The following is a 47,960-nucleotide window of genomic DNA, read 5'->3' as shown; positions in this document are numbered from 1 at the left end:
ACTGGGGACTGGGGACAGGTGACAGGTGACAGGTGACAGGTGACAGTGGGAATAAATTATTACCAATTACCAATTACCAATTACCAATTAATTTAAATGTTAAAATTAAATACCATCTTGGTAAACCAGCAAATTTTTCCCCTACTATGGTTCAATATACTCTCGCTCAAAGTCCAGAAATTATCCTCACTGTTCCTGGAAGAGATTCGGCTAAAGCCCGTGATAAAGCAATGGATCAGTTGATGGAACTGATGGAAGCTGATAAACTACCCACAGAATTGGAAGAAGGTTTTGGTCCTCAACAGTTAATAGAAGTCAAAGAACCAACTGTTGATAATACTAACGGTGAGGATGCCATTACCCAAGCTGTACAAGTTCTCAGTAATTTGGCTACACTCAAGTTAAAAGTCCAGGAAACCCGCGCTGAAGCTTTAGAAATTCGTAAAGCTGTTGATGTTCTATTTTCTGATAATACTGTAACTGAGGATGAAATTACCCGTCTCAAGGAAGGTTTCAAGGTGCTGAAAAATTTCGCCCAAGCTAATATTCGTTATCAAGAAGCAAAAGCGAAAGCTGAACAAGCGAGAGAAATTTTAGATCAAGCTTTAAAATCACCCGAAAAATAACAATATTGAGTAATTGGTAAATCTAAAATCCCAAATCTAAAATCCCAAATCTAAAATCCCAAATCTAAAATATAAAATCCAAAATATCAAAAAGGGTAGACTTTTTAATCTACCCTTGATAATTATTTGATAATACTGGGGCGCTAGGATTCGAACCTAGGGATGGCGGGACCAAAACCCGCTGCCTTACCGCTTGGCTACGCCCCACTGCTTTCACTCTAAATAATATAGCAGTCACCCCATAGGTTTTGTCAAGGGTTTTTTCCAAAAAATTTCCAAAAAATTTCCGATTCCTTAGCAGGTGGCTATAGAAGATCCCGGACTTCTTGGAGAAGTCCGGGTTCTGAGGGATTTGAGGCAAAAAAAGAGGGAAGGTTGTTATCCCTTCCCTTGGTTGGTTGTTTTTCTGGTTTTTTTGGTTGTTTTCTGGCTTTTGCCGTTCTTTGAGTTTGTTTCTCAGCATCTGCTGTTGTTTCTTGATTTGTCTTTTTCTGGCTGAACCGCCCCGGCCTTTGTCGTTTCTCCCCTGTTTACGGGGGGATTCCCATCTTTTTAAGCGCATAGTGTTTTTTGTGGTGAGTAATGACTATGAAATGCTATAAGCAGCACTTGTCTTATTATAATACAGAATTTTCAGTTTTTACAGAAAGTTAGACCAGGTTGTATATAAAGGCTGATTTGCAGACAAGCTACTCATCCTCTTCAGATAGAATTGCATCAAGATCAATTTCTACATCAGCAACTAGAGATTGAACACGGTTTACTAAATCTGGTTTAATAATATACCTAATCTTGTAAAATCCAATTTGCTAGATTTTGTCTAATTCTTGTTAATCTTGCTTCAGAAATTTCACCAATTTTTCCTAAAAGTATCTGTTCGGAAACTACAGCTATTCGTGAAACTCGAAACACACTTTCTGATTTTAAGCCTGTTTGCGAAAAATTAACATCTTGGGGTGAGATAATTTCATCTAATCCTACTATTTCTTGTCCTGTTTTTGTGGAAATCATACAGGCCAACCAGTCATCATAAGTATTATTAGATAGGGGTTTGATGAGTAGTGCAGGGCGTAATTTCCCCAGTGTCAGGTTAGTTTGCGGAAATCTGAAGAGAACTATTTGACCTGCTATTGCCATTTTTCTATTAAATCGGATTCGGTGTATTCAGGAAGATGATCATTTTCTAAGTCTCTCATAGCTTGTTCTAAGGAAAACTCGTTCCAGTCTTCATTTTCTTTGTTATTCAAGATTGGGATTAATATTTTTTTAATTGTCCATTTTTCTTCTTCTATCAGTTCTAAAATAGTTTCTTTGATCAGGGCTTTTAGTTGTTGGGTTTCCATTGTTCACCTTTGGTTAATCATTCTTTGATTTTACCTTGTTTTTAAGTCGTGGATCTGTGACTAGGAGATTGAGAACGAACCACAGAGGCACAGAGGACACAGAGAGAAATTTCTGTTATTTTTGAATAGGTTAACAGTAACATCCTGTACATCCTTTAATCCTGGTTATCCTGATTCAGACTTAATATTTTTCTGTAATCTTTAAATTTTACAGTTTACTGTTATGAACGCAAGATCAGAACTATTACAACCGCTTTCCAGTAATCATCTTGAGAATACAAACTAATAACTACTTTCCACCACCATATCGAACCTACGGGAAAAAAAGGAAGATGCGCTTTTGGTGCTTTTATGTCAAAGGTAATCTCGTTATAAGACAGTAAATTTTCTCCTGTTCTCCATCCTACCTTATCTATGAATCTATTCAAGACTTGGCGGTTGTAAGTTGTTGTTCCCCCCACACTTTCATAAATCTGCTTCTGCACAGAAAAACCAAAGCGTCCATTACTATTCTTTACCCACAAATTGTCTATAATGCTGATGTCTCCACTTGGAATATTAAGAACATTGTCTATTTCCAAATAACCCGGTATTCCTCGGTTAGCAAGCGTCAATATTATCCGTCTTGTTTCCTCATCTGCTTCTTTCCACTTTCTTGCTGCTAATAATTTCTCTAGTTTTTGATACCGACTTGTTACAGTAACAGATGGTTGGGGAATTTTCACAGGTGGTTGAGATTGTGGAGGTGGTGAAGGTAAAATTTGAGAAGGCGATCGCCTCACATTTTGATCTACAAAATTTAACTCCTGCATCACTTCTTTTACAGATTGATAACGATGTTTAGCAATAGGACTTGCTAATTTTTCCAAAATCTTCCCTAATTCATCACTTACCACATTTCCATTTAAAAAATCTCTCCATACCCATTCCCCTTCCATCGGACTATATAAATCAAAGGGACTAACTCCTGTTAACAAATGCAAACAAGTTACCCCTAAACTATATAAATCACTACTAAATAAAGGTTTACCCATTGACTGTTCAGGGGCGCAATATTCAGCAGATCCGATAATTGTTCCTGTAGCTGTGCGTTGCTGTAGTTTAACTATTTTCGCCGCCCCAAAATCTACTAAAAATAACTTATTTTCACTACTCAAAATAAGATTTTCTGGTTTAATATCTCGATGAATTACTTGTTTACTATGAACAAACTCCAATATTGGCAACAGTTCTATTAATAAACCTTTAATTTGCTGTTCCGAAAAAACACCATTTTTATCTAACTCAGTTTGTAGAGTTGCACCTTTAACAAATTCCTGTACTAAATATTGACGATTATCGGATGTAAAATAAGCCATTAACTCAGGTATTTGCGGATGCTTACCTAACTCCTCTAAACGTTGTGCTTCCTGTGCAAATAACTGGGATGCTTTTTCAATACTATCTGTTCCCTGTGCTTGGGGTAAAAATTGTTTAATTACACAATAAGGTTTTGATGGTTTATCCTCATCAATAGCTAAAAATGTTCTCCCAAAACCACCTTGACCTAAAATTGATTGAGGTGCATATCTTTCCCGCAAAAGTAACTTATTACCGCACTTTTGACAATATTGAAAATTATCAGGATTAGGAAAAAGACAGTCAGGATTAAGACATTGACGCATAGACTCAAAACCAACACACTGTTATAATTTTACCCTAATTAATCAAGACTTACGCAAAATCTCTCTAAACCTCCTCCCTTCGTGTCCTTTGCTTCTACCCTTCGGGAACTGCTTCGCAGAACGTGGTTCATTACTTAGAAATTTAACACACCACAACCAAATTAAAACTTCTGACCAATACCAATATGCACCCGACTTTCACCTTGATCATTAATTCCCAAATCAGCACGAATTAAACCTAAAGGCGAATCAACGCGCACACCCGCACCATAACCAAAACCACTACCAGGTTTATTTCTCACATTAGCTGGTTCTCCAATCACTGTATCACCAGAACCTAAATCAGTGGCAAAATCAGCAAATATCACACCCCCAGCAATAGGGAAGATCGGAAAACGATATTCAGCAGAAGCTAACACATAACTACGACCACTTCCTACTTTACCACCATCATAACCACGCACTGAGTTAGAACCACCTAAGTTAAAAGTTTCATAAGGTGGTAAGTCACCCACTACAGTACCAGCTTGCAGGTTTAAAGCAAATACTTGGGGTTGTGTGCTGTTAAATAAATTTACGGGCATAAATTGACTATAGTTGCCCCGTAGCCGATTCATGGTAATCTGTCCATTACCTACAGGTATAGATTGTTCGGTGCTGAATGTGAGAATTGAACCTTCAGTTGGTTGTACTGGGTTATCCCGCTTGTCTTTAGTGGCTGTAAATGATACGGTAGCTAGGTCATCCACACCAGTATCACTCAAGGATAATTGGTTATTGTTAGCATCTCTGGGGGTAATATTTCCAGAGCGATCGCGGATAGTAACACGAGTATAATTAAGACCCAAGGCAGCATCCCAACCATCTATTTCTTGTTGCAAACTCACACTAGCGCCTATTTTCCCTTCCCGCACTTTATCACCATTCGGCAGTTTGATTTTATCGTCAAAGGTATCGGAAATTTGTCTTCTACGGAAGGTTTTGATGTTATAACCCAAACGTTCAGGGTTAGTTTCTCGATAAGGACTGTTAAAATTAGTATTAAACAGTACATCCTGTCTGTTTAGTTCCACATTTGCAGACAAGGTATCATTCACACCACCAACATTTTGATCTCTATAACTAACAATCACTGATATCCCATCATCAGCATTATATCCACCTCCCAGGTTAACAGAACGCGCTCCTACTTCTTGCAGTTCATAGATTAAATCTAGTTTTTTTGCGTCTCCTTCAAATGCAACATTGACGCTTTTAAATAAACCTAATTTATATAAAGTTTGGATATCTTGCCGTGCTAAATCTTCTGCAAATACTTTTCCGGGTTTTAGTTTGAGTTGCTGTCTGATAAAATCTGCTTTACTACGTCCTTTGATGGGATTACCATTTTGATCAAATTTTTCGCCTTCTTCGCTCAAAAACCGAAATTTGATATCACCTACTAAACCTTCTGCTACATTGACTGTGAGGATACCTTGACGGTTCGGTTGAATTGATAATACTCTGGCTAGGGTATAACCGTTATCTTTATACCATTGGTTAATTTGCTGTACTATGTTCTGAAGTGCTGCTGGACTGATATCTTTACCAATCTGATTTTGGAAATTTTCTAAGGCTACTTGATAAGTAAGAACTTTTGCACCAGTTAATTGTAATGCTTGTACAACTATTGGTTGCACTTGATAAACTACATTTACACCAGCGGATGTATTGCTACTGTTAACTGTGGCATTAGCAAATAACCCAGTGCCTAAAATTGCGGCTACATCCTGTTGAAGTTGGGTTTGACTAGTTCCTCCTCCAGTTTGGGTTTTAATAACTTTACGAATGATTTGCTCTAATTCTGTATTAGCGCCTATGATCTGGACATTGGTGGCGGTAACTACTAAATTAGCATCTGTAATTAAGTTGTTACTGTTGTTATTATTATTAATATAATTATTGATATTTGTCCGTACAACTACTGGTTGCGATATCGGTTGAGAGCTAAATTCTATGGCATAAGTAGTTTCTGGTGCTGTTAAGGTTTCTACCTGTGCTGTTTGAGTTTCTACATCAGGCACTATTACCACATCTGTTGTTGCGGTTTTATGCTCTTGATTTATGTTTTGAGTCGGTGCAGCCTTGGCTTGCTGAGTGGCATTACTAACAGCTAAAGTAGCTAAGGTAAAAATTGCCGCAGAAGAAACTCGCATAATTAATGATAATCTTTGCTGTAGATACTTATGGATTAAGAGACCAATAATTGTAATTTTTTGTTTCTGGTTAGATTTTTGCTACTACTATGCTACTACAAAAGCTGACGGTGTTAGGCGATCGCTGAGGATAAAGATCCCCGGCTTCTTTGAGAAGTCGAGGATCTGGGTACAGGTGTTTTGGTTGTTTTGGTAATTGGTATTATTCATTATCAGGCTTGATGATGACAAATTGCAAGACCGAATCTAAAATCTAAAATCCAAAATCTAAAATCCAAAACCTAAAAAGATCCCCGGCTTCTTTGAGAAGTCGAGGATCTGGGTACAGGTGTTTTGGTTGTTTTGGTAATTGGTATTATTCATTATCAGGCTTGATGATGACAAATTGCAAGCCCCTATCTAAAATCTAAAATTCTATGCGTGATCTATCTCAATTACTTTTATTGAAGCAGTCTCCAGATAAAAGTTCTCGTTTACAGTTACTGGTTTTAAGTAATGGTCATGGTGAAGATATCATTGCTGCACGGATCATTAAGGAACTGCAACAGTTATCTTCTCCTCCTGATATCTTTGCTTTACCTATAGTGGGTGAAGGTCGTGCTTACCAAAATTTAAATGTGCCTTGTATTGGTGAAGTTAAGACTATGCCTTCTGGTGGTTTTATTTATATGGATAGTCGTCAACTGATGCGGGATGTCCAGGGTGGTTTGGTACAACTGACTTGGAAGCAGATTCAAGCGGTGCGTGGTTGGGTAAGTTCGCAAACAAAGTTAGATAATCAAAAGGCGATTTTATCTGTGGGGGATATTGTACCACTTTTGTTTGCAGCTATCAGCGGTGCTAATTATGCTTTTGTGGGAACGGCAAAATCTGAATATTATGTGCGGGATGAGTTGGGTTTATTACCCAGAAAGTCAAAATCGGCACGTTGGGAAAATTTTTCAGGTTCTATTTATCATCCTTGGGAAAGGTGGTTGATGAGTCGTCGTCGTTGTCGGGCGGTGTTTCCTAGAGATGCGCTGACAACGGAAATTTTAAGAAAGTGGCCTATTACAGCTTTTGATGTGGGAAATCCTATGATGGATGGTTTAGATCCTTCTTTTAGCACTTCTAGATTTGATTATGATAGTTTTGAACAACAAGAGATTGTTCGTCCTTTGGTTGTGACTTTGCTTCCCGGTTCTCGTGCAGGTGAGGCTTATGATAATTGGGAAGTGATGATGATCGCTGTATCAGCTTTGATTGAGAGTTTCCGGGAGCGAGAGATGGTGTTTTTAGGTGCGATCGCTCCCGGTTTAGATGGCAATATTTTTACTCAAACTTTAAAAATTCCAGGTTGGCAAAAATGGGATCAATCTCCAGTTAAACTCGCTGATGCTAATGCTTTGATTTTTAAACAAAAAAATGCTTATCTTATGCTCACTCAACAAGCTTATAATGATTGTCTACATTTGGGGGATTTAGCGATCGCTATGGCAGGTACAGCAACAGAACAATTTATTGGTTTAGGCAAACCAGCGATCGCTATTCCCGGTAAAGGTCCTCAATATAATCCTGCTTTTGCAGAAGCCCAAAGTCGTCTTCTAGGATCATCTCTAATTTTAGTAAACCAACCAGCAAAAGTTGCCCAAGTAATACAGTCTCTGTTACAAAATCCCGATCTTTTACACGAAATTTCTGAAAATGGAGTTAAAAGGATGGGTTTACCTGGTGCTGCCAAACGTATTGCCGAATGTTTGCAAGAACGTTTAACTTAACCTCTATCACTTCTTCCCCAGTCACCAGTCACCTGTCACCTGTCACCTGTCACCTATTAACCTACTAACCCAGAACGTAAAGCCCGAACTGCGGCTTGGGTTCTGTCATCAGCGCAAAGTTTATTCAAAATATTGCGAACATGAGTTTTTACTGTTCCCACAGTAATATACAGTTTTTCTGCAATTTGACCGTTACTACAACCAGCAACAATTAATTCTAAAATTTCCAGTTCCCGCTGAGTTAAAGGATAGGTTTCCAGAACTTGTTCATATTCTGTAGCTAAAGCCTCAATTTTTACAGTCTTTGGTTTATCAGATGTGAGACTTTCTCCTGGTAAACTTGAGCGCATTTTTTTGAGTACCACATTGGCGATCGCTGGATCAATCCAAGAGTTACCAGCATAAGTAGCTTGTATGGCTTCAGTTAATTTGTTAATACTTGTCTCTTTCATGTAATAAGAATCTGCACCCGCCGCAAAAGCAGCTAAGACGGCATCTTCTGTATGATCCATTGTCAAAATTAAAATTTTTGTATTATTTTGCCCAGTTTCTGCTTGATGGCGTTTAAACTTGCGGGTGAGTTCAATTCCATCCATATCTGGTAAACCAATATCCACTACTGCTACATCCGGCTTGGCAGTTTCCAAAAGTTTTAATCCTTGGCTGGCATTTGCCGCTTCACCTATCACCCTTAACCCTCCGTGTGACTGCAATGCAGCCCTTAACCCCATCCGGGTTAAATCATGATCTTCAATTAAAAGAATGCTAATCTCATTCATTGTTACACCCAACTATATATCTGACTGCTGCTTTGAACTTAAACTGCTGCTTTGAACTTAATTTGAACTTAACTTGAACTTAACTTGAAATTAATTTGAACTTAATTTGACTGGTAAGGATTGAGGAGACAGAATACAGGATTCAGAATGAATGAGAGTTTTCGAGTCATGCTTGATAATTGATGAACAAACTGATAAACAAACTTGCTCATGTAGATTCCTGCTGCACACAAATATTCTAACCCCTGACTCCTGACTCCTGTACGGGCGAAGTAGGGGCGAAGCATTCGGAAAATAACCTGTGATCAAAATTGATAATTTATAGCCCGAATGCTTCGCCCTTACAGGAAAATAGCCTTTGCATAAAATTGATAATTGGTCGCCCGAATGCTTCGCACCTACGACTCCTGACTCCTGAATTCTTACAATGAATGTAAGTTTTGGATCTAATTTGGATCTAATTTGGATCTAATTTTCCCAAACTAAAGATAGATGATATTTTGACCTGGTTGCATCCATCGACAGAAATAATAAATTTCACTTATTTTATCTGGGATAGAAGTAAAAATCTAGCTACGGGTATATGGCTATTTTTTTGGAAAATATGAAATATTGAAACCAATGGAAAATCAGACAATCAACCTATTTGTTATGACTGTGCCTTCCTTATTCTCATTTTTTCTTGAATTTTAAGTTCTACCAATCTCCTTGAATACTTTTACCTCACCTTGACGAGTTGGTTAAATGTTATAAATTTGTCTTTTTCTTCTCATCAACTCTGTCAACAATGCTTGTGCTAAACTTGAGATCTTACTTTTTTGACACCAGATCAGTTGTTTACGTAGTAACTAATGAGACAGTAATCGGGGTGATTTTTACTGACTCTGATCAGAAAATGTATTACATCTGACTCTAGTTATTCTGTCAAATTCAAGTTTAAAGCCTTGTATATAGCCTGCTGAATCAAGGAGGTTCACATTTTTATCCTAGCACAAGATTCTTGCGACATAAACTTACAGCAGATTCCTTTGTTTTGAGGTACAGTATTAGACCGGGAAGTGCTGTATCAAGAGATGATCAACAGAATGACCAACTGGTAACTTCATCATCTATCATAGTACCGACCACAGGCTCCGCCAACATCACATACAACATCAGATAATTTAAAATTTTCTACCTATGAACGAGGGCAAGGGCTTAAAACTAATGATTCGCGTTTATGTGGCAATAGCAAGATATGCACTTACAGCTTTTTAATATTGAATGATTAATCACTCACGAATCAAGACTAACTACTGTTCAAGTGAGTAAAACTGCTCAAGCTGATGGTACACAATGTTTGTATGCAACTCTCACTAATGGGTGAGGACGGTAAATCATTTACTCATTTACAATTGTGTTGAGATGGATAAAGTATTTGATTTTACTTTCTCTCGACTCTGCCAGATTTCATAGAGAATCACTTTCATCTGGATAATTGCCAATTGTTTTTAAATTATTTTTTATTAAACGAGAGCAATTTTCCGTTTGTTAGAGTTATAACCAGGAGATTCAACACAATCAAAAAAAAATGGCAGAAAAAATCAAATACTTGATTCTGCAACCAGCTAAAAACATAACAAATTAAAACTACTAAAAGTGGAGGAAGATAAATTGAATGTAAAAAATATTAATTAGATATTGTGTAAAATACCTGAGTTACTCAATAGCGTTTTTTGAGATACACAAAAATTGTCAATTCTGTAGTTATATACAGCTTCTTGTAGGTAAATAAAGTAAACAATGAGATTGACAAAGCCTGGAACTAACAGCATTTTAGTTCTGACTGCTGCTGTATTGGAAGTCAGTATTCAGCAGTCAGTAATCAGTAATCACCTATTATCTGGGATTTATGAGCATTTGTAGCAAGGGATTAGGAAATTGATTTTAGTATCAGTCTCCCCTAAACATCCTGGAAAATCAGTTGAAAAAGCAGTTTTAGCTGAATGCTTACTATCTGAAAATAGAAATGCTGTACTTCAATCTCTTTTGGACAGCGAAAATAAAAACTAATGGAAGAGACGCTGAAAATTTTGGTTGTAGATGATGATGAAGTAGATCGCATGGCAGTCCGTCTAGCCCTGACAAAAGCTGATGTTTATATGGAACTGTGTGAAGTCAGCGACGGTAATAATGCCCTTTCTGCTCTCCAAAATACTAATTTTGACTGCGTTTTTCTCGATTATTGCTTACCAAACCAAGATAGCTTCACTTTAATTCACAAGCTGCGCTCTTGTGAAATCAAAGTTCCTTTAGTTATTCTCACCGCTCAAGGAGAGGAAAAAATTGCTGTTGATTTATTGCAAGCTGGTGCTACAGATTATCTGATTAGATCTCAACTAAATTCAGAACATTTGGTATTGGTTTTGCGAAACACGATGCGGTTATATCGGGCAGAAATGAAAGCAGATTTGGCATATCAACAACTTAAAGAAAGTAATGAACAACTGATTAGGAAGAACCAAGAATTGGAGAGACAAAGGCAACAAATTCAATTACAAAATTTGAGATTGTTGGAAGCATCACGACTTAAATCACAATTTTTAGCTACCATATCTCATGAGTTACGAACACCAATGAATGCCATCATTGGTTTTTCGCAAATACTGTTACGTCCTAAATTTGGTCAACTTACCAATCAGCAAGCGGATCTGGTAGAGCGTATCCTCAATAATGGTAAGCATTTACTGATGTTATTGAATGAAGTTTTAGACTTTTCTAAATTGGAGGCTGGTAAATTAGAACTAAAACCGGAAATATGTGATTTATCAAAGATAGTTAATAATACTGTAGGTGAAATTCGTTCTTTAGCGGAAGCAAAAAAGTTATCTTTGTTAGTGGAAATAGAATTAGAAAATACTTTGGTATTTAATGATCCCGTGCGCGTACATCAGATTTTAATTAACCTGCTCTCCAATGCGGTTAAATTTACAGAGTATGGAAGCATTAAAGTAGAAGTGAAAGAAATTACCAGAAATCAATTATCAATTAGTATTAAAGACACAGGAATTGGTATTTCCCCTCAAGATTATCAACATATTTTTGAGGCATTTCGACAAGTAGATCAAGGTATTAGTCGTAAATATCCAGGAACTGGACTGGGTTTAGCAATTATTGATTCATTGGTACAAATGATGGGAGGTAAAATATTTCTAGAAAGTCAATTAGGAGTGGGTTCGGTATTTAAAATTGAATTGCCACGTCAAATCTCATTATCACCTCATGCGGGAGATAATACTAGAGATAATTATAGTTGGAATGTCGGTAGTGATGATGGAATTTATTATTCTCAGCAAAATCTACCTCACCTACCATTTCAATTCAATAAAGTTTCGCTAGGATATCCTGATCTGAAACTTTAAATTACTGTCAACTTCCATGTAAATTCCCAAGTGTAGATTCCAGAGTAGATTAATTTAGATTAATGACCAAAAAGTTGTAAACATAAACTATGTCTTTTGTCAAAAGTGATAAGGTTGATCGTATCCTCGCCGTTGATGATACAAGAGATAATTTAATTTTAGTACAAACACTCTTAGAGAGTGAGGGTTATGAAATTGATTTAGTATCAGATGGAGCAACTGCTTTACAAAAAGTGGCACAATCTCCACCGGATCTGATTTTACTAGATGTGATGATGCCAGGGATGGATGGTTATGAAGTAACACGGAGAATTCGTGATAATCCTGATCTGAGTTATATTCCAATTTTGTTAATCACAGCTTTTCATGAATCTAGTGTAGTGGAAGGGTTAGATGCGGGTGCTGATGATTTTATTCGCAAACCATTTGATACTGATGAATTATTAGCCAGAGTGCGATCGCTATTGCGACTGAAGCATAGTATTGATGAACAGCAAAAAATGTCCCGTCAGCGAGAAGATTTTGTTTCGCGTCTGACTCATGATTTACGCACACCTTTAGTAGCAGCTGATCGAATGTTAGCTTTGTTTCAACAGGAGACTTTTTGTAAAATTTCTCCAGAAATGAAACAAGCGATCGTTGTGATGATTCGCAGTAACCAAAATTTAATGCAAATGGTCAATACCTTACTAGAAGTTTATCGCTTCGAGGCAGGTAAAAAGACCTTAAATTTGGAAAAATGCGACTTAACAGAAATATCTGAAGAAGTCATCAGTGAACTAACTCCCCTTGCTGTTGAGAAAAACTTAACTCTCAAATTAGATACCCATGAGTTAAACCAGGTAGAAAATCATGGAGGAATTGTCTTAGGTGATAGATTAGAACTACGCCGAGTGTTGAATAACTTAATTGGTAACGCAATCAAGTTTACAGATACAGGCGGTGTAGAAATTCGCATTTTGAAAACTTGCCCCACCAAAACACATCAAGGTGAAGTAGTAATTGAAATTGAAGATACTGGTTATGGCATTGCACCAGAAGATCAAGCAACAATTTTTGAGCGATTTCGTCAAGGGAGAAATAAAAGATCAGGTAGTGGTTTAGGACTGCATTTATCACAAAGAATCATAGAAGCGCATGGTGGAAAAATCGAACTTTTATCAGAATTAAGTAAAGGTAGTATATTCAAAATCAAACTGCCAAAGGAAACTTAATTTTTTAGGAGTCAGGAGTCAGGAGTCAGGAGTCAGGAGTCAGGAGTCAGGAGTCAGAAATAAAACCCTGTGACAGCAAAGATTAGTCATAAAAATTTTGAAGTCATAAAAATTTTGATTCTATTTACCTGCATTGTTCAAACGGAGAAAAAGGCTCAAATTTGTGATCAAGAAAACGACGAATAATTGCCTCTAAATCCTCCAGCATATAGGGTTTACTGAGATAGTCGTCAAAACCTGCTCCCAGGATACGTTCTTGCTGTTCCCTGCCAGCTAAAGCCGTAACAGCAACAACAGGAATGTGGCGAGTTAATGGATCTTGCTTTAAATATCGCACAACATCTAGACCATTCAACCCAGGTAACAGAATATCCAACAAAATCAAGTCTGGCTGATATTCTTTTGCTACTAAGAGTGTAGTGTAACTGTCATTTTGACAAATAAATCTACACCCTAGTAACTCCAAAGTATAACTAAGTAGTAATAGACTATCATCATGATCTTCTACTACCAAAATCAAAGGCGGCTGAGAGTTTTGCTTCTTTTCATCACTCATGAATGAATGTGTCAGATACATCTAGTCTCCAGAAGATTAAATTGGGCTTTATCGTCTTGATAGTCAAACTAGGCGATAATCCCACAAACCATAAGACGTGCTGATTCAAGATTAGCTAGTGTTTTGCTGCCACTCAGTTGATCATCCTTACCCACATTCAACAGGAAAGAACAACTCAATCTGAATAGCTTTAGTAGACACCCCTTGATTATATGCAAAATTACAGAATATTTTCCTCATAAGTTCACAATAACTTTGTAGAGAAAAAAGGCATAGTTATTTACTTTAGTATCACTATTGACATATCTATAAGCAAAAAATTAAATTACACTAGTTGCATTAAACAGTATGAAAATAAACTGTTAAATTTATGACTTCAGTGATTTATTTTGCTGTCAATATATGGGAAATTGCCATATACCCCCATCAATCGAGAAATTTCCTAAATACAGCAGACGATAAACATTGCTAGAAATATTACTTGAATTGCGATGGTATTTTGTAGGTTTGTAAAGAAGTGATATGATACTTGCTCAAACTGAACAATTTTAAGCATAATACTTGACGTAGCTATATTTCTGTAGTATAAAGTTACATTGTAAGATATACCAGACTAATTATGTAACAAGAATCAAATATCAACCAGGTTTGACTCCTGTACAGACGTTCCACCGGAACGCCTCTAATCCTCACTACTGACTACTTACTCCTATGGATTTTGACTATTTCCGAAATAATGATAGTAGTTCCGCGAACAACAATCGTCACAACCTACTAGCTAGTGGTTGGCGACCATTTCAGCGTGATTTTGATTGGGACTATTTCCAACAACTAATATTAAATGATACTCAAGAGTTAACACAAAGAAGTATTAATCTAGTCAGTTTTTATGCAGACGCTTTAGCCAGAAAAGATTATACCTGGTGGGCAAATATATTAAATTTAGCTTCTGACTATACTCGTAGTGAATTTCAGAAATTTTGGAACTTCGTCACACCCGATGCACTCACACCAGATTATCGTTACAAAGACGTTTTAAGTACAGAAACACCCATTGTCCAATTTGTCAGCCGTAACAGCATTCCTATTGATTATGTACTGAATTTATTGCAAGAAATTACTGTTTTGCGCGTTCTACGTTTATTGGAACGTCCTGATATTATCACCCAATATTATGCAGAAAGAGATTTCTATTTTCCCGTCGAAAAATTTGTTAGTTGGGAACGGTTAGATGTCGTCAATACCGTTTATGCTTACTGGTCTCAACACGATATTTGGTTACAAATTGACCCCTATGATCGGGGACGCAGACAATATACTTTAATGTCAAAAAATTTAGCACCATTAATCAATAAAGCCACTTATGATTTAGCAGTGATGTTAAGTGGATATCAAAGCCGTGTCGGTAAAGTTCATAATCAATTTCCCATTCGCACATTTCCCCAAGAAATTCAAGATTTTACTGATTCAGTGCAGCAAGCTATTCTCAATCAAAATCAATTAGCAATTGTGGTACATGGAGAACCAGGTACAGGAAAAACAGCATGGACACAATCAGTAGCCAAGGAAATTTTAGTACCTTTAGGTTATGTCATCTTTATTTTGGATCATGATGCTATTACTAACTTTGTGCCACCCAACTATTTAGAGAAAATTTGTATCATCATCAACGAAGCTGATAACTTAGCTCAAGATAGAGCTTCAGAAGTAGCCCAATATAACAACAAAACTGAACATATTTTAGCCTTGTTAGATGGGACTTTGTACCAAAGTGTAATTGATGAATCTGGTGTACAAATGAAGCAGCATTTAGTGGTTTTGATGACTTGCAATACTACAGAAAGATTAGATCCCGCTATGTTACGTAAAGGAAGAGTAGATTTAATGTATGAGTTTACAAAGCGGTTTGTTTAAAAAATCAGTTATCAATTGATAATTGACAATTGACAATTGACAATTGACAATTTTTTCATTCAAAGTTTAAAACCTCCCCTTTATCTCGTTATTTCGTTCCCAGTTTCTAACTGGGAATGTCATCACAGAGTCTCTGACTCTGCTATCCCATAAAGGCAGAGCTTTTAATACAGCTATTTTCAGGTAAATAAAACACATTTTGATTTAGGTTTCGCGTCAATATGTGGTCTAAAGACATGAAAACTGCTGTAATTCATTCTTATACTCTGTATGGGAACGAGAAAAACGAGGAATTAGCGGAAATCTTTTGCTAAAATTACTGATATCAAGTAATATCAAGTAATATCAAGTAATATTTTCTTGCTGCTTTGGGCAGATATCCCAGCAAAAACCCATGAATCAAGTTCTCAAATCAGAACAAAAGCAAGTCACCAGATTATTTTCTCACCTGGAATTTGATGGTAATAAATTAAATCATCAACCAGGTAGCGTTTTAGGAAGCACTGCTTTGATAGCTGGAACTACTGTTGGTGCTGGTATTCTTGCCCTACCTGCGGTAACTTTACCATCGGGTATTTTACCATCTACAATTGTCATTATTGCAGTTTGGTTATACACCTTATTTTCCGGTTTATTAATTGCCGAAGTAACCTTAAATGTTATGGGTGCAGAAGGCATGACTAGCATAGGTTTTTTGGCAACTGTAGAAAAGACGTTGGGAAAAACAGGATCTAGAATTGCTGGTGGTGCATATTTGTTTAAGCACTACGCCCTTTTAGTGGCGTATATCAGTAAAGGTGGAGATATTTTATTATCGACATTAACTAAAATAGTTGGGTTAGAAAATATTTTACCTAACTGGATAGGAACAACAACTTTTACATTGTTATTTGGTGGCATTCTCTATTTAGGAAAAGAAAGATTTATTCAGAAGTTAAATAGTGCCTTTGTGGCAATTGTCATTACTTCTTTTCTTGGATTATTGCTGCTAGGATCAGGACAAGTAAAAAGCTCACAATTTCTCTTTCAAAATTGGCAAGCTGTCGGTGGTGCAGTTTCTGTGATTTGTGTAGCTCTTTTTTATCATAACGTTGTGCCTGTAGTGGTGACACAACTAGAAGGCGATATCAGCAAAATCAGGAAATCAATTATTATCGGTTCTGGCATTCCTTTGATGATGTTTTTGGCTTGGAATGCTGTTATTTTAGGCAGCGTTAGTCCTGATATCCTCCAGAATAATTCACAAAGTGGCAGTGTTTTTGATCCCTTACAAATTTTGCTTTCAGGAGAAGCAGGAGAAATTTTAGGATTAGTTTTAACTGTTTTTTCAGAGTTCGCAATTATCACCTCATTTATCGGTTTTGTTTACGGTTTAGTCGATTTCTTTCAAGACATTTCTCGGATGACAAAAAATCAAATTTCTCGGTTTCCTATTTTCTCACTTGTGCTATTTCCACCCATGAGTTTAGGAACAATAAACCCCAGCATATTTTTTACTGCTCTAGACTATACGGGAATATTTAGTGTTTCGATTTTAGGAGGAATTATTCCGGCAATTATGAGTTGGCAACAACGAGAAAAACAAAAATTGACAAATGGTATTTATCAATCATTGATACCAGGTGGTAAAATTACATTAATTATGATGATTACAGTTGCATTAGCCCTGATATGCAAACGAATTTTCTCAATGTATGCCAATTAAATACCAATTTAAATACAGCACTTTCCTTTGTAATGAGGTACACGATTGGCGGGCAAGACTTGTACTGAGCGACTTGTACTGAGCCTGTCCTGAGCGAAGTCGAAGTGCGGAGTCGAACTACGGTTAGTGAGCGCAGTCGAACTATGTCGAAGTATGCCCACCCCACAATATTTATTTGATTTATTTGATTTATTTGATTTATTTGATTTATTTGATTTAATTATTCACAAAAAATACAATTACCCACAAACTATAAGTCATGAATTATTAATTATCAATTATCAATTATCAATTAATTAAATCTCTCTTTTGATAGACTTAATGAGTAGATAAAATTACTAATCTATAGATGGAAATTTTCATGGAATAAACTATGAATATTATTGCTTGGATAATTCTGGGTCTGATCGCCGGAGCTATCGCTAAAGCTATTTATCCTGGTCGTCAAGGTGGCGGAATTTTAGCCACAATGGTATTAGGAATTATTGGTGCTTTAATAGGTGGAACTTTAGTTACTTTATTGGAAACAGGAACATTACAATTTACAGCCGCAACCTTGAGCATACCCGGTATAATTGTGGCTATTATTGGGGCAATGATCGCCATTTTTATTTGGGGCTTAGTTAGTGGTCATACCAGTCATTAATGGATGAGTGAGTTTAAGATGATTGAATCCTGAGTTACGAGATATTAGCAAATAAAATTTAGTCAATGATAAAAAGGTAATGAGTTTTACCCCATTACCTATTACTCGTTATGGAAATAAAAGAAATTAAACACCAACTTTTTGTTTTGACCACACACCATTTTCATCTTCATCAAATTGTTGATGAACCGCATCCCAAGCAGACTGTTCAGCGGTAAATTCATCGTTGGTTTCATCAAGTACAGTGTTATAGTGCTGAATGAACAATTGTTGTGATTCTGCTGATAAATGAGCGCGAACTTCAGGAGATAAATCTTCTGGACTGTTACAAGGACCCGGACAAGGATGGGTAAGTGTTTTACCAATGGTGTGCATTTCTTCACCACCAGAACTTTCTAATATTAATTGAAATTCACCGCTGCGATCGCTCGGAATTTCTACCATTAATAAAAACTCTCCCGCTTGTAAACGAGTTTGATAAACCGCTGCTTTATCTTCTGGCATTCCCATAGCCGTAAAAACCGATACCAAGCCAGCGCCAGCACTACCAGCGATCGCACCACTCGCAGCACCCAGCAACACCGCACCAATAGGTCCTGCTGCCACGATTGGTCCGACAAAAGGAATAAACAATACTCCTACACCTGTAAGTAAGCTGAGGAAAGAACCAAACAAAGATCCAAAAATTGCCCCTGTTCTCAAACCTCCTAAAATCACATCGCGCTTGGTAATAAAACCAGAAATTCGCGTTTCTGACTGGAAATTTCTCCCCATCACTGAAATATGATCTTTCGGTACACCTCTATTTAGTAAACGACGAATTACATCATTAATTTGCTTTTGTTCTTTAAATACAGCTGAGATGGTACGCTCTGCTTGATATCCTTCTGGCACTTGTTTACTCCTTTTAATTTATCTTCTCTTTGTGTTGAAAATTGTGTGGCAAATTCTTAACTAAACACCCACCGGAACTTTAGTTTCTGTTGGTTGTTGTTTGGCATTTGGTTCTAATGCTTGTCCTTCAATAAATGAACGTAGCATCCAAGCCATTTCTTCATGTTCTTCCATCAAATCAGTTAAAAAGTCGGCGGAAACTTGATCATGAAATTCTTCACTACAACGATCTACATGATTTCTTAAATTACGAATAATCTGCTCATGATCTTCCACTAATTGATTTACCATTCCTGTTGCTGTAGGAATTTCTCCGCTATGTTCTTTGAGAGTAGCAATATTGAGAAAACCTTCCATTGTACCAATGGGATAACCACCCAAAGTTCTAATTCTTTCTGCTATTTCATCAATATTTTCTGTAATTTCTTCATACTGTTCTTCCCACAATTCATGCAGCGTGCGGAACTGAGGACCAACAACATCCCAGTGATATTTTTTAGTTTTTACTACCAGCACATAAGCATCTGCCAAATCTTGATTTAACAAATCCACCACACCGCGACGTTGTTCTTCTGTCAATCCAATATTGATTGTATTCATGCTCATTATTTGCCTTTCAACTATTAACTACTTACTTAATAAGTTCTCAAAATATCGACATTATCCCCATCAACCCAACAAAACCAATTCAAAACCGAAAAATCATAATTATGAATTATGAATTATGAATTATTGGTTGCTGCCTGTAATTTTTTCCAAAAAACTTTCTACTTCCTGTTCTACTGAAGTAGTCCCACTTTCGGTATTTTCAGGACGCTTCATTTTTTCAATATCAGCTGCTCCTTGAACCTCGTTAAGTCCTCTCCTAGTTTTTTCTTGAGATTCTTTCATTCCTATGGGTGGTTTTTTAGCAGCTTCATCAGTTTTGCGTTGAGTTTCTAATAATTGTGTCGTTCCTTCTGTTGGTTCACTTTGATAACTACTGATAGCTAAAGCAGGAAAAGCATTGAATAAAAATATGAAGGTACAAGCAAAAGCTAATACTATCAATCTCGATGCTAATTTCCATCTAGATTTAGCAAAATCAAGAATCTTCATTTTTATATTCTTCCACTCTATTTTTCTTTTCTATTTTCTTTCTGGTTTCAGATTAATTGACTGTCAGAGCATTTTCATCAATCTTACGAGAGAATTAGGTTGAATTTTGCACTAAAAAGCTCATCAAAATCTATCTGGAGATAGAAAATCTCACTGCCGCTAAACTATCAAACTCTGTCTTGGTATGTTCTGTTACTTATATTTGAGAATTAAGGGTATGAATTTTATACCAATGAAACCTCTACCCCAAATTGAGATTTTCTGTTAAAACTGTAAAAGTTCAAATTCTCATATTGTGAAATATATCACAGAAATCAATGCTAAACCTTGTTAATTCTACTTCCACAAACAACCACAACAAAACAAGAAACATTATTTTTGTTGCCACAATAGCATTATTTATAACTGCTTGTACCAGTAACCCAAATACACCACAACCAAATACTAACAGCGAAGCCTTTGGTGTTTCCATTCCTGAAAATAAGGTAAACACAAAATCACAACCACCAGCAAAAATCGAAAACCTGAATTTTACCGTTCCTGCTAAATTTCAAGGCAAGACAGTTTATCAAGTCAAACTCAAAAACAATGAAAAAGTGATTGCGTTAACTATTGATGATGGTCCCTGGCCAACAACCACAGAAGCAATGTTAGATATTTTCAAAGAACATGATGTCAAAGCCACATTTTTTTGGGTAGGAAGTTCTTTAAAAAATCATCCCGAAATTGCTAAACGAGTGGTAGCGGAAGGTCACGCCATTGGTAATCATACCTGGAATCATTTATATAAAAGAATGAGTCCAGCCACAGCTAAAAGTGAAATTGAGAAAACCAATGATTTAATCTATCAAACCACAGGGGTAAAAACATCTATATTTCGTCCCCCTGGAGGTTATTTAAATAATGGTTTAGCTGCTTATGCTAAAAGTCAAAATAAAGCCGTTGTCATGTGGTCTTTAACTTCTGCTGATACCGATCCTCGTGCCAAATATCAAGTGTTTGTGAAAAATGTGGTTAAAGGTGCAAAACCAGGAGCTATTGTTTTAATGCACGATGGGGGAGGAAATCGAGAAAGAACTGTAAAAGCATTGCCAGAAATTATCACAGGATTGAAACAACAAGGTTATAGATTTGTCACAGTTCCCGAATTATTAGAAATGGAACAATAATATAGCAGGAGTCAGGAGTTATTGATTTTGGATTTTGGATTTTGGTGAAGCAGTGCGGTCTTGGGGGTTTCCCCCATGAGCAACTGCTGAACCCGCAGGGATTGTTTTTGTTATCTCCAATCTAAAATCTAAAATCTAAAATCTAAAATTTTCCTCCCTATTCCCTATTCCCTGCCTAATTTAATCACTTAAAACAGATGCACAAACTTGAGCTTCTTGCCAAAGTTTATGTAAAAAGAACTCAGTGCGATCGCTCATTGTCGTTATAAACACACCCTGGGCTTCTTCCGCACCATCTGATAACCAAGAACCCCGCAAGGTGATTTCCAAATACTCAGCATCACAGGTAGACAGAGCTATAATGTCACCGTCATTTCGTTGTGCCTCAGCCTTGAGCCTTTCTACTCCTGGTAAATCTACAGGTAGCAAAAAGGAAGCCGTGCTAGGTTCAAAATGTAGCGTTTGACCGATTCGCAGCGCCAAAATCACTCTTTGCGCCACCCATTCTTCCAGTGACAGCGTGATACACTCTAAATAAAAGCTTCTTTCGGTATAATTTAATTTCAGCATTTCTTATGCTCTCCTGTTATTCCAGGTTTGCTTGCAAATCTGTCATTAGTCACCAATCACCAATCACCAATCACCAATTACTGATTAAAAACCCCCGCTTTACCTATATCGGCAGCGGGGGCTAAAATTGACCTGATACTTTTCTGGTCTTATTCCGGTACAACATTTTCCCTGTACCTCCCGCTTGTTATCTCTAATAGTGGTTTAATATTCAGCAGATCAAAGTTGATATATCTAAAATCATAATTACTCTCTGTGTTTTGCCTTGGATGCTGAATACCATCGGCCATAAATAAATACTCCACTCCCACAACAACAATTTCCCAACTGGCCTGACAGTTGCTGGGATGGAAGGGACTGGAAATGGGGTAAATGAATTTCACAAAAAAATTCACCTCAAAAAAATTTTATCTATTGAACATTCCTTTAAACATACTACACTTGTATTACTATCCTGTCCATATCTATAAAGGAGAAAAAATCAAATGCATACCATCGCACGCACATCAACCACCGACATGGAAGTTACCAGCATCCGTTTAGAACGCGAACTGAAAGATAAACTGAAAGAGATAGCAGGCAATCAAGGATATCAAGCTTTGATTAGAAATGTTCTCTGGAATTATGTGCAGCAAAAATCAGGTGAGTGGAAACCCCGATTTTCCCGTGCTGACATTCGAGCGAGTATAGCGGCTACAGCCCAGCAAGATGAACGTTGTGTCCTCACAGGTAAGTTAATTGAAGCTCAACAGCCAATGTTATTAGGACTGACAAAGAATGGCGACATGGTTCCTCTAAGTGCTGAGAGTTTGGCTCTATAGCAAATTATAGTCCAGGTTGCTTACCAGTTATGATCATAGTGCTGGAACAAAGTTTGTATTGGTTAATTATCAAATATTAAGCAAGCCACAACCACCAGGAGAAAGTATCGGAGCTAGTAGGTGAAGATACTTTCTCGTAGCCAACTTTTGTTAGCATTAGTTAGCTTTTTTGTATCGGAAGCAGCTTATATCTTTATTTACAGGGAGCGATCGCTGTTGAGAGTAACCCTATTGACAACTCTCAGTTGAGCGAAATTTGTTTTACCCTCACACTACCTCAGTTTTCCTCAGCAACTCATTCACATTCTCAACAGTGACTACAGAAAACAAAACAGCGGGGCTTGATTCCCCCAACCTCATTGATGACAATGCTCTAGAAACCAACTTGGATATTGATCCAGTCATCATCCAAGTGGAGAAATTAGCAGAACGACAGCGGCAAATTACCGCCCAGGTTCAAATTCCCCACTCCATCGAAAAAGTCTGGAAAATTCTCACAGACTATGAAGCCTTACCTCAATTTATCCCTAATCTCGCCAAAAGTTGTTTGTTAGAGCATCCCAATGGAGGTATACGTCTAGAACAGATAGGATCTCAGCGTTTGCTCAATTTCAAGTTTTGTGCGCGTGTGGTTTTGGATCTAGAAGAAATCTTTCCCAAACTCATCAACTTCCAAATGGTAGAAGGAGACTTCAAAGGTTTTTCCGGTTGCTGGAGCTTAGACCCTTATACAGTTGGTACAAGTCAAGGTACTAACCTCTGCTACACAATTCAAGTTTGGACAAAGCTAACAATGCCAATAGCAATTATTGAAAAACGTCTCAGCAAAGACCTACAACTAAACCTCATAGCAATTCGCCAAAGAGCTAATGAGTTAAGTAGGGGATGCTGAAAAAGTCTTTCCGTGAAGATTAAGGAGAATGGCTAACGCCACGCTTACTTCGACAGGCTCAGTACAAGTCGCTATCAAGGAGTCAGCAGTTCAAGGATATCAAGGAGTTTTTTGTATTTGGAAACGAGGTAAAAACCAACAAAGTGCAAGGTTTTCCTACTCATAGTTTTCAAAACCTTGCACCTATTTTCTTTGTTATCACCCTCCAACTCTTTATTCATCGTGATTTTCAGTTTATTCAGCAAACCTTCAATAAACTTTGCACTTTTTGAAAATTTAAAAGGCTAAAACCCTTTTCTTGTAATATTTTGACCTTAATTCAGCATCCGCTAAATAAAATTTCTTCCCTACTTTTTGATGTTTTATGTTTTAGTACCCCCAGGGGAATTCGAATCCCCGTTACCTCCGTGAAAGGGAGGTGTCCTAGGCCTCTAGACGATGGGGGCATCGGACTTCACTTTTAATAATCTACTCTATTTCCCAGAGGATGTCAACACCTTTTTCTAAAATTTTTTTTCGGCATCTAAATTCATGGAAATCGAGGAGTGGAGAAGGCAGGAGCCGCTGGAATCGTTTTTCATCCCTCCCCTCAATAACGCAACAACCTGCCCAAAAACTTTTTATCGTGTTATTGGCTTGCAAACATCCCATTTCATCAGGTAAGTCAGTCGGCACGAAAAACCAAAGCAAGTACAAAATTATAAAATTATAAAATTATAAAATTATAAAATTATAAAATTATGAAATTATGAAATTATAAAATTATGAAATTATAAAATTTCTAAAAACCTCTTGCCTCATGCCTCCTGCTGCCAATAGCCTATTGATTACGGTCGCCAAATCCTGAAAAAAGATGTAATATGTACAACTAAGCATGAAAAAATATCCTATTGTTTTCAAGATGGATGTGCAGTTGTACCTGTAAAGTTAATGTTAATATTGATGATTCTCGACAAAGGTTAATTAACGGATTTTGAAATTAATTCCTCAAAATCTACAACATGGAAGCATCTTTTCAAATCACCCTACAGATGGTGTTCACAGTTCTTGCAGGTATCAGCGCCCAAGTGATGGCTGCATATTTTAAGCTGCCCAGCATCGTCTTATTACTTTTGTTAGGCATTCTCTTGGGTGCTGATGGCATTGGACTATTACATCCCCATCTGCTAGGAACAGGACTAGAAGTAATTGTTTCCCTAGCGACGGCAATTATTTTGTTTGAAGGCGGACTGAAATTGGATCTGCGGGAGATGGGCAGGGTTTCCGTCAGTTTGCAACTGCTGGTCACCTTGGGAACCTTGATCACACTGCTTGGTGGCAGTATGGCGGCGCACTGGCTAGGAGAATTTCCCTGGAATATAGCTTTTCTCTATGCTTCCATAGTCGTTGTCACAGGTCCTACAGTCATTGGTCCACTGATCAAACAAATCAACGTAGACCGACAAGTGGCAACGCTGCTGGAAGGGGAAGGGGTTTTAATTGACCCGGTGGGAGCTATTTTAGCCTACGTGGTTCTAGATACTATTTTGAATGGTGATCCTGACCCTATTAAAGCCATTATGGGTTTAATCTTGCGTTTAAGTGTAGGCGCAATGATTGGCGGTGTTGGTGGTTTTTTGATGAGTTGGATTTTCAAACGCGCCAATTTTCTCTCTTTTGAACTGAAAAACCTAATGGTATTGGCAGGACTGTGGGGTTTGTTTACCTTAGCGCAAACTATTCGCAGTGAGTCAGGAATTATGACTACAGTTGTAGCTGGTGCGGTATTTGCTAACTCATCAGTGCCTGAAGAACGCCTGTTACGCAGCTTTAAAAATCAGCTGACTATTCTCAGTGTTTCTGTACTGTTTATTCTCCTAGCCGCTGATTTATCTATTGCCAGTGTATTAGCGTTAGGTTGGGGTAGTTTATTCACTGTTTTGGTATTGATGTTTGTGGTGCGCCCGATCAACATTTTATTGTGTACTTGGAACAGTAATCTGAATTGGCGACAGAAATTGTTTTTAGGTTGGGTTGCGCCCAGAGGCATAGTTTCTGCTTCTGTGGCATCTTTATTTGCAATTTCCCTGACACAACGCGGTGTTAATGGTGGTGATGCGATTAAAGCTTTAGTGTTCTTGACAATTATCATGACTGTTTTTTGTCAAGGGTTAACAGCTGGGTGGCTGGTGAAATGGTTACGCATCACTTCTAAAGATGCGACTGGGGCAGTCATAGTGGGTTGTAATCCTTTGAGTTTATTGATTGCCAGGTTCTTCCAGGAACGAGGAGAAAGTGTGATCATTATTGACACTGACTCCCAATATTTTGCTCAAGCTGAAGCTCAAAATCTGCGCGTGATTGCTAGTAGTGCGCTAGATGCAGAAGTATTGGAAGAAGCTGGCATTGCTTCAAGGGGTACTTTTTTGGCAATGACTAATAACGGGGAAGTGAATTTTGTGTTAGCACAACGGGCAGCAGAGGAGTTTAATCCACCCCGTGTTTTAGCAGTATTTCCCCGTGATCCCCAAGCTTCTGGCTCGGTGAACAGCAGCAATAGCAGAGTGAATCAAGCTTTTGTCTCTGACTTACCTGTGAAAACCTGGAATGAATATTTAAGTAATGGCCGGGTAAAATTGGGAACAACTACTTTGAATGAGGCTGAATTTTCCAGTCAGCAGGAGCATATACAGGAAAAGATTAGGACTGGGGTGTTAGTACCGCTATTGATGGAAAGGGAAGAGCGCCTACAGGTAATGTCAGTTAATCAAAGTTGGGAAATAGGCGATCGCATTATTTACCTGTTGTATGATTCCCGACCAAATCTGTTAAAACGTTTATCTGGTGCTAGTCAGTCTACAGCCTTGGCTTTAGAAAAGTTACCAGAAGTGGAAGAAGTACCCACCGCTAAATTCTCTCAACTGTCTCCTACGGAAGCATTTGGTAATTGAACTTTAATAGAACCGACTCACGAGTAGCAAAAACCTGTTCTCTGCTTTGGCTTGAATGTTCCTGTTTTCCATGCCAAAACAGGAAGTTATTATTTGTTAGTGAGGACCCAATCTCTAAAAATGGCAATATAATTTAAAAGATAAAATCCCTAGTAAAGCATGGCAGAAATGGCTGTATCTAGCAATGAAAAAAAGCTGATTTTCTCTGGTGTTATAACTGTTACAGCCTTCTGCCTGATTCGACTAGTAAATTGCAACCGAGCCGAGTGAACGATAACAGCTATGTCTTACGCATCCATCCTGAAAAATATACCAGAAATATTCAGCCAACCCACTGGAATAGCAGCTATAGCCTCTCTTGGTATTCACGGTGCTATTGCCTTGATTGTGCCATTAATGCCTGTTGATTCTAGTCAATCCACAGCAGCTGATTCTACAAAAGCAGTCGGATTAATGGAATTGAGTTCGGCTGATCAAAACCGATTGCCTCAAACAGCACCATCCCAACTGGCTTTACAACCCCAACTGCCACAACAACCGGGAATTCCTTTAATTAACTTTGGTGAGGAAAAAGTTATCATCCCACCTGTAGAACCAGCTATCCAAGCTACTTCACCTAGCCAGTCGGTACTGCCACCGATCCCTACATCATCGGCCAACTATAATCTTTCTTACTTGCCCAAAAGTCAGCCTATCCAAAGATTTGCTAGAAACGATTTTAGAACTCAAGTTTCTAATTTCCGCATCAGTAGAAATACATTTTCTCCCTCATCCTCTCCTTTTGTGGATGATATAGATGCCAAAATTAAAGAAACCCAAGCACTGAATATCAACCGTTTGCCACAAGTTGAGACAGATAATAAATTACCTAGTGAACCGCTAATTAACCCATCTCCTGATGCTATTGATATTGGCTCTACGGCAACACCACAGGGTGTTACTGAACCACAAAAAATTCAGTTAGGAGATAACCCAGTTCAAATTGCTGCTAATTCTGCTTCTGATCTTGCTGCTGAACCATCTCTACAAGGTAAAGATCAATTACGGGCAGCAGCAATCGTGATCCCATCTTCAGCAACTTCCACTCAGCAACAAACCCAAGTAACAACTGGAAGCGAGTTTAATTCTCAAGGTCAGAAACGGGAACAGTTACTGGCCAAGCTCGACTCTTATAACACCCTGAGAACAACAATTCGGGAAGCATACCCCAATGTTAAGGAACAAGCAGTTATCCGTGAAACTATCTCGACAAATCAACCCGGTATGGAAGGTACTGTTTTGGGTCGATTGGTTGTAGCTCCTGATGGTAAGGTCTTAGATATCAAGTTTCAAGATGGATCAGTATCTCCTGAACTACAATCCAAAACTAGGGAATTTTTCAACGCTAATCCACCTAAAGGTGAGCAACGCATTAGTTCTTATCCTTTCCAACTCAGATTTACAAATAATGGCGATAGGAAAATTCCCCAAAAGATTGAACAGTTAAAGCCCTCACCAAGTCCAGAGAATCAAACAGTACCTGATCCACAAATAGACAAAAATCAGTCTAATAATCAAGCTGTTGTTATTCCTAATTCATCACCAACATCTGTAGTTAGTGATGATAAACCTGCTTTATCTACTGAATCTGCTCAAAAGTTGATTCAACAGTTACGTCAAATCAAGGAAACAAGACAAAACTCAAATCAAGAAAATTAAGAATTCATCAGTCGTAGGGGCGAAGCATTCGGAAAATAACCTGTGATCAAAATTGATAATTTATCGCCCGGATGCTTCGCCCGTACAAGACAATTGTGATCAAAATTGATAATTTATTGCCCGGATGCTTCGCCCGTACAAGACAATTGTGATCAAAATTGATAATTTATTGCCCGGATGCTTCGCCCGTGCAAGACAATTGTGATCAAAATTGATAATTTATTGCCCGGATGCTTCGCCCGTGCAAGAAAATTGTGATCAAAATTGATAATTTATCGCCCGAATGCTGATGCTTCCAGCACGCTTCGCGAACGCCCCTACAGGAGTCAGAAGTTAGCAGTCAGAATCAAGAATTAATTTTTACCCTTGCTCCCTGCTCCCTGCTTTCTTCATAACAAGTGTTCAAAAAAAGATGATACTACCAGCCTGTTTCCGCTTTCTGGAAAACATAAGCGGCCACTTCCAGAATTTCCTGCTCGCTTAATTTGCTCTTGAAGGCGGGCATGGCACTTTTACCGTTCTGAATTTGATGGATAATGGTTTGAATAGGTTCAGTATCATAATTTTCTAAATATTTTGATAGTGCTGATTTTTGTAAAGTTTTATGTTCAACTAGGATATTAGCGCCTCCTATATGGCAAGAAGCACAGTGATTACTAAAAATAGCGCTGCCTGTAGATGCTTCTACGGCTAAGGCAGGATCAATGAATTGGAAGTTAAACAACAGGGCGATCGCCAACAGTAAAATTAATAAAGGTATTCTCAAGAGATTTTCCTCGTAACAAGCACATCTCTGATTTTAGATTTTAGATTTTAGATTTTGGATTGATATCACTAATAAATCCAAGAGATTGTGGCATCTTCAGTGATGGAATAACTTGTATATTATAATACGGCATTTATAAAATAAAATTTATCTTACAAACTAAAATTAGCGGTAACTAGCTCATCCCTTTATTCTTTCCCAGGGATCAAACTCGTTACCGCTCCTATTCATTAGTTTGTACCACCTGATGATCAAAAAAATCATCTGGTGTTAAATGAGCGAGATTGTTAGCTGGCAACAGTTAGTTTACCAACCATACCCGCACCACGGTGAGGTTCGCAGTAGAAAGTGTAATCACCAGTTGGTGCATCTGCGGGGATAACTGTTTCCATTTTTTGCCCAGGATTGAGTGCTAATTTTTTGTGAGACAAAGATGCAGCTAAATCTTTATCCTTAGCAGGATTTTTTATAGGATCAAAGACAACGTTGTGGGGAGGAACTTTGTTGTTAAACCACACAATTGTGTCACCAGGTTTAACAGTTAACTGCTTAGGCTCAAATTGCAACAATCCTTTGTCACTACCCAATTTGACGGTGTAGGTTTCAGCAGATGCGGTGGGAGTGAAAACAGCAAAGCTGCTAACAACTAACAGTACAGTTAAAACGGCTAAAGTCAAGCGTCTCCAACTTGCTGCTATTAATTTCATGGCTCTCTCCTGAGATATAGTTTTATTTTTCTTTTCTTATGTTAACTACATTTAACACCAAATATGACACCCTGTCATAGATAAAATTTTTTTTTTAATAATTAGGGTTTGCTGAAAAAATGCAAAACGCAGATAAATCAAAAGTTTGAGGCTGATAAATAGGAAAAAAGTGCAAGGGTTTTGAAGGGTATACGTGAAAAAGTGTGCATTTTTTGGGATTTCGAGAGATGGAAAAGGAATTTTCAAACTTCCTCCTGACTCCTGACTCCTGACTCCTGACTCCTATCCCCTCATGGAAAGACTTTCTCAGCAAGTCCTAATTAGCGGTTATTAATAGGAAAATGCAGCTTAAAATACAAAGTTCCCAATCCTGCTGCCAGAGAGCAAAGTCAAGTATAAGCAGTAGGTATAAGTCAACCAAGATAACAGTAATGCTTGAATGCACTCAGGTATCAGGACTAGGAAGTGAGATTTTTCTACAGTAAGGGCAAAATTGCCCATACTTTTAGAAAGTAAGAAGGCCAATGAGCAGATGTTTAGTAATGGATCTTACCACCACCCCATCTAATACCAACGATTTTTGGCTGGATGAGAATATGACCTGCGATCGCTGTCAAATCATCGTCTGTCAAGTTTCTCATTTCTGTAAAGATATCGGCGCTCTTGATACTAGGATGAATTTCAGAAATCTCGATTTCACCATCGTAGGTGGTAGGATTCTTCATGTAGTCAACCAGCCCTTCAATATTGTCACGTCTGGGTGTAGCTAAAGCTAAAGCTTCTGGTTCTAATCCTACGTTTTGATTAGTCTTGGTTACACCACCAGCATGACATTGAGCGCAGGTGTCATTAAATAATTTTTTACCTATTGCCAGTTGCGGTATGCTAATGACAACAGTATCACCCTGTTCGTTCAATTTGACAGTTCTGGTAGCTTGATCTAGTTCCAAAGCTGTTGCACTACCGATGAATAATTGAAAACTCAATACAACAGCAGCAACAACAACGCTTATCAGTCTTTTAAACATATTTCCCCTTCAAGTTTGTAATGCTCAACACAGCTAAGACACCAATAGTTTCAAAAAGCACAGATATTGATCTGATGCTATCTGATGCTAAAAGTTTGCCGGGTATCACCCCGACGGGGAGAACTACAACACCCCTGATCCTGTGGCTAAAAGCTATCAGGATGATTTTGGTAAAATATTCTCGCTATCATTAACATCAGCATGAATCAGTTTACCATTAGGTGCTGATCCTGAGTTTGTTAATCCCAGGGAATTAGAAATAGGAAAGATGCTGACAGATGCTCACAATTGATACAAATCTTTATCTAAAAATTTACAATTTGCAAAGTTAACCTTTGCCACCAGTAAAAGTCACACCTTGAATAAAGTAGCGATTGAAAAAAGCATAAATTCCTAAAGCTGGTAAAGTAAACACCATAGAAGCAGCCATAATGTAATTCCAATAGCTGATATATTGACCTTTAAAGCTATTCAAACCCAGAGGTAAGGTAAACATTTCCGGGTCAAATAAAATTACCAAAGGTAGTATAAAATTATTCCAACTACCCATAAACACAAAAACCGCCTGTGCTGCTAGTGCTGGTTTTGCTAGGGGTAAAACAATATCTCGGAAAATCTCCCAAGTGCTTAAACCATCTAGTTGGGCTGCTTCTTCTAATTCTTTAGGAAAATTAACAAAAAACTGCCGCATCATAAAAATGAAGGTAGCATTTACCATAGTCGGTACAATCATACCTTGATAAGAATTAAGCCAACCCAATGCTTTTAAAATCAAAAATGTGGGAATGAGAGTAATTTGTGTGGGTACTGCTAAAACTGCGATTATTAAGAATAACCAAAAGCGTTTACCAGCAAATGTCAATCTAGCTAAAGCATAACCAGCCATTGAATTTAAAATTAAATTTAAAAACGTAACGCTAACAGCAATTATTACACTGTTAAATAACCAGCGCCAAAATAGCGGTTCTTGGAGAAAAATTTGCTGATAGTTCTTAAAAGTAAAATTGTGAGGAATAAAATTTAGCTCACCGCTAATAATTTCTGAAAGAGGTTTAAAGGATGCAGAAAGCGCCCAAAGAAAGGGAATAATGGTGATAAAACCATAAATTATTAACAATAGATATAACAGGAATTTCAACCAAGGAAAACGAGAAACTTGATTCACATTTTTTCACCACCAAATATTCGCCTTTGGATGACAGTGATAGAAATGATTAAAGTTGCAAGTAAAAAAGCCACAGCAGCAGCATATCCTAATTGTAAATTTCTAAATACAGCTTGATAAATTAATAATACCACCGTCAAAGTAGCATTATTTGGTCCACCAGTGCCACCGGAAAAAATATAAGATTGATCAAATAATTGAAAAGTGCCAATTATGCCTACAGCTACCACAAACAAAGTCACAGGTTGCAATAAAGGAATAGTAATATTAATAAATTGATCCCATCCATTTGCACCATCTAAATCTGCTGCTTCATAAAGCGTTTGAGGAATATCCTGTAAAGCTGCTAAATAAATCACCATATAAAAGGGCGCAGTTGACCAAATATTCATGATCATAATGCCTTTTAAAGCCACCTTGGGATCTCCTAACCAATTATAATTAGGTAAGCCAAAAAAAGCCAGAAAATCATTTAGTAAACCATCGGTATTATAAATCCACATAAAGATGAGTGTTAACACCGCTGATGATGTAACTGTGGGCAAAAAATAGAGGATTCGCCACCAGTTTTTACCACGAATACCAGAATTTAAAGTAACTGCGAGAATTAAAGCTAAAATTGTTTGACAAGGGACAACAATTGCCGCATATTCGACTGTATTTTTGAGAGCAATTTTTAATTGTTCGTCTTCTACCAAATGGGTGAAATTTCTCAAACCAATAAATTGATATTCAATACCGCCTAAAAGTTGTACTTTGTTGAGAGAAAGAAAGACAGCGTAGAGGATGGGGAGGATAACAAAAGTAAGTAATATGAAAATAGCAGGGAGCATGAAAAGATAACCTGCTAGGTTTTCGTTAACCTTTTTGGGTAGGTTGCGGGTTTGTCTGTTGATTTGCAACATACAAATAGATTATATATATTTTCATGGTAAATCTTCTATCCAGAGATTTTTTTATTTAGGACTTACGTAAGATGTGACTGAAAGCCTTATTCTTGCGTAGGGGTAATTCATGAATTACCCCTACTTTCGTTCCCTTTTGCATAAGTCCTGTTACTAATGAACCACGAAGACACGAAGGACACGAAGAAGAGAAGAAGGGAAGAAGAGAAGAAGAGAAGAAGGGAAGAAGGGAAGAAGGGAAGAAGGGAAGAAGGGAAGAAGGGAAGAAGGGAAGAAGGGAAGAAGGGAGATTTTATTTTGGTGGCCAAGGTCCTATTATTTTTATTCCCTGTTTTTCTTTTTCTGCTAGTTCTAAATTCAATGTTAGCAGTTTTTCTAATATGTCTTCTTCTGGTTGAATTTTATAAGCTGCCATTACCAGGTTGTCTAGTTGTTGATGTAGTTTATAAAGTTGGCTGCTTGGTTCGTTGAAGAATTTATTATATAGTGTGGTGATCCCCCATTGTTTTGTTTCCATTTGTTGGGTGCGATATTGATGGAGTTCTTCGGCTTTGGCGCGGATTTTTTCTACTATTTTTATATCTGCTGTTTGTGGAAATGGAAAGGTTTCAAAACAAGTTGTATTAGTATAACGAGTTCTATCTTCTAACGTTGAACTTTGCGTTTTTACCCAAAGACGATGTACATTAGATGTGAGAATACCCAACACATAAAAATCATCTGATGCAATTACCATGTTAGCTTCACAAGGTAATATAGAAATATTCACAGGTGTAAAAATCACCCATTTGGTAATTTTTGGGATGGCAAAATAACAAGATAAGGAAGATATTATTTCTCTCATTTTTGGTCTTTCTCTCCCAAATTTCCACCAATTAACTTTTCGGGAAATCTCACGATTTTTTTCTCTCTCTGGTTTAACATTTTCATAGACATACTCAAAAGGTAATTTATATTGACTAGCTTCCTCTATTGATAAATTATAAAAATCAATTACCCAATCTAATTTAACATTAGGATTAATTAATGTCTTACCATCAATCATTGGTTTTAATACTTCTTGATTTTTAGGATCTTCATCAATCCATTGTTTCGCTTTTTCTTCAGATATTATAAATCCTTTACCTGATAATTCACAAGCTTGAAAGGAATAGTTTTTATTAGCATTTAATATCTGAGCAGTGGTAACTGATATCTCCCTTTTTAATGATGCAGAAATATAAGACACTTCAATATTATCTAAAAATTTCTGTTTCGTTTCTTGTTTTGTCCAATTAACAATACTAACATGAACAGCAGCATCTCCAGACCATTCTTGTGTGGAAATTGCATCATGAATAATTCCCCCATTGTTAACAATATAATCTAAACTGGCTTTTCTCCCTGAAACTTGAGCAATAGAATTTGTACCCACTAATCCTGCTCTACCTTTATTATCTAATAAATCAGCCGCTTTTCTAAACCAAAATACACAAAAATCTGGCTGTCCTTTGACATCTGGAAATGTTTGATATATCTTATTTGTATATTCATCTCCTAATTCTTTTCTCAGTTTTTTACCACCCAAAAAAGGCGGATTTCCAATAATTGCATCTGCTTTTACCCATTCACTAAATAAAGCATCTTGACAAACAATATTATTATCTAAACTATCCAAAGGTAACGCAGGTTCAGTTAACTGTAAATTATCAATGGCAATTTTCCGAGCTATCATCAAAGTCACCCGCGCTAACTCTACCGCAAAAGGATTTGTATCCATCCCATAAAATTGTAAAGGTGTCACCAAACCCATCTGCATTTGTTTGTCTTTTGATTTACTCAAATGCTGGATTTTTTCTAACAATAATATTTCAATTCTCTTTAATTCCTGATACGCTAAATACAGAAAATTCCCCGAACCGCAAGCAGGGTCTAAAACTCGATAACTTTGTAATTCTATTTGCAGTGTAGAAAGTTCCTTAACTGTATTTGCTGCTTCTATTCTCTCTTCCCAAAAACGGCTAATTGTAGGGCGGATAATTTTCATAATATCCACTTCTGATGTATAATGAATCCCTCTGGCGTGACGTTCTTTTTTATCTACCGTTCCTTCAAATAAATTCCCAAAAATAGCAGGACGAACTTTACTCCAATTTTCCCGTGCTGATACATCTAAAAAATTTAATTCTTCCCTAGTTAATTCTATGGGATGAATCACCGAAAATAAACCACCATTAAAATAATCTACACCTTGATAACGTCCTGCGGGTGTAATTCCTGGTTGATTCATTTCCCGAAATAAACCACCTAAAACATCATAAGAACTCGCCCCTTTCATGCAATCTTGCACACAAGAAATGAACAGATCACGGGGTAAAAGTTGTCTATCTTCTGCAAACATGGCTAACACACATTGCAAAATAAAACGCTGTGCTGTTAATTTTTCAATTCCTCTTTTTTCTAATTCTAATAATAATTCTCCCATGCGTTTGGCGGCGCGTTCTGTGACTTCTACTTGGTTATTTTGGAATACAGGGGTTTTTTGCCCTATTTCCATAAATGCCAATGCTCCAGCCCTTTCTGGTAGTTGCTCCAGGGATATTTTATCTACAGGTGTATCTAGTTGAATATCAAAGTCAAAAATCCAAAATTCATCGAAATTACATAAAATTACATATTTCGGTCGATTTGGTACTAACCTTGTCCAATAATCAAATGCTTGGGAATAATGTTTATTGAGGTCTTCTCCCCGTTTTTTCATTTCAATTAAAACGCGGGGTTTCCAAACTAAATCAGCGAATCCGGTTTTACCAGTTTTACTACTTTTTTTAATAGCTTCTTCGTAAGTCGCACCAGCTTCTAATGCTCCTTCATGACCAAAAGCACGAAAAAAGCGGTCAAGAAATGTTTGCGCTTCTTTGCGTTCCTGTCCGGTGATATGTTGTTGGCAGAATTGCACGAATTTTGATAAACTTTCTGGGTTGGATGATTTCATATCGCTGGGTTATAAATATTCTGTTTTATTTGATATGTATAATTCAATCATTATATGATAATTGATATTTTCCTGCAAGTGCAACAACAATAGGCAGCATCCCAAATGTGTAATTCGATTTTTTGGGAATCTTTGAATTGCTACAAAGTCCTAATATGAATGAACCGCAAAGAACGCAAAGGACACAAAGTTAAGAGGGTTTAAGAGAGTTTTTGGTATTGCTGAGTTGATTTTTTGAAAATTGGGATGCTCCCTAAAAATAAAGATAACTCAATTAAGTAAATCAAACTTAAAAAACGTCATACCCAGATCCCCTTTAATCCAATTTCTACTCCATCATTTTCATCTGCTGATTAGCATTATTCTGCGCCTTTAACATTGCCTGTTTTAAAGATTGTTCGCCCAATAAAGCACTTAAAAATTGATTCTCAAAATTATTCACAATTACTGCTGGATATTTCCCAAGTTGCCAAGGAGTAGCATCATCAAGACCTGCTACTAATGCAGACCTGAAATCATCTTGATCATAACCTAATTTCTCGGCTACAGATTTACGAGTTGGTAAAGCAAAACCTGTTCCTGTCCATTTTTCCATTCCTTCTTTACCTGTCAAATAAGAAATTAATTCCCAAGCTGCTTTTTTATGTTTTGTTTGTTTATTCATGACATAAGCAACAGTATAAACCATTGTGCCTTTTTGATTATTAATTTTGGGGACTTCTGCTGTAGCAAAATCTAATTGGGGAAAGGTTTCTTGCAGATAAGGAATAGCCCAATTTCCCTCAATTACCATTGCCACTTTACCTTGTCCAAACATATCTGTACCTGAACTCGCACCAACATCTGATGGTAAGGCTGATGTTTGATATTTTCGATATTGATTTATCACTAATTTTAAACCTTTTAAAGCTTTTTCACTAGCAAAGGTAGCATTACCATTTTCATCAATTAAATTTCCCCCAAAAGCTTTAATTTTGTAAACATGACGTGATATTGCTGGACTTTCTCCAAACCCGTATCTATTAAGTTTACCTGTTAATTTTTGAGAGTAATTTAATAATTCATCCCAAGTAGTTGGCGGTTTATTGAAACCTGCATTTTCCAAGGATCGTTTGTTATAAAATAAAGCTAAGGTAGAATAATCTTTAGGTATTCCATAAATATGGTTATGCTCTTTAAATATTTCTAATAAATTTTGATTAAAATCTTGTAAATCAAATTTATCTGTGATGTAATTATTGAGAGGTTCTAAAACATTTTTACTCATCAAAAATGGAGCTTCTACAGCATCTAAATAAAATACATCTGGTGCAGTATCCCCAATTAAGCGAGTTTTAATGACATCCATATATTGATCAGAAATTAATTCATATTTAACTTTGATTTGGGGATGTTTGATTTCAAAATCTTGTAATACTTGTTTTAAAAGTTTTTGTTCTACAGGTGAACCACCCCAACCACTGAGTTTAATAGTAACTGCTGATTTACTGGGTGGTAATTGGTGACAACTGATCACAATGATAGCCACTGTGATAATTAATATACAGAATTTTAACCATTTGTATTTGTTCATGGACAGATAAGACAGATAAAACTTTTTATTTTCTCATTTTATTTTCTCATTTATAGATGCTGTAACTCCGGGAGCATCCCAATGAAATAAAAAATGACCGCAGCAACACTAAAAAATCTCTTAAACTCTCTTACCTTTGTGTCCTTTGCGCCCTTTGCGGTTCAATTATATTAAGCTTTAGGGCAGATTATTTCCATAGACAAAAATCAATTTACACATTTGGGATACTCCCGTAACTCAAGACTGATCTTTAAGCAGTCTAAATTTTTGTTGAGAAATGGTAGATAGAATAACAAACAATTATCATGATCGGAAATTTTACTCATTTCGTCACCGCTAGACGCTAGTTTATGGACTCGGTTAAAGTTGAAATATCTGCATCTTTAAATCTAGAAATTCCTCAGATTGATTCATTAAACACCGTCTTATCTTCTGAATCTCAATCTAGCTCTCGTTTTCCTAAAAATGCGATTCGTACCAGTTTACAAGCTTCTACTTATGATGCTATTTTAGCAACCATTTTTTCTATTACTACTGGAGGGATTTTACTTAGTAATTTTTTGGTGGAATTAGATGCTAGTCCGGTAATTTTTGGGATGCTTTCTTCAATTCCCATGCTAGTAAATCTAATTCAGCCTTTAGGTGCTTATCTTTCAGAGCGCACTACTAGCAGGTTTCGATATTCGGCGCTGGTTTATGGAATTTCTCGCCTATTTTGGCTGTTTTTAGTAATAGGTATTATCTGTAAGAGTTGGGGATTGATCAATTCTCAGCAGTTGGTGATATTAACGCTGGTAATTGTCTTTTTTAGTCATCTTGTTGGGGGTTTGGGATGTGCATCTTGGATGAGTTGGTTAGCAATTATTGTTCCTCGCAGGTTGCGGGGTAGATATTTTGGAATACGTAATAGTGCGGCCAGTTTAACTAATTTGTTATGTGTTCCTTTAGCGGGTTTTGCTGTTTCTCATTGGTTTGGGGGAACTCTTCAAGGTTATGGGGTGGTTTTGTTGGTGGGGATTTTATTTGGGTTAGTTAGTTTAGGTTGTCAGTATTTTCAAATTGATGTTAATCCCCAATTACAAAAATTACAAAATACTTATATAGGACTTACGCAAAATAAAGACAAAGTAGAGGTAATTCATGAATCAGTAGGGGTAATTCATGAATTACCCCTACCCTACAATAAGGAAAATAATAAAAATTCCCATTTTTGGATATTTTTACTGTATTTTAGTTTATGGATGTTGGCTTTTAATCTTTGCGCCCCTTTTGTAAATCTTTATCTGCTGGAAACTTTAAATATAGATGTGGGTTGGGTGACGGTTTACAGCAGTTTGCAAGCGGGGGCAAGTTTGCTAATGGTGGTTTTGTGGGGTAGGTTAGCAGATAAATTAGGAAATCGTCTGATTTTGATATTTGTGGGGATAATTGTTGCAGTTACGCCTTTATTTTGGTTTGGAATTGGTGACAGAAATTTAGATATTTGGTTGTGGCTACCACTATTACATATTTTTATCGGTGGTACTGGGGCGGCGGTGGATTTATGTAGTAATAATTTGCAGATTGGTGTTACACCATTAAGAAATCAATCTATTTATTTTGCGATCGCTGCTGCTATTGCCGGTGTCACTGGTGCTTTAGGGACAACTATCGGCGGTTTTATCGCCCAATCTCCCCATTTTGGCGGTTTATTAGGTTTATTTGCCCTTTCTAGCATTTGCAGACTGGCAGCATTGATCCCGCTTGTGTTTGTAAAGGAATAGGTGACAGGTGATAGGTGACAGTAGAGATGGGGAAGCAGGGGAAGGAGGGGAAGCAGGGGAAGATTAAGAACCCAATCACCAATCACCAATCACCAATCACCTAATCTACCCCTGTAGAAGTTAATGTCATGGTTTCCCACAAAACCATGTTAGGTGCGGTGGGCATGGGTTGGTGTAAAGATATTAACTGTGCCAAGGTATTTTTTAACTGAGTGCGGGGAACAATTTCATCTACAAAACCATGTTTGAGTAAGTCTTCAGCGGTTTGGAAGTCTTCGGGTAGTTTTTCCCGCAGGGTTTGTTCAATAACTCGTCTGCCAGCAAAACCGATGGTGGCTTTGGGTTCGGCGATGATGATATCACCCAACATAGCAAAACTAGCGGTAACGCCGCCGGTGGTGGGGTTTGTCAGGACGGGAATGTATAATAAACGAGCATCTTGATGACGTTGTAGTGCAGCGGAAATTTTCGCCATTTGCATTAAGGACAGCATTCCTTCCTGCATTCTCGCACCACCAGAGGTACAAACGATAACTACAGGATAGCGGCGTTGTGTAGCTTGTTCTATTAAGCGGGTGAGTTTTTCACCGACAACAGAACCCATGCTACCACCCATAAAGCGGAAGTCCATGACTCCTAAAGCGATGGGTAAACCGTTAATTTGACCTAAACCGGTTTTTACTGCGTCTATTAAACCGACTTTTTCTTGAGTTTCCCGGATGCGATCGCTGTAGGGTTTGCGATCGCGGAATCCTAAAGGATCAGTGGGACGCAAATTTTCATCTATGGGTTTCCAAGTATTTGCATCAATTAACTGACGGATACGCTCATCACTATCGACTCGGTTATGATGACCGCATTCTGCACAAACCATTTGATTAGCTTTCAAGTCTTTAGCATAAGCCAAAACACCACATTTCGCGCATTTGTGCCATAAACCATCGGCTATTTCCCGTTCTTGTTTTTCTAAATGGGGAGATCCTGATTTACGACGATTTGCAAACCAATCAAATAGAGACTTTAAACCGCGTGATTCTTCGTTGTTTGCCATTTTTATCTTATTTAAGTAGGTATGAGATTCAAAACAGGTCAATCAATATTGGGATTTGGGATTTGGGATTTGGGATTTGGGATTTGGGATTTGGGATTTTAGATTGACCTCACCCACTGCTGGAGCGGGTATTGTGAATTGTGGATTTGAGGTAAGTATTCAGAAGATAGACTACAGAAGTCAGAATAATAACGCCTTATAGCGTCAGCTTTGATAATTTTGCTAAAATCTTGCTTCTCTCTATTTCTGATTTTATAAGCACTCTGACTCCTGACTCCTGACTCCTGACTCCTGATGATTTTTCTTGGCTTGACTAAATCACCAAATTACGCTTGTAACTAATTTTCGACTTGATTTTGTATTTTTTGGTTGATAGCTTAATAAAAATGCTGCTGCCAATACAACTTTTTTCCCAACGTGTCAGGGGACTTAATTATATCAACGTATCGGCAAAGGTGTGAAAATACAAAACCCCCATGAAAATGAATCTTCCTCCCAATACATTATTTTTATTATTCAATGGTAAGCCATCAGCATTTATGAAATTAGTTGTATTTGCCAACTGCTAAAAGTATTATTGGACTGTAATACAATTCACAGGTTAATCTTACCAAAATATAAAGATCCAATGAAGTAATGCTGGTTACAGTCATGTGGTTACAGTCATGTGGTTACAGTCATGGAGGGTGTAGGTTGCTGAGGATGAGAATAAAAAGCATTTAAATCTAATATTAAAGAAAAGTGATTTTAAAGTTTGAATTTGATGATAATAGGTGATTGGTGATTGGTGACTGGGAACAAGTAATTGGTAAGAATAAACTCTTGCCTCTTGCCTTCGTACTGACTCCTGCTATAAGTAAGTCGGCACGAAAAAACCAAGGTATGTAACAAAATGTAAAATTGATAAAAACCTTGTCCCTCCTGCCTTCTGTGTGGGAGCATCCCAATTTTGAAAAAAGAACCGCACTAAAACCAAAAACTCTCTGAAAATCTCTTACCTTTGTGTCCTTTGCGTTCTTTGCGGTTCAATCATATTAGGTTTTTGGAGCATTTTTACGTTAGATAAAAATAAATTTACAAATTTGGGATGTTCCCTTCTGCCTCCTACTTAACTGATATATTTCAAGATGGTGGTAGCACAAACTGTAGGTAGTAAGACAAAATCTCTTCACCACCAAAAACAGCAATTACCGCCCCCAAAGCTAAGAAAGGACCAAAAGGCATTCTTTGTCCCATTTGATGGCGTGAGACCATAATTGCACTTCCACCTATTAATACTCCCAAAAAACAGGCCATAAAACTAGCTATTAGCAGATGCTTCCAACCTAACCAAGCGCCCATCATCGCTGCTAGTTTCCCATCACCTGCACCCATGACGGGTTTTCCATAGGCTAGATAACCTAAAATTGAGATGCTATCAAACAGCCATAAGCCCAAGACTGTACCACCTATTCCAAACATTAGCTGTTTGATCCCACCCACCCAGCTATTTTCTGTTAAAAAACCTAAACCCATTTGAAAAACTAAGCCCAATACCAATCCCGACTTGGTAAGTTGACCGGGTAAAATCATTGTATCCCAGTCTATAAGAGATAGAGCTAATAACCAACTGCAAAAAGCCCAATAACCAATTGTTAAGGCTGAAAATTGAAATACCCAAAATACTATTAAAAATATAATTCCTGTTATCGCCTCTACTACAGGATAACGGGGAGAAATTTTGGTGTGACAATAACGACATCTTCCTTTTAACCACAACCAACCAAACACAGGTACGTTATCATAAGCTTTTAATTGGTTTAAGCATTTAGGACAGCGAGAAGGCGGCCAAAGTAAAGATAATCCCGCAGGTAGGCGATAAACTACAACATTGATAAAGCTACCAATAGCAGCCCCCAAAGCGAAGACAATGATACTAGCAGGGACGAAAATCAATAAACCTCTCCAAAATAGAATGTATTAATTTGTAATATATTGTAGGGGCGAAGCTTATGGGCGATAATTTAACGGAAAAATCAGACATCTAGATATCCCATAAGCTTCGACCAGCCCCCATAAATAGGTTCCATAATTTCTTTTCTGGAGATGTCTAATGTGTCCATATTGTCAGTTGTCATTAGTCATTAGTTATTCTTCCCAGTCACCAGTCACCAGTCACCAGTCACCAATCACCTAATACATATACGATTCAATTTGTTGTAAGGGTATAAAACATTCCTGTGGTAAGAGAATGGGTTGCTGAGTAAAAATTACTTTACCCCGATGAGTGACGCGACTAATTGCTACTCCTGAAGCTTGCCCCACAATTTCAGGATGTACCTCACAGTAGGTATAGTAAATTTGCCCAGCGGCTTTGATCACGGTGGGATCTACCAAAGGGGTTTGGTTTGCTGGGGTGGTGAAATTTCCTTGTCCTTGTTGTGAAGCGTACACTATTAGTTGTTATGTTATTGATAGATTTGCTTCTAGTGTATCTGAAACTTTTAGCAAAAAACGCTAAAATTTTCTTCTAGTACAACCAAACTATTTTGTTTCCAGAATTTTCATTAAAGCTTCACCCATTGCGCGACAACCTAAAAGATTCATTCCTGGGGACATAATATCTCCTGTGCGATCGCCTTGTTGTAAAACTTGTAACACTGCATTTTCTATTAAATCCGCTGCTGCTGGTTGATCTAAATCATACCGTAACATCATAGCTGCACTTAAAACCTGTGCTAAGGGGTTGGCTTTATCTTGTCCCGCAATATCGGGGGCTGAACCGTGAACGGGTTCATATACACCAGGTCCAGAAGCTCCCAAACTAGCAGAAGGTAACATCCCAATACTACCAGTTAACATGGCCGCAGCATCGGAAAGAATATCACCGAACAAGTTACCAGTAACAATAGTATCAAATTGTTTGGGGGCGCGGACTAATTGCATGGCAGCGTTATCTACATATAAATGAGATAATTCAACATTTGGATATTCTGAAGCCAGCTTAGTCATTTTCTCTCGCCAAAGTTGAGATACATCTAATATATTGGCTTTATCCACAGAACAAAGTTTTCCGCCGCGTTTTTGGGCAGTTTCAAAGGCAACTTTACCAATTCTCTCTATTTCCGATTCGCTGTAAACCATCGTATTTACACCACGTCTTTCTCCGGTTTCTGTAGCAAAAATACCTTTAGGTTTACCGAAGTAAATCCCGCCTGTGAGTTCCCGCACTACCATAATATCTACACCTTCGACTACTTCCCGTTTCAAGGTGGATGCGTCTATAAGTTGGGGTAATATTTTAGCAGGTCGTAAATTGGCAAAAAGTTCTAAACCTGCTCTTAATCCTAATAAACCCGCTTCAGGACGTTTATCAGATGGTAAAGTGTCCCATTTATAACCACCGATAGCAGCGAGCAATACTGAATCACTGCTGCGACAAGTATCTAAAGTTGCAGATGGTAGAGGTTCACCGGTTTCATCTATCGCTGCACCACCGATGAGGGCGGTTTGAAAATCAAAGTTCAAATCAAAGCGTTTAGCGACGACTTTTAGCACGTCCACTGCTACGGCCATTATTTCTGGTCCAATACCATCTCCGGGAAGTAGGGTGATACGGTAGTTTTTTGTCATGGTTTTGTTAATGGGTGTTTGTTTGCAGATTAATTATCATACCAGTGAGTAGTCAGTTTTTGATATCTCACGCAAAGACGCAAAGGAAGAATACAAAAGGCATGGTAAAATATATGAGAACTTCTTTTATTTTCAATTTCTATCAATTTCCATCTGGTGTGACGTACTCTCCCAGTTGTGCGAAATTTTATCACTATAATTTAACACAGATAAACACAGATAAACACAGATAAAAGTTTAAAATAGCGGTAATAGTATGAATTTATGTTATTCTCAATATAGAAAATAAACCGGAGGCTACTAAAAATGACCCAAGAATTAATAGACCTCAGAAACAGTATTTTACAAGGAAATTATACAGAAGCTTTAGCAATTGTAGATGAATTAGAAGGAATGAGTAAAAAAGCAATAATCAGACAAATTAAATCATTCTTAAAAATACTACTCATTCATATAATTAAAAATCAAATAGAAAAAAGATTAACAAATTCTTGGATGGCTTCTATTCGTAATTCAATTAGAGAAATTCAAGAAATCAATCTCAAAGAAAACAAAAAATCCTATTACATCAATGAAGATGAATGGGAAAATTTAATAGAAGAATCAGTTATAGAAGATGCGATAGCAGATGCTAGTTTAGAAATAATGAACGGTAAATATACTCGTTCTCAACTATCAACTATAGTAAATAGAAAGCAAGTTATCAACACAGCAATTACATTTTTATCTCTCACTTATACCTATTCACCCAAAGAATTACCAGCTATCATGGATGATTATTTAAGTCAGTTAATAGCAGATATTTAAAAGATATTTAAAAGATATTTAAATTTGCACAACAGCTTAACTGCTTTTATTTTCAATTTTTATCAATTTTCATCTGGTGTAACGTACTCTCCCAATTGTGCAAATCTGATTTCTATTCTTCTGCGTTTACCTCTGGTTGCTGGATCTTTTCTCGTATTTTTTTTAGCAAATCCTTGATTTTCTGGTAAAAATAATTGTGCTGCTGAATATGCTCTAAATTGGACTTTTTTAAATCGAGATAATCTAGTTTGATTTTGCGCTTTTTGCAGTTCTTTGACTACTGATAATGCTCGCATTAAACCTAAATCAGCATTAGAACGAGGACATAAGGTGTTAATATTTTGATTACCTGTGGCAACATTTTCTAGGTGATTATCTAAAGGTTTTAATGTTGGATTATTAGGGTTATTACAGTTGAGAAAATTTACTGGTTGATCATCGGTATGTCCTATAATTTCTAGTACCTCAGTTTCATTATTACATTGTTCTTGTTGAGAAAGGGTTTCTTCAATTAATTTTAATATTTTCCCTGGTTTGTTACCTTGCAAAATATCACTTTTTAAGTTATTTGGTAAAACCGCACTCCCTGATTCAAAACTATATTGTTCAGAAGGAAGGTTAATAATTTTCGGTTCACAAACTATCCCTGGTGGTGGTGGTGGTTTTTTTTGAGCTACCACAAATACTAATAATAAGGTAATAATCATAAATGCGTTAGACATTAAATCTGTAAAGGATGTCCAAATTGTAAAGGTTTCGCTATTATTATTAGAATTCTGGCGATTTCTTCTTTGCATAATAATTAAGTTCAATAGGTTCAAATTTTCTGGGTTAAGATCCTCGACTTCTACTATCAATTTATATTTGATTGACAGAATAGTAAAATAAGTCGGGGATCTGGTTAATTTAATTTTATATTTGTTAATTTTGTGATTGTTGGAATTGTTGGAAGTTGGTTAATAATACAGATAGGTTACTATTGATTTGTTGCAACATTTGGGAATTTTGATTGAGTTGGTTGGCGGTAGTTTGTAATTGATTAACTTGATTTCCTAACATAGAGGCTAATTGGGGTATATTATTATTAGATGATTGGGTTGCATTGTTGATTAATCCTGCTAATTGTTGGAGGTTTGTATTATATTCTCCTACTTGTAAACTATGTTGATTTAAAGATGTGACAATTTGGTTAACATTATTATTAAATGTTTGGGTAGATGTGGAAATACTGTTAACATTCTGCAAGAGACGATCTGTAACGGTAGTGAGATTTTGTTGATTATTTTGTATGAGGTTTTTTACATCGTTAGAATTACTAATTAATGTGTTACTGAGACTTTTTATATTATCTGTATTATTTTGAGCTAATTGTTGGATTTGTTGGGAATTATTGATTAAGCTATCACTGAGATTTTCTAAACTATCTCCATATTTTTCTAGGGAAGATATAGATTTTTCAAATGATTGTGATGATGTGAGTAAGGATGAGGAAATATCAACAAATTTTGTAGTTAAGTTTGCTATATTAGCAGTAGCATTACTTAAAACATTTGCTCCTGTTTGCATGGTTTGGGAAGATTGATTAACAATAGTTTGAAAGTTGTTTGCAGAAGTATTAATTTTATCTGTAGCTTCCGTGATCGCAGTTGCAAATTTTTTGGTGTTTTGATCTAAACCTGAAAGGAAACTTTTTAAGCTATCAGAGTAGTTATTAATAGATGTAATTAACTGATCTATTTTGCTGGTAGTTTGACTGTTTAGCAAAAATTCATTATCAATGGAATGTTCTATGGAGATGATTAAATTTTCTTTTTCTATTTCTAATTCTGATACTGGGTAAAATTTAACTAAAAAAATACTACAAGCTAATGCAAATAAACTACTACCAAAAGCTACACCCATTGAGTTAACAATATTTGGTAAAATTGTTTGTATGTCTACTTCACCTCCTAGATTACCGCTAATCAATAACAGATTTAAAGTAATTCCTAAAAAAGTACCAAATAATCCAATTGATAAGAGGAAATTGGGTAACGATTGATAATAACGTTTATCTTTTTCCCAATCTTGTAAGTGAGAATTTGTCACACTGTCTATTAAAGCTGCTTTATTAATTTGTTCATATTTTGTTGGATGACGATTATAAACATCTTTAATTGCATTCGCTATCCCTTGTTTTAAAGATGGTTGAAATTGATTTTGTAATTTTTTTCTGATGTCATAACCATCCCATGTTAAATAAATAGTTAATACGGCAAATCCCAAAACTACGAAATATGAAAAATATTGTCTACTGGATGGGATGAAAGCATAAATGAGAATAAATAAGACGCTTAAACTTAGTAGGGGATAACGAATTTTATTGTTCATGATTTTCCTGTTTGATTAATTTTATTTTGACTTTTTGAAAAATTCCCCGTCAGATCCCCGAATTTTTTATTTAATCGTGACAAGAAATTATGGTTTATTAACAGAAGTCGGGGATCTTACCCCGGAATCATTACCGTAAAAATACTTAATAAATCAACCAAGGTAAATTTCACCAATCATAGCATATTTGGTATAGTATAGATCAAGTAAAATTTCTTAATCTTTACTCATGCTGAAGATGAAGAAGGGGATCATCTCTGTGATGGTGGTGCTATTATGAATAATGTCGGTGGAAAATATCAACTGCTCAAAATTTTAGGAAGTGGTAATTTTGGGACAACTTAACAGCACTTCCCAGTGTCATGAGGTACACTATGAACAGGCAAGACTTGTACTGAGCGACTTGTACTGAGCCTGTCCTGAGCCTGTCCTGAGCCTGTCCTGAGCCTGTCCTGAGCCTGTCCTGAGCGGTGTCGAAGGGCGGTGTCGAAGGGCGGTGTCGAAGGGCGCAGTCGAAGGGCGCAGTCGAAGGGCGGTGTCGAAGGGCGGTGTCGAAGGGCGCAGTCGAAGGGCGGTGTCGAAGGGCGCAGTCGAAGTAAGTCGAAGTAAGTCGAAGTAAGTCGAAGTGCGGAGTCGAAGTATGCCCGTGTTACAAGGGTTTTATCATTAATATCTGTACCTCATAATAACGGAAACTGCTGTATTTAGCAGTGGATCAGTATGGAAAAAACTAAGCGGTTAAACAATTGACATTTTCTAGTAATAAACCAGAGGAAATAGCGATCGCTCAACGCAAGTTTAATGATGAGAAAGAAATTTTACAAAAGTTGCCAGATCATCAACAAATTCCTGATTTTGTAGATTATATCGCAGAAAATTAACAATATTACTTAGGGATCTGGATATCAAAAATTGCTATATCTGAATACTTACTTCCAATCTTTTTTGTCTGATTCAGACATCCTCTAATAAGAAGTCACTAAAACCTCACTAATATTACCCCGCTTATTAGCATTAGAATTAATGGATCTGGCAGCGGAAATTGCATGAATATTAAACCGACGATAAAGATCACGAATAAAATCACAATCTGAATTTGCTAACATTACCTTAACACCCCGTTTAGCTAATTCTGCAAATACATCTCTTAATTGTTGTTGCTGTTTTTCCCCAAATAAATATTTACTATAAGCTGTAAAATTACTGGTTTCACTCAGAGGTTGATAGGGAGGATCAAAAAAAACAAAATCATCACTGCTAGTAGCATAATTCAAAACTGTGGTAAAATCTGCGTTTTCAATGTCTGCTGTAGCAAGTGCTTTTGATGCAAGTCTTAAAACATCTTCTTGACAAATACCAGGATTTTT

40 protein-coding genes and 2 tRNA genes (1 of these 42 only partly in view) are annotated in these 47,960 nt (G+C 37.0%); 16 read left to right on the top strand and 26 right to left on the bottom strand.

Features of this window, described 5'->3' with window-relative positions; translation table 11 throughout:
• The first annotated feature begins 146 nt into the window (after window positions 1–146).
• Complete coding sequence (locus H5968_RS03950; protein ID WP_187038897.1) at window positions 147–626, top strand: hypothetical protein; 480 nt, start codon at window positions 147–149, stop codon at window positions 624–626.
• A 135-nt stretch (window positions 627–761) separates the two neighbouring features.
• On the opposite strand, the gene H5968_RS03945 is transcribed toward H5968_RS03950, so the two are convergent.
• From H5968_RS03945 to H5968_RS03920, 5 genes are all read right to left on the bottom strand, one after another.
• Window positions 762–833 (bottom strand) — tRNA-Gln (locus H5968_RS03945).
• 579 nt (window positions 834–1,412) lie between these two features.
• The gene (locus H5968_RS03935; protein WP_187038892.1) at window positions 1,413–1,763 is read right to left on the bottom strand and encodes a type II toxin-antitoxin system PemK/MazF family toxin; all 351 of its coding nucleotides are present in this window, start codon (window positions 1,761–1,763) and stop codon (window positions 1,413–1,415) included.
• Window positions 1,754–1,969 (bottom strand): hypothetical protein, encoded by a 216-nt coding sequence (locus tag H5968_RS03930; RefSeq protein ID WP_187038891.1) that lies wholly within the window; start codon window positions 1,967–1,969, stop codon window positions 1,754–1,756. Before H5968_RS03930 ends, H5968_RS03935 begins: the two co-directional genes overlap by 10 nt.
• Window positions 1,970–2,190: 221 nt before the next feature.
• On the bottom strand, window positions 2,191–3,633 hold the full coding sequence (locus H5968_RS03925; protein ID WP_187038890.1) for a GUN4 domain-containing protein: 1,443 nt from the start codon (window positions 3,631–3,633) through the stop codon (window positions 2,191–2,193).
• 161 nt (window positions 3,634–3,794) lie between these two features.
• On the bottom strand, window positions 3,795–5,828 hold the full coding sequence (locus H5968_RS03920; RefSeq protein ID WP_187038889.1) for a BamA/TamA family outer membrane protein: 2,034 nt from the start codon (window positions 5,826–5,828) through the stop codon (window positions 3,795–3,797).
• Between the two features lie 416 nt (window positions 5,829–6,244).
• Here H5968_RS03920 and H5968_RS03915 point away from each other — a divergent pair, with 416 nt between their 5' ends.
• A complete protein-coding gene (locus H5968_RS03915) occupies window positions 6,245–7,585 on the top strand; it encodes a lipid-A-disaccharide synthase-related protein (RefSeq protein WP_187038888.1) in 1,341 nt (446 codons plus the stop codon).
• Window positions 7,586–7,641: 56 nt separating this feature from the next.
• Here H5968_RS03915 and H5968_RS03910 read toward each other — a convergent pair whose 3' ends face one another.
• Entirely contained in the window at window positions 7,642–8,364 is a 723-nt protein-coding gene (locus H5968_RS03910; protein ID WP_096568407.1) for a response regulator transcription factor, read from the bottom strand.
• A 2,051-nt stretch (window positions 8,365–10,415) separates the two neighbouring features.
• On the opposite strand from H5968_RS03910, the gene H5968_RS03905 reads away from it, so the two are divergent.
• Both H5968_RS03905 and H5968_RS03900 read left to right on the top strand, forming a co-directional pair.
• The gene (locus H5968_RS03905) at window positions 10,416–11,765 is read left to right on the top strand and encodes a hybrid sensor histidine kinase/response regulator (protein ID WP_187038887.1); all 1,350 of its coding nucleotides are present in this window, start codon (window positions 10,416–10,418) and stop codon (window positions 11,763–11,765) included.
• Window positions 11,766–11,854: 89 nt separating this feature from the next.
• Window positions 11,855–12,979 carry a hybrid sensor histidine kinase/response regulator gene (locus H5968_RS03900; protein WP_187038886.1) on the top strand — a complete coding sequence of 375 codons (1,125 nt, stop codon included), beginning with the start codon at window positions 11,855–11,857 and terminating at the stop codon, window positions 12,977–12,979.
• A 124-nt stretch (window positions 12,980–13,103) separates the two neighbouring features.
• Here the strand turns inward: H5968_RS03900 and H5968_RS03895 are convergent, their stop codons facing one another.
• Entirely contained in the window at window positions 13,104–13,556 is a 453-nt protein-coding gene (locus tag H5968_RS03895) for a response regulator (RefSeq protein WP_096568395.1), read from the bottom strand.
• A gap of 690 nt (window positions 13,557–14,246) precedes the next feature.
• Here H5968_RS03895 and H5968_RS03890 point away from each other — a divergent pair.
• The 4 genes from H5968_RS03890 (at window position 14,247) to H5968_RS03875 (ending at window position 17,800) form a co-directional block, all read left to right on the top strand.
• The gene (locus tag H5968_RS03890; RefSeq protein ID WP_187038885.1) at window positions 14,247–15,449 is read left to right on the top strand and encodes an AAA family ATPase; all 1,203 of its coding nucleotides are present in this window, start codon (window positions 14,247–14,249) and stop codon (window positions 15,447–15,449) included.
• 394 nt (window positions 15,450–15,843) lie between these two features.
• Window positions 15,844–17,154 (top strand): amino acid permease, encoded by a 1,311-nt coding sequence (locus H5968_RS03885; protein WP_187038884.1) that lies wholly within the window; start codon window positions 15,844–15,846, stop codon window positions 17,152–17,154.
• Window positions 17,155–17,307: 153 nt separating this feature from the next.
• Window positions 17,308–17,454, top strand: a complete 147-nt coding sequence (locus H5968_RS03880; RefSeq protein ID WP_187038883.1) for a hypothetical protein — start codon at window positions 17,308–17,310, stop codon at window positions 17,452–17,454.
• 73 nt (window positions 17,455–17,527) lie between these two features.
• Complete coding sequence (locus tag H5968_RS03875) at window positions 17,528–17,800, top strand: GlsB/YeaQ/YmgE family stress response membrane protein (RefSeq protein WP_096568388.1); 273 nt, start codon at window positions 17,528–17,530, stop codon at window positions 17,798–17,800.
• Window positions 17,801–17,926: 126 nt separating this feature from the next.
• Here H5968_RS03875 and H5968_RS03870 read toward each other — a convergent pair whose 3' ends face one another.
• The 3 genes from H5968_RS03870 to H5968_RS03860 form a co-directional block, all read right to left on the bottom strand.
• Window positions 17,927–18,694: a ChaB family protein gene (locus H5968_RS03870; protein WP_096568385.1), complete on the bottom strand. Its 768-nt coding sequence runs from the start codon at window positions 18,692–18,694 to the stop codon at window positions 17,927–17,929.
• Between the two features lie 60 nt (window positions 18,695–18,754).
• Complete coding sequence (locus H5968_RS03865) at window positions 18,755–19,294, bottom strand: Dps family protein (protein ID WP_187038882.1); 540 nt, start codon at window positions 19,292–19,294, stop codon at window positions 18,755–18,757.
• Window positions 19,295–19,423: 129 nt separating this feature from the next.
• Window positions 19,424–19,792 carry a hypothetical protein gene (locus H5968_RS03860; RefSeq protein ID WP_187038881.1) on the bottom strand — a complete coding sequence of 123 codons (369 nt, stop codon included), beginning with the start codon at window positions 19,790–19,792 and terminating at the stop codon, window positions 19,424–19,426.
• Window positions 19,793–20,109: 317 nt separating this feature from the next.
• Here H5968_RS03860 and H5968_RS03855 point away from each other — a divergent pair, with 317 nt between their 5' ends.
• The gene (locus H5968_RS03855; RefSeq protein ID WP_187038880.1) at window positions 20,110–20,961 is read left to right on the top strand and encodes a polysaccharide deacetylase family protein; all 852 of its coding nucleotides are present in this window, start codon (window positions 20,110–20,112) and stop codon (window positions 20,959–20,961) included.
• Window positions 20,962–21,141: 180 nt separating this feature from the next.
• On the opposite strand, the gene H5968_RS03850 is transcribed toward H5968_RS03855, so the two are convergent.
• Entirely contained in the window at window positions 21,142–21,531 is a 390-nt protein-coding gene (locus H5968_RS03850) for an alr0857 family protein (protein WP_096568377.1), read from the bottom strand.
• A 485-nt stretch (window positions 21,532–22,016) separates the two neighbouring features.
• On the opposite strand from H5968_RS03850, the gene H5968_RS03845 reads away from it, so the two are divergent.
• Both H5968_RS03845 and H5968_RS03840 read left to right on the top strand, forming a co-directional pair.
• Complete coding sequence (locus tag H5968_RS03845) at window positions 22,017–22,352, top strand: hypothetical protein (RefSeq protein ID WP_187038879.1); 336 nt, start codon at window positions 22,017–22,019, stop codon at window positions 22,350–22,352.
• A gap of 313 nt (window positions 22,353–22,665) precedes the next feature.
• Window positions 22,666–23,244 carry an SRPBCC family protein gene (locus H5968_RS03840; RefSeq protein WP_187038878.1) on the top strand — a complete coding sequence of 193 codons (579 nt, stop codon included), beginning with the start codon at window positions 22,666–22,668 and terminating at the stop codon, window positions 23,242–23,244.
• A 373-nt stretch (window positions 23,245–23,617) separates the two neighbouring features.
• Here the strand turns inward: H5968_RS03840 and H5968_RS03835 are convergent.
• Window positions 23,618–23,690 (bottom strand) — tRNA-Glu (locus H5968_RS03835).
• 555 nt (window positions 23,691–24,245) lie between these two features.
• On the opposite strand from H5968_RS03835, the gene H5968_RS03830 reads away from it, so the two are divergent.
• Both H5968_RS03830 and H5968_RS03825 read left to right on the top strand, forming a co-directional pair.
• Window positions 24,246–26,174 (top strand): sodium:proton antiporter, encoded by a 1,929-nt coding sequence (locus H5968_RS03830; protein WP_187038877.1) that lies wholly within the window; start codon window positions 24,246–24,248, stop codon window positions 26,172–26,174.
• 282 nt (window positions 26,175–26,456) lie between these two features.
• Complete coding sequence (locus tag H5968_RS03825) at window positions 26,457–27,872, top strand: hypothetical protein (protein ID WP_187038876.1); 1,416 nt, start codon at window positions 26,457–26,459, stop codon at window positions 27,870–27,872.
• A gap of 418 nt (window positions 27,873–28,290) precedes the next feature.
• Here H5968_RS03825 and petJ read toward each other — a convergent pair whose 3' ends face one another.
• From petJ to H5968_RS03790, 7 genes are all read right to left on the bottom strand, one after another.
• Window positions 28,291–28,638 carry a cytochrome c6 PetJ gene (gene petJ, locus H5968_RS03820; protein ID WP_187038875.1) on the bottom strand — a complete coding sequence of 116 codons (348 nt, stop codon included), beginning with the start codon at window positions 28,636–28,638 and terminating at the stop codon, window positions 28,291–28,293.
• 287 nt (window positions 28,639–28,925) lie between these two features.
• Window positions 28,926–29,345, bottom strand: coding sequence for a plastocyanin (gene petE, locus H5968_RS03815; RefSeq protein ID WP_096568357.1), 420 nt, complete (start codon window positions 29,343–29,345; stop codon window positions 28,926–28,928).
• A gap of 536 nt (window positions 29,346–29,881) precedes the next feature.
• Window positions 29,882–30,373, bottom strand: a complete 492-nt coding sequence (gene psbV, locus H5968_RS03810; RefSeq protein WP_096568354.1) for a photosystem II cytochrome c-550 — start codon at window positions 30,371–30,373, stop codon at window positions 29,882–29,884.
• A 328-nt stretch (window positions 30,374–30,701) separates the two neighbouring features.
• Entirely contained in the window at window positions 30,702–31,538 is an 837-nt protein-coding gene (locus H5968_RS03805) for a carbohydrate ABC transporter permease (RefSeq protein ID WP_187038874.1), read from the bottom strand.
• Window positions 31,535–32,443, bottom strand: coding sequence for a carbohydrate ABC transporter permease (locus H5968_RS03800; protein ID WP_187038873.1), 909 nt, complete (start codon window positions 32,441–32,443; stop codon window positions 31,535–31,537). The genes H5968_RS03805 and H5968_RS03800 overlap by 4 nt, the downstream gene beginning before the upstream one ends.
• A 292-nt stretch (window positions 32,444–32,735) precedes the next feature.
• Window positions 32,736–35,417 carry a DNA methyltransferase gene (locus H5968_RS03795; RefSeq protein WP_187038872.1) on the bottom strand — a complete coding sequence of 894 codons (2,682 nt, stop codon included), beginning with the start codon at window positions 35,415–35,417 and terminating at the stop codon, window positions 32,736–32,738.
• A 328-nt stretch (window positions 35,418–35,745) separates the two neighbouring features.
• The gene (locus tag H5968_RS03790; protein ID WP_187038871.1) at window positions 35,746–36,990 is read right to left on the bottom strand and encodes an ABC transporter substrate-binding protein; all 1,245 of its coding nucleotides are present in this window, start codon (window positions 36,988–36,990) and stop codon (window positions 35,746–35,748) included.
• A 350-nt stretch (window positions 36,991–37,340) separates the two neighbouring features.
• Here H5968_RS03790 and H5968_RS03785 point away from each other — a divergent pair, with 350 nt between their 5' ends.
• Complete coding sequence (locus H5968_RS03785; RefSeq protein ID WP_187038870.1) at window positions 37,341–38,753, top strand: MFS transporter; 1,413 nt, start codon at window positions 37,341–37,343, stop codon at window positions 38,751–38,753.
• A gap of 100 nt (window positions 38,754–38,853) precedes the next feature.
• Here H5968_RS03785 and accD read toward each other — a convergent pair whose 3' ends face one another.
• The 4 genes from accD to leuB form a co-directional block, all read right to left on the bottom strand.
• Window positions 38,854–39,804: an acetyl-CoA carboxylase, carboxyltransferase subunit beta gene (accD, locus tag H5968_RS03780; RefSeq protein ID WP_187038869.1), complete on the bottom strand. Its 951-nt coding sequence runs from the start codon at window positions 39,802–39,804 to the stop codon at window positions 38,854–38,856.
• Between the two features lie 1,122 nt (window positions 39,805–40,926).
• The gene (locus H5968_RS03775; RefSeq protein ID WP_187038896.1) at window positions 40,927–41,736 is read right to left on the bottom strand and encodes an A24 family peptidase; all 810 of its coding nucleotides are present in this window, start codon (window positions 41,734–41,736) and stop codon (window positions 40,927–40,929) included.
• Between the two features lie 240 nt (window positions 41,737–41,976).
• A complete protein-coding gene (locus H5968_RS03770) occupies window positions 41,977–42,237 on the bottom strand; it encodes a hypothetical protein (protein WP_187038868.1) in 261 nt (86 codons plus the stop codon).
• 90 nt (window positions 42,238–42,327) lie between these two features.
• A complete protein-coding gene (leuB, locus tag H5968_RS03765) occupies window positions 42,328–43,416 on the bottom strand; it encodes a 3-isopropylmalate dehydrogenase (protein WP_187038867.1) in 1,089 nt (362 codons plus the stop codon).
• A gap of 306 nt (window positions 43,417–43,722) precedes the next feature.
• Between leuB and H5968_RS03760 the strand changes: the two genes are divergently transcribed.
• Window positions 43,723–44,223, top strand: a complete 501-nt coding sequence (locus H5968_RS03760) for a hypothetical protein (protein WP_096568325.1) — start codon at window positions 43,723–43,725, stop codon at window positions 44,221–44,223.
• Window positions 44,224–44,285: 62 nt separating this feature from the next.
• Here the strand turns inward: H5968_RS03760 and H5968_RS03755 are convergent, their stop codons facing one another.
• Together H5968_RS03755 and H5968_RS03750 are read right to left on the bottom strand one after the other, a co-directional pair.
• On the bottom strand, window positions 44,286–44,945 hold the full coding sequence (locus H5968_RS03755; RefSeq protein WP_222620543.1) for a flagellar motor protein: 660 nt from the start codon (window positions 44,943–44,945) through the stop codon (window positions 44,286–44,288).
• 199 nt (window positions 44,946–45,144) lie between these two features.
• Window positions 45,145–46,593, bottom strand: coding sequence for a hypothetical protein (locus tag H5968_RS03750; protein WP_187038866.1), 1,449 nt, complete (start codon window positions 46,591–46,593; stop codon window positions 45,145–45,147).
• Window positions 46,594–47,339: 746 nt separating this feature from the next.
• Between H5968_RS03750 and H5968_RS25450 the strand changes: the two genes are divergently transcribed.
• The gene (locus H5968_RS25450) at window positions 47,340–47,474 is read left to right on the top strand and encodes a hypothetical protein (RefSeq protein WP_255427041.1); all 135 of its coding nucleotides are present in this window, start codon (window positions 47,340–47,342) and stop codon (window positions 47,472–47,474) included.
• An 84-nt stretch (window positions 47,475–47,558) separates the two neighbouring features.
• Here H5968_RS25450 and H5968_RS03745 read toward each other — a convergent pair whose 3' ends face one another.
• A protein-coding gene (locus tag H5968_RS03745; RefSeq protein WP_187038865.1) for a DNA adenine methylase crosses the window boundary here: on the bottom strand, window positions 47,559–47,960 show its end. 447 nt of this gene lie beyond the right edge of the window; the window shows 402 of its 849 coding nt (coding positions 448–849); its start codon lies beyond the right edge, outside the window; it ends in the stop codon at window positions 47,559–47,561.

Origin of the sequence: Sphaerospermopsis sp. LEGE 00249, assembly GCF_014299995.1 — a bacterium.
Lineage (GTDB): Bacteria > Cyanobacteriota > Cyanobacteriia > Cyanobacteriales > Nostocaceae > Sphaerospermopsis > Sphaerospermopsis kisseleviana.
This window is presented reverse-complemented; position numbering and strand designations above follow the sequence as displayed.

Coding starts and splice junctions, on each gene's coding strand:
- H5968_RS03865 (WP_187038882.1), bottom strand. CDS start 19,294: ATGAATACAATCAATATTGGATTGACAGAAGAACAACGTCGCGGTGTG.
- H5968_RS03900 (WP_187038886.1), top strand. CDS start 11,855: ATGTCTTTTGTCAAAAGTGATAAGGTTGATCGTATCCTCGCCGTTGAT.
- H5968_RS03920 (WP_187038889.1), bottom strand. CDS start 5,828: ATGCGAGTTTCTTCTGCGGCAATTTTTACCTTAGCTACTTTAGCTGTT.
- H5968_RS03950 (WP_187038897.1), top strand. CDS start 147: ATGGTTCAATATACTCTCGCTCAAAGTCCAGAAATTATCCTCACTGTT.
- H5968_RS03880 (WP_187038883.1), top strand. CDS start 17,308: ATGCCCACCCCACAATATTTATTTGATTTATTTGATTTATTTGATTTA.
- H5968_RS03855 (WP_187038880.1), top strand. CDS start 20,110: ATGCTAAACCTTGTTAATTCTACTTCCACAAACAACCACAACAAAACA.
- H5968_RS03890 (WP_187038885.1), top strand. CDS start 14,247: ATGGATTTTGACTATTTCCGAAATAATGATAGTAGTTCCGCGAACAAC.
- leuB (WP_187038867.1), bottom strand. CDS start 43,416: ATGACAAAAAACTACCGTATCACCCTACTTCCCGGAGATGGTATTGGA.
- H5968_RS03930 (WP_187038891.1), bottom strand. CDS start 1,969: ATGGAAACCCAACAACTAAAAGCCCTGATCAAAGAAACTATTTTAGAA.
- psbV (WP_096568354.1), bottom strand. CDS start 30,373: ATGTTTAAAAGACTGATAAGCGTTGTTGTTGCTGCTGTTGTATTGAGT.
- H5968_RS03825 (WP_187038876.1), top strand. CDS start 26,457: ATGTCTTACGCATCCATCCTGAAAAATATACCAGAAATATTCAGCCAA.
- H5968_RS03885 (WP_187038884.1), top strand. CDS start 15,844: ATGAATCAAGTTCTCAAATCAGAACAAAAGCAAGTCACCAGATTATTT.
- H5968_RS03785 (WP_187038870.1), top strand. CDS start 37,341: ATGGACTCGGTTAAAGTTGAAATATCTGCATCTTTAAATCTAGAAATT.
- H5968_RS03875 (WP_096568388.1), top strand. CDS start 17,528: ATGAATATTATTGCTTGGATAATTCTGGGTCTGATCGCCGGAGCTATC.
- H5968_RS03935 (WP_187038892.1), bottom strand. CDS start 1,763: ATGGCAATAGCAGGTCAAATAGTTCTCTTCAGATTTCCGCAAACTAAC.
- H5968_RS03850 (WP_096568377.1), bottom strand. CDS start 21,531: ATGCTGAAATTAAATTATACCGAAAGAAGCTTTTATTTAGAGTGTATC.
- accD (WP_187038869.1), bottom strand. CDS start 39,804: ATGGCAAACAACGAAGAATCACGCGGTTTAAAGTCTCTATTTGATTGG.
- H5968_RS03905 (WP_187038887.1), top strand. CDS start 10,416: ATGGAAGAGACGCTGAAAATTTTGGTTGTAGATGATGATGAAGTAGAT.
- H5968_RS03910 (WP_096568407.1), bottom strand. CDS start 8,364: ATGAATGAGATTAGCATTCTTTTAATTGAAGATCATGATTTAACCCGG.
- petE (WP_096568357.1), bottom strand. CDS start 29,345: ATGAAATTAATAGCAGCAAGTTGGAGACGCTTGACTTTAGCCGTTTTA.
- H5968_RS03925 (WP_187038890.1), bottom strand. CDS start 3,633: ATGCGTCAATGTCTTAATCCTGACTGTCTTTTTCCTAATCCTGATAAT.
- H5968_RS03795 (WP_187038872.1), bottom strand. CDS start 35,417: ATGAAATCATCCAACCCAGAAAGTTTATCAAAATTCGTGCAATTCTGC.
- H5968_RS03895 (WP_096568395.1), bottom strand. CDS start 13,556: ATGTATCTGACACATTCATTCATGAGTGATGAAAAGAAGCAAAACTCT.
- H5968_RS03755 (WP_222620543.1), bottom strand. CDS start 44,945: ATGTCTAACGCATTTATGATTATTACCTTATTATTAGTATTTGTGGTA.
- H5968_RS03845 (WP_187038879.1), top strand. CDS start 22,017: ATGCATACCATCGCACGCACATCAACCACCGACATGGAAGTTACCAGC.
- H5968_RS03790 (WP_187038871.1), bottom strand. CDS start 36,990: ATGAACAAATACAAATGGTTAAAATTCTGTATATTAATTATCACAGTG.
- H5968_RS03800 (WP_187038873.1), bottom strand. CDS start 32,443: ATGTTGCAAATCAACAGACAAACCCGCAACCTACCCAAAAAGGTTAAC.
- H5968_RS03750 (WP_187038866.1), bottom strand. CDS start 46,593: ATGAACAATAAAATTCGTTATCCCCTACTAAGTTTAAGCGTCTTATTT.
- H5968_RS03830 (WP_187038877.1), top strand. CDS start 24,246: ATGGAAGCATCTTTTCAAATCACCCTACAGATGGTGTTCACAGTTCTT.
- H5968_RS03760 (WP_096568325.1), top strand. CDS start 43,723: ATGACCCAAGAATTAATAGACCTCAGAAACAGTATTTTACAAGGAAAT.
- H5968_RS03915 (WP_187038888.1), top strand. CDS start 6,245: ATGCGTGATCTATCTCAATTACTTTTATTGAAGCAGTCTCCAGATAAA.
- H5968_RS03860 (WP_187038881.1), bottom strand. CDS start 19,792: ATGAAGATTCTTGATTTTGCTAAATCTAGATGGAAATTAGCATCGAGA.